The organism is Plantactinospora soyae (assembly GCF_014874095.1).
Taxonomy (GTDB): Bacteria; Actinomycetota; Actinomycetes; order Mycobacteriales; family Micromonosporaceae; genus Plantactinospora; species Plantactinospora soyae.
The window spans coordinates 7,005,883-7,063,122 of record NZ_JADBEB010000001.1; the positions used below are offsets into that span (position 1 = coordinate 7,005,883).

Annotated in this window: 52 protein-coding genes and 1 pseudogene (2 of these 53 cut by a window edge); 18 read left to right on the forward strand and 35 right to left on the reverse strand. The window is 69.5% G+C overall.

Translation table 11 applies throughout. The annotated features are described in order from the left end of the window. The 5 genes from katG to selA form a co-directional block, all read right to left on the reverse strand. A protein-coding gene (gene katG, locus H4W31_RS30640) for a catalase/peroxidase HPI (RefSeq protein WP_192769807.1) crosses the window boundary here: on the reverse strand, positions 1-842 show its beginning. The gene continues 1,372 nt to the left of window position 1, outside the view; the window shows 842 of its 2,214 coding nt (coding positions 1-842); its start codon is at positions 840-842; the stop codon falls past the left edge of the window. 101 nt (positions 843-943) lie between these two features. Next, the gene (locus H4W31_RS30645) at positions 944-1,360 is read right to left on the reverse strand and encodes a Fur family transcriptional regulator (protein WP_225947312.1); all 417 of its coding nucleotides are present in this window, start codon (positions 1,358-1,360) and stop codon (positions 944-946) included. A 471-nt stretch (positions 1,361-1,831) separates the two neighbouring features. After that, positions 1,832-2,413 carry a lytic polysaccharide monooxygenase auxiliary activity family 9 protein gene (locus tag H4W31_RS30650; protein WP_225945761.1) on the reverse strand — a complete coding sequence of 194 codons (582 nt, stop codon included), beginning with the start codon at positions 2,411-2,413 and terminating at the stop codon, positions 1,832-1,834. Positions 2,414-2,686: 273 nt separating this feature from the next. Further along, positions 2,687-4,459: a selenocysteine-specific translation elongation factor gene (gene selB, locus H4W31_RS30655; protein WP_192769810.1), complete on the reverse strand. Its 1,773-nt coding sequence runs from the start codon at positions 4,457-4,459 to the stop codon at positions 2,687-2,689. Positions 4,460-4,462: 3 nt separating this feature from the next. Then, entirely contained in the window at positions 4,463-5,806 is a 1,344-nt protein-coding gene (gene selA, locus H4W31_RS30660; protein WP_192772515.1) for an L-seryl-tRNA(Sec) selenium transferase, read from the reverse strand. A gap of 159 nt (positions 5,807-5,965) precedes the next feature. Here selA and selD point away from each other — a divergent pair, with 159 nt between their 5' ends. Beyond that, the gene (gene selD / locus H4W31_RS30665) at positions 5,966-6,985 is read left to right on the forward strand and encodes a selenide, water dikinase SelD (RefSeq protein WP_192769811.1); all 1,020 of its coding nucleotides are present in this window, start codon (positions 5,966-5,968) and stop codon (positions 6,983-6,985) included. Between the two features lie 71 nt (positions 6,986-7,056). Here the strand turns inward: selD and H4W31_RS30670 are convergent, their stop codons facing one another. The 7 genes from H4W31_RS30670 to fdh all read right to left on the reverse strand — a co-directional run bounded on the left by H4W31_RS30670 (position 7,057) and on the right by fdh (position 18,554). Next, positions 7,057-8,157 carry a substrate-binding domain-containing protein gene (locus tag H4W31_RS30670; protein ID WP_192769812.1) on the reverse strand — a complete coding sequence of 367 codons (1,101 nt, stop codon included), beginning with the start codon at positions 8,155-8,157 and terminating at the stop codon, positions 7,057-7,059. A gap of 66 nt (positions 8,158-8,223) precedes the next feature. Then, on the reverse strand, positions 8,224-9,522 hold the full coding sequence (gene mmsB, locus H4W31_RS30675) for a multiple monosaccharide ABC transporter permease (protein ID WP_192769813.1): 1,299 nt from the start codon (positions 9,520-9,522) through the stop codon (positions 8,224-8,226). Further along, positions 9,519-11,066 carry a multiple monosaccharide ABC transporter ATP-binding protein gene (gene mmsA / locus H4W31_RS30680; protein WP_192769814.1) on the reverse strand — a complete coding sequence of 516 codons (1,548 nt, stop codon included), beginning with the start codon at positions 11,064-11,066 and terminating at the stop codon, positions 9,519-9,521. Before mmsA ends, mmsB begins: the two co-directional genes overlap by 4 nt. Before the next feature lie 558 nt (positions 11,067-11,624). Next, on the reverse strand, positions 11,625-12,914 hold the full coding sequence (locus H4W31_RS30685; protein WP_192769815.1) for an L-lactate MFS transporter: 1,290 nt from the start codon (positions 12,912-12,914) through the stop codon (positions 11,625-11,627). A gap of 45 nt (positions 12,915-12,959) precedes the next feature. After that, positions 12,960-14,057, reverse strand: a complete 1,098-nt coding sequence (gene nrfD, locus H4W31_RS30690) for an NrfD/PsrC family molybdoenzyme membrane anchor subunit (RefSeq protein ID WP_192769816.1) — start codon at positions 14,055-14,057, stop codon at positions 12,960-12,962. A 139-nt stretch (positions 14,058-14,196) separates the two neighbouring features. Continuing rightward, positions 14,197-15,243, reverse strand: a complete 1,047-nt coding sequence (locus H4W31_RS30695; protein WP_192769817.1) for a 4Fe-4S dicluster domain-containing protein — start codon at positions 15,241-15,243, stop codon at positions 14,197-14,199. 2 nt (positions 15,244-15,245) lie between these two features. Further along, on the reverse strand, positions 15,246-18,554 hold the full coding sequence (gene fdh, locus H4W31_RS30700) for a formate dehydrogenase (RefSeq protein WP_264084095.1): 3,309 nt from the start codon (positions 18,552-18,554) through the stop codon (positions 15,246-15,248). Between the two features lie 180 nt (positions 18,555-18,734). Between fdh and H4W31_RS30710 the strand changes: the two genes are divergently transcribed. Then, entirely contained in the window at positions 18,735-18,956 is a 222-nt protein-coding gene (locus H4W31_RS30710; protein ID WP_192769819.1) for a hypothetical protein, read from the forward strand. After that, the gene (locus H4W31_RS30715) at positions 18,953-19,927 is read left to right on the forward strand and encodes a magnesium transporter CorA family protein (protein WP_192769820.1); all 975 of its coding nucleotides are present in this window, start codon (positions 18,953-18,955) and stop codon (positions 19,925-19,927) included. The genes H4W31_RS30710 and H4W31_RS30715 overlap by 4 nt, the downstream gene beginning before the upstream one ends. 78 nt (positions 19,928-20,005) lie before the next feature. On the opposite strand, the gene H4W31_RS30720 is transcribed toward H4W31_RS30715, so the two are convergent. Then, on the reverse strand, positions 20,006-20,806 hold the full coding sequence (locus H4W31_RS30720) for a hypothetical protein (protein WP_192769821.1): 801 nt from the start codon (positions 20,804-20,806) through the stop codon (positions 20,006-20,008). A gap of 338 nt (positions 20,807-21,144) precedes the next feature. Here H4W31_RS30720 and H4W31_RS30725 point away from each other — a divergent pair, with 338 nt between their 5' ends. Together H4W31_RS30725 and H4W31_RS30730 are read left to right on the forward strand one after the other, a co-directional pair. Next, positions 21,145-21,519 (forward strand): hypothetical protein, encoded by a 375-nt coding sequence (locus tag H4W31_RS30725; protein WP_192769822.1) that lies wholly within the window; start codon positions 21,145-21,147, stop codon positions 21,517-21,519. Continuing rightward, complete coding sequence (locus H4W31_RS30730; RefSeq protein ID WP_192769823.1) at positions 21,516-22,175, forward strand: nucleotidyl transferase AbiEii/AbiGii toxin family protein; 660 nt, start codon at positions 21,516-21,518, stop codon at positions 22,173-22,175. The genes H4W31_RS30725 and H4W31_RS30730 overlap by 4 nt, the downstream gene beginning before the upstream one ends. Positions 22,176-22,203: 28 nt before the next feature. Here H4W31_RS30730 and H4W31_RS30735 read toward each other — a convergent pair whose 3' ends face one another. From H4W31_RS30735 to H4W31_RS30755, 5 genes and pseudogenes are all read right to left on the reverse strand, one after another. Further along, the gene (locus H4W31_RS30735) at positions 22,204-22,434 is read right to left on the reverse strand and encodes a DivIVA domain-containing protein (protein ID WP_192769824.1); all 231 of its coding nucleotides are present in this window, start codon (positions 22,432-22,434) and stop codon (positions 22,204-22,206) included. 89 nt (positions 22,435-22,523) lie between these two features. Continuing rightward, positions 22,524-23,219, reverse strand: a complete 696-nt coding sequence (locus H4W31_RS30740) for a hypothetical protein (RefSeq protein WP_318783492.1) — start codon at positions 23,217-23,219, stop codon at positions 22,524-22,526. A gap of 409 nt (positions 23,220-23,628) precedes the next feature. After that, positions 23,629-23,994, reverse strand: a pseudogene (locus H4W31_RS30745) (hypothetical protein); the annotation flags it as partial. A 134-nt stretch (positions 23,995-24,128) separates the two neighbouring features. Next, positions 24,129-25,142, reverse strand: coding sequence for a helix-turn-helix transcriptional regulator (locus tag H4W31_RS30750; protein WP_192769826.1), 1,014 nt, complete (start codon positions 25,140-25,142; stop codon positions 24,129-24,131). A gap of 22 nt (positions 25,143-25,164) precedes the next feature. After that, entirely contained in the window at positions 25,165-25,848 is a 684-nt protein-coding gene (locus tag H4W31_RS30755; RefSeq protein WP_192769827.1) for an SDR family NAD(P)-dependent oxidoreductase, read from the reverse strand. A gap of 197 nt (positions 25,849-26,045) precedes the next feature. On the opposite strand from H4W31_RS30755, the gene H4W31_RS30760 reads away from it, so the two are divergent. Next, positions 26,046-26,864: an alpha/beta hydrolase gene (locus H4W31_RS30760; RefSeq protein WP_192769828.1), complete on the forward strand. Its 819-nt coding sequence runs from the start codon at positions 26,046-26,048 to the stop codon at positions 26,862-26,864. After that, on the forward strand, positions 26,861-27,652 hold the full coding sequence (locus H4W31_RS30765) for an MBL fold metallo-hydrolase (protein ID WP_192769829.1): 792 nt from the start codon (positions 26,861-26,863) through the stop codon (positions 27,650-27,652). Before H4W31_RS30760 ends, H4W31_RS30765 begins: the two co-directional genes overlap by 4 nt. Before the next feature lie 60 nt (positions 27,653-27,712). On the opposite strand, the gene H4W31_RS30770 is transcribed toward H4W31_RS30765, so the two are convergent. The 4 genes from H4W31_RS30770 to H4W31_RS30785 form a co-directional block, all read right to left on the reverse strand. Beyond that, entirely contained in the window at positions 27,713-28,261 is a 549-nt protein-coding gene (locus tag H4W31_RS30770) for an AAA family ATPase (protein WP_192769830.1), read from the reverse strand. Between the two features lie 366 nt (positions 28,262-28,627). Continuing rightward, positions 28,628-29,311, reverse strand: coding sequence for a hypothetical protein (locus H4W31_RS30775; protein WP_192772517.1), 684 nt, complete (start codon positions 29,309-29,311; stop codon positions 28,628-28,630). A 478-nt stretch (positions 29,312-29,789) separates the two neighbouring features. Further along, positions 29,790-30,464, reverse strand: coding sequence for a response regulator (locus H4W31_RS30780; RefSeq protein ID WP_192769831.1), 675 nt, complete (start codon positions 30,462-30,464; stop codon positions 29,790-29,792). Next, complete coding sequence (locus H4W31_RS30785) at positions 30,461-31,639, reverse strand: sensor histidine kinase (protein ID WP_192769832.1); 1,179 nt, start codon at positions 31,637-31,639, stop codon at positions 30,461-30,463. Before H4W31_RS30785 ends, H4W31_RS30780 begins: the two co-directional genes overlap by 4 nt. A 257-nt stretch (positions 31,640-31,896) precedes the next feature. Here H4W31_RS30785 and H4W31_RS30790 point away from each other — a divergent pair, with 257 nt between their 5' ends. Together H4W31_RS30790 and H4W31_RS30795 are read left to right on the forward strand one after the other, a co-directional pair. Then, positions 31,897-32,499: a DUF1772 domain-containing protein gene (locus H4W31_RS30790; protein WP_192769833.1), complete on the forward strand. Its 603-nt coding sequence runs from the start codon at positions 31,897-31,899 to the stop codon at positions 32,497-32,499. After that, complete coding sequence (locus tag H4W31_RS30795; RefSeq protein ID WP_192769834.1) at positions 32,499-34,592, forward strand: MMPL family transporter; 2,094 nt, start codon at positions 32,499-32,501, stop codon at positions 34,590-34,592. Before H4W31_RS30790 ends, H4W31_RS30795 begins: the two co-directional genes overlap by 1 nt. Positions 34,593-34,705: 113 nt before the next feature. Here the strand turns inward: H4W31_RS30795 and H4W31_RS30800 are convergent, their stop codons facing one another. After that, positions 34,706-35,401, reverse strand: coding sequence for a hypothetical protein (locus tag H4W31_RS30800; protein WP_318783492.1), 696 nt, complete (start codon positions 35,399-35,401; stop codon positions 34,706-34,708). Positions 35,402-35,767: 366 nt separating this feature from the next. Further along, positions 35,768-36,352 (reverse strand): TetR/AcrR family transcriptional regulator, encoded by a 585-nt coding sequence (locus tag H4W31_RS30805; RefSeq protein ID WP_318783494.1) that lies wholly within the window; start codon positions 36,350-36,352, stop codon positions 35,768-35,770. Between the two features lie 103 nt (positions 36,353-36,455). Here H4W31_RS30805 and H4W31_RS30810 point away from each other — a divergent pair, with 103 nt between their 5' ends. Continuing rightward, a complete protein-coding gene (locus tag H4W31_RS30810; protein WP_318783495.1) occupies positions 36,456-36,935 on the forward strand; it encodes a hypothetical protein in 480 nt (159 codons plus the stop codon). Positions 36,936-37,074: 139 nt separating this feature from the next. On the opposite strand, the gene H4W31_RS30815 is transcribed toward H4W31_RS30810, so the two are convergent. After that, a complete protein-coding gene (locus H4W31_RS30815; protein WP_192769837.1) occupies positions 37,075-38,301 on the reverse strand; it encodes a M20 metallopeptidase family protein in 1,227 nt (408 codons plus the stop codon). A gap of 396 nt (positions 38,302-38,697) precedes the next feature. Here H4W31_RS30815 and H4W31_RS30820 point away from each other — a divergent pair, with 396 nt between their 5' ends. Continuing rightward, a complete protein-coding gene (locus tag H4W31_RS30820; RefSeq protein WP_192769838.1) occupies positions 38,698-40,488 on the forward strand; it encodes a bifunctional metallophosphatase/5'-nucleotidase in 1,791 nt (596 codons plus the stop codon). 55 nt (positions 40,489-40,543) lie between these two features. Here H4W31_RS30820 and H4W31_RS30825 read toward each other — a convergent pair whose 3' ends face one another. From H4W31_RS30825 to H4W31_RS30855, 7 genes are all read right to left on the reverse strand, one after another. After that, positions 40,544-40,936, reverse strand: coding sequence for an AtzH-like domain-containing protein (locus tag H4W31_RS30825; RefSeq protein WP_192769839.1), 393 nt, complete (start codon positions 40,934-40,936; stop codon positions 40,544-40,546). Then, positions 40,926-42,662 (reverse strand): regulator, encoded by a 1,737-nt coding sequence (locus H4W31_RS30830; protein ID WP_192769840.1) that lies wholly within the window; start codon positions 42,660-42,662, stop codon positions 40,926-40,928. The genes H4W31_RS30825 and H4W31_RS30830 overlap by 11 nt, the downstream gene beginning before the upstream one ends. An 18-nt stretch (positions 42,663-42,680) precedes the next feature. After that, complete coding sequence (locus H4W31_RS30835; protein ID WP_192769841.1) at positions 42,681-43,499, reverse strand: cysteine hydrolase family protein; 819 nt, start codon at positions 43,497-43,499, stop codon at positions 42,681-42,683. A 42-nt stretch (positions 43,500-43,541) separates the two neighbouring features. After that, positions 43,542-44,234, reverse strand: a complete 693-nt coding sequence (gene biuH, locus H4W31_RS30840) for a biuret amidohydrolase (RefSeq protein ID WP_318783496.1) — start codon at positions 44,232-44,234, stop codon at positions 43,542-43,544. A gap of 14 nt (positions 44,235-44,248) precedes the next feature. After that, entirely contained in the window at positions 44,249-46,225 is a 1,977-nt protein-coding gene (gene atzF, locus H4W31_RS30845; RefSeq protein WP_225945762.1) for an allophanate hydrolase, read from the reverse strand. Between the two features lie 144 nt (positions 46,226-46,369). Further along, on the reverse strand, positions 46,370-47,119 hold the full coding sequence (locus H4W31_RS30850) for a GntR family transcriptional regulator (RefSeq protein WP_318783497.1): 750 nt from the start codon (positions 47,117-47,119) through the stop codon (positions 46,370-46,372). Between the two features lie 119 nt (positions 47,120-47,238). Continuing rightward, entirely contained in the window at positions 47,239-47,955 is a 717-nt protein-coding gene (locus H4W31_RS30855; protein WP_192772520.1) for a hypothetical protein, read from the reverse strand. Positions 47,956-48,443: 488 nt separating this feature from the next. Between H4W31_RS30855 and H4W31_RS30860 the strand changes: the two genes are divergently transcribed. After that, the gene (locus tag H4W31_RS30860; RefSeq protein WP_318783498.1) at positions 48,444-49,013 is read left to right on the forward strand and encodes a hypothetical protein; all 570 of its coding nucleotides are present in this window, start codon (positions 48,444-48,446) and stop codon (positions 49,011-49,013) included. A 175-nt stretch (positions 49,014-49,188) separates the two neighbouring features. Next, entirely contained in the window at positions 49,189-49,950 is a 762-nt protein-coding gene (locus H4W31_RS30865) for a TetR/AcrR family transcriptional regulator (protein WP_192769842.1), read from the forward strand. 87 nt (positions 49,951-50,037) lie between these two features. Here H4W31_RS30865 and H4W31_RS30870 read toward each other — a convergent pair whose 3' ends face one another. Then, positions 50,038-50,346 carry a metal-sensitive transcriptional regulator gene (locus H4W31_RS30870; protein ID WP_192769843.1) on the reverse strand — a complete coding sequence of 103 codons (309 nt, stop codon included), beginning with the start codon at positions 50,344-50,346 and terminating at the stop codon, positions 50,038-50,040. Between the two features lie 196 nt (positions 50,347-50,542). Between H4W31_RS30870 and H4W31_RS30875 the strand changes: the two genes are divergently transcribed. From H4W31_RS30875 to H4W31_RS30885, 3 genes are read left to right on the forward strand one after another with little or no spacing between them, the layout of a single operon-like run. Beyond that, positions 50,543-50,752 carry a heavy-metal-associated domain-containing protein gene (locus H4W31_RS30875; RefSeq protein ID WP_192769844.1) on the forward strand — a complete coding sequence of 70 codons (210 nt, stop codon included), beginning with the start codon at positions 50,543-50,545 and terminating at the stop codon, positions 50,750-50,752. Positions 50,753-50,786: 34 nt separating this feature from the next. Then, a complete protein-coding gene (locus tag H4W31_RS30880) occupies positions 50,787-51,782 on the forward strand; it encodes a hypothetical protein (RefSeq protein ID WP_192769845.1) in 996 nt (331 codons plus the stop codon). Between the two features lie 13 nt (positions 51,783-51,795). Beyond that, on the forward strand, positions 51,796-54,087 hold the full coding sequence (locus tag H4W31_RS30885) for a heavy metal translocating P-type ATPase (RefSeq protein WP_192769846.1): 2,292 nt from the start codon (positions 51,796-51,798) through the stop codon (positions 54,085-54,087). Between the two features lie 84 nt (positions 54,088-54,171). Here H4W31_RS30885 and H4W31_RS30890 read toward each other — a convergent pair whose 3' ends face one another. Further along, on the reverse strand, positions 54,172-54,855 hold the full coding sequence (locus tag H4W31_RS30890) for a hypothetical protein (protein ID WP_318783499.1): 684 nt from the start codon (positions 54,853-54,855) through the stop codon (positions 54,172-54,174). A 362-nt stretch (positions 54,856-55,217) separates the two neighbouring features. Continuing rightward, positions 55,218-56,330, reverse strand: coding sequence for a geranylgeranyl reductase family protein (locus H4W31_RS30895; RefSeq protein ID WP_318783500.1), 1,113 nt, complete (start codon positions 56,328-56,330; stop codon positions 55,218-55,220). Positions 56,331-56,480: 150 nt separating this feature from the next. Between H4W31_RS30895 and H4W31_RS30900 the strand changes: the two genes are divergently transcribed. After that, positions 56,481-56,717 (forward strand): hypothetical protein, encoded by a 237-nt coding sequence (locus H4W31_RS30900; RefSeq protein ID WP_192769847.1) that lies wholly within the window; start codon positions 56,481-56,483, stop codon positions 56,715-56,717. 429 nt (positions 56,718-57,146) lie between these two features. After that, positions 57,147-57,240, forward strand: partial view of an MFS transporter gene (locus H4W31_RS30905; RefSeq protein ID WP_192772524.1) — the beginning only. 1,304 nt of this gene lie beyond the right edge of the window; the window shows 94 of its 1,398 coding nt (coding positions 1-94); its start codon is at positions 57,147-57,149; its stop codon lies off the right edge, out of view.

The following is a 57,240-nucleotide window of genomic DNA, read 5'->3' on the forward strand; positions in this document are numbered from 1 at the left end:
AGGTGCTGGGGATCGACCGCGCCGTGTGCCTTGCCGACCGTGTGGCCACCGACGATCAGCGCCACCGTCTCCTCGTCGTTCATCGCCATCCGGCCGAAGGTGTCCCGGATGTCCCGGGCGGACGCCAACGCGTCCGGGTGGCCGGCCGGCCCCTCCGGATTCACGTAGATCAGACCCATCTGTACGGCGCCGAGCGCCCCCGCCAGCTCCCTGTCTCCGCTGTAGCGCTCGTCACCGAGCCAGGTGTCCTCCGGCCCCCAGAAGATCTCCTCGGGCTCCCAGATGTCCTCGCGCCCGAACGCGAACCCGAACGTCTTGAACCCCATCGACTCGTACGCGCAGTTGCCGGCGAAGACCAGAAGGTCGGCCCACGAGACCTTGCGGCCGTACTTCTGCTTGATCGGCCAGAGCAGCCGGCGCGCCTTGTCCAGGCTCGCGTTGTCCGGCCAACTGTTCAACGGCGCGAACCGCTGTGAACCGCTGCCGCCACCGCCCCGGCCGTCGGCGATCCGGTACGTGCCCGCCGCGTGCCAGCTCATCCGGATGAAGAGTGGCCCGTAGTGGCCGTAGTCGGCCGGCCACCACTCCTGCGACGTCGTCATGAGCTCGAAGATGTCCCGCCTGAGCGCGTCGACGTCGAGCTTCTTGAACTCCTCCGCATAGTCGAAGTCCTCGCCCATGGGATTGGACCGGGTCGAGTGCTGGTGGAGAACCGAGAGGTCCAGCTGATTCGGCCACCAGTCCCGGGTCGTCCTGGGCCGGGTCGCCTTGGCTGTGGGCGCGGGAATCGCGGGGTTTTCGCTCTCGCTGACACTCTGGGTCGCGTCCTTCTTGTCAGACACGTCTGTCCTTCCCTGTCTCACTCTGCTGACTCATTTGCTCTTACCGTTGGTTGCTTCGGTCCGAGGCCGTACGCCAGTCGCCCGGCGCCACGGGTCCGCGCTCAGCCGTCGGGCGCGGCGGAGGCCGCCGCAACACATCCGGGGCACCTGCCCCAGTAGACGACCTCAGCTTCGTCGATCTCGTAGCCCGACCTGTCGACCGGCGTCAGACAGGCGGTGTAGCCGACCGCGCCATCGACGTCGGCTATGGCGCCACAGGATCGACAGACGAAATGGTGGTGGTTGTCACCGGTCCGCGCCTCGTAGCGCGCCACGGAGCCCATCGGCTCGAAACACCGGACCAGACCCGCGGCTGTCAGTGCGTGCAGCACGTCGTAGACGGCCTGGCGGGAGACCTCAGCCAGATCCTCCCGCACCACACGGATGATCGAGTCCGTGTCGGCGTGCGGGTGGTCGTGGACCGCGGACAGCACCGCCACCCGGGGGCGCGTGACACGCAGGGCGGCCCCACGCAGCATGCTCTCCACGTCCGACGTCGTTGGCACGTCGTGAAGTCTTGTCCTTTTTCTGGAATCAATCAAGTATCGGGCCTCGGTCCTCGACCTCGTGTCGGGACCGCAGCGCTGCGTAGCGGGTCGAACACCTGCTTCGGGGAGCACGGAGCGGTACCGGCACGACCGCGCCAACGGCTTCACGACCACGGCCGTCAGTCGATGTCAGCTACAACCCGGATATCATCGCCCAAAAGCACCTGGTCAGTGTTCTTCTTGCCCGGTTCGGGGTCAACCCTGCCGGCGTTCTCCGCCACGCGCCGCCCGGTCCGACCACGGTGGGCGCGGTGAGAAACCCGATCCGCCCTCGCGTCCGCGAAACCAGGCGCGACCTGGCCCGGCCGGGGCGGACTCGCCGACAGCGGCTCATGAACACACTCCGGCCCAGGACACTGGTGTCCTGGGCCGGAGTGGTGCCGCAATCGTCGGTCGTACCGATCAGCTGAAGGTCACGTCACTGCACCACATGTAGGCCTGGTCGAGGTGCGAGGCCTGCCAGATGACGAAGACGATGTGGTGCCCGGTGTACCCAGAGGTCGAGACGTTGAACGTGATGTTCTGTGCCGGTGCGTAGCGCCCGGTCTGGGTGATGAAGTCGAGGTTTCCCCACCCGAGGCGCTGGGTGGCGGGGTTGAACCCCTGCTTCGAGACGTACACCCGGAAGTAGTCAGCACCGTGGCTGGCCTGATCGTGCAGCTGGACCGAGAAGTTGCGGCTGACGTTGGTCGTCTTCCACGCTCCGGTCTGGTTCAGGCTGTCGTTCCTGGACAGGCCGTTGCTGCACAGCTGGCCGTCGGGGGTACGGGCCTGGAAGTTCCCGCCGAGGCCGTCCCGCAGCGCGCTCATCCAGTTCCACATGGTGTCGGGGTTGGCCTGGAACGCTTGATAGCAGGTGGGGTCCTGTTGCTGCATGGCCGGGTTCGTGTGGCTGCTTCCCCATGCCTTCCAGCACTGGTAGGCGCGACTTCCCGGGTTGATGATGGTGCCGTGGGCCTGGGCTGCGCCGGCCCAGGGCACCATGGCGACCATCATCGTGAGCGCCAGGGCAAGCACTCCAAGGGGCTGACGGACGGCTGATCGGGATCGCCCGCCGGATTGATCTGGCTTGCGTGAACGCATGGGTCGTCCTCTCGTTCTCCGAGATTGGAGATCAGGTGGGAGCGCTTCCATGAGCATTCCATCGACAGAATTGGATGTCAACATTGCTCTTGTTTGGTGCGACTGTGTGTTGACTTGACCGGAGTCGTCGTCGGATGCGGCCTCCGCGCCTGGCGAGGTCGAACCGGCCGGCAGTCAGGAGTCCCCTGGTCCGGTCAGCACGATCCGGGCGTCGTCCGGCAGCCGTCGGGTGGCGCCGCGCCGGTCCAGCAACTCCAGCAGCGGCACCGCGACCCGGCGGGTGGTGCCGAGCGCCTGTCGGGCGGTGCTGAGGGTGAACGGCTGGGGAAGCCCGGCCAGCACCCGTACCGCCTGGTCGAGAGCGTCCGGCAGCAGTACGACGTTGTCGGCCAGCCGGAGCAGCGCGCCGGCCCGTACGGCGGCACCGATCTCCCGGTGGCCGAGCCCGAACTCGGCGAGCCGGGTCGCCTCCGGGGCGGCGAACGGGTGCTCGGCCAACTCGGCGCCGATCCGGCGGACGGCGCGGGCGACCTGCTCGGGCAGGGCGCTGGTCGTCCCGCCCCGGGCGATCCGGCCGTTCTCGGCGACCAGCGGTGCCGTGACCAGCGCCTCGACCAGCGTCCGGTCGGGCAGGTCCAGCAGCCGGCGCAGGATGTCGACCGGGATCCCCGGCTCCAGCGGATGCGCCTGCGTCCACCGGGTCACCTCGTCGACGAGGCGTCGCCGCAGTTCCCGCCAGTGGTCGGGGTCGGCGTGCCAGTCACCGGCCACCGGTGCCGTTCCGACGGTGACTCCCATCCGTTCCAGGTCACCCCGACGCATCAGCCCCCGCCGGGCCAGTTCGGCACCCTCGTCGGGCCTACCGTCCAGCCCGGCCAGCACACCGGCCCGAGCCGAAGCCGCACCCCGACGATCCAGTGCCGGCGGTACGACGTCGAGCACGGTCACCCCGCCGGCAATGTGCCGTCGGCCGGGGTCGCGGAGCAGTGCCCGGTCGCCGATGCGCAACGGCAGCGGCCGGTCCAGCCGTAGCCGGGCGGTGTCCGCGCCGAGTGGCCGTACCCGGGCCGTCACCGCGGCCGAACCCACATGCAGGGTGACCTCCGCCGGCAGGTCGTCCACCGGGTCGCCGGCGAGCCGGACGTCCACCAGGTCGGTCTGCTGGAACCGGCCGGGAGTGAGCAGGGCGTCGCCCCGCCCGACCTGTTCCCGGGACACGCCGCGCAGGTTGACCGCGACCCGGGCCACCCCGGCCACCCGGGCGGCCGGCTGACCCAGCGACTGCAGCCCCCGGACCCGGACCCGCTCGCCGGTGGCGGTCAGTTCCAGTTCGTCACCGGTCCGCAGTTCCCCGCCGCCGAGGGTGCCGGTGACGACCGTGCCGCTGCCCCGGATGCTGAACGCCCGGTCCACCCAGAGTCGTACCGGTAGATCCGGCTGCGGTACCGGCAGCCGGGCGGCGAGCCGGTCCAACGCGGCCCGCAGTTCGGGCAGGCCGGCGCCGGTGACCGCGCTGACCGCGACGGTCTCCACCGATCCGAGCGAGCTGGCCGCGATCTCCGCCTGGGCGAGTTCGGTCGCGGCGGCCGGGTCCGCCAGGTCGGCCCGGGTCACCACCAGCAGGCCGTGCCGGACGCCGAGGGCGTCGAGCGCGGCGAGGTGTTCGGTGGACTGCGGCATCCAGCCCTCGTCGGCGGCGACCACGAACAGCGCGGCGGGGGCGGGGCCGACCCCGGCCAGCATGTTGGGCACGAAGCGTTCGTGTCCGGGTACGTCGACGAACGCGACGACCGCCCCGGACGGCAGGGTGGTCCAGGCGAAGCCGAGGTCGATGGTCATGCCCCGGCGCCGCTCCTCGGCCCAGCGGTCCGGTTCCATCCCGGTCAGCGCCCGGACGAGGGTGGACTTGCCGTGGTCGACGTGTCCGGCGGTCGCGACGACCTGCACCCCTCAGTCCTCCCGCCAGGATCGGGGCACCCGCAGGATGGCGGCCCGCACCGCCTCGTCGTGCTCGGTGGGCACGCAGCGCAGGTCGAGCAGCAGCCGGCCCCGTTCGAGCCGACCGAGGATCGGCGGGTCACCGAGGCGCAGCGGCTCGGCGTACTCCTCGCCGAGGGCGAGTGCCCACGATTCCAGGGTGACCTCCGGTGCGCCGCCGCCACCGACGACGGCGTCGGCGGCCAGCACCTCGGTCTTCAGCCCGGCCGCCGCAAGGTGGTCGCGCAGCCGTTCGGTGCGGATCCGCAGCGCGCCGGGGGTGGCCCGCAGGGCCCGCCAGGTCGGGGTCTCCGGGCCGGACAGCGTCGCCTCCAGCGCGGCCAGGGTCAGCTTGTCCACCCGGAGCGCCCGGGCCAGCGGATGCCGGCGCAGTCGCTCGACGAGGTCCGCGTCGCCGAGCAGCAGCCCGGCCTGCGGCCCGCCGAGCAGCTTGTCGCCGCTCGCGGTGACCAGCGTCGCGCCGGCCCGCAGCGCCGACGCCGCGTCCGGCTCGTCGGGCAGCAGCGGGTCCGGGGCCAGCAGCCCGGAACCGATGTCCACCACCACCGGTACGCCGAGGGTGGCCAGCTCCTCGACCGGTACGGCGGCGGTGAACCCCCGGACGACGAAGTTCGACGGGTGCACCTTGAGTACGAAGGCGGTCTCCGGCCCGATCGCCGCCGCGTAGTCGGCGAGCGTGCTGCGGTTGGTGGTACCGACCTCGCGGAGCCGGGCACCGGTGCTGGCCAGCAGGTCCGGCAGCCGGAAGCCGTCGCCGATCTCGACCAGTTCGCCCCGGCTGACCACGATCTCCCGACCGGTACCGGCTCCGCCACCCGCACCGACCGAAGTGATCGCGGTCGCGGCGAGGGCGAGTGCGGCGGCGCCGTTGTTGACCACGTGCACCGCGCCGGCCGCCGGTACGGCCTCGGCGAGTGCCGCCATCGCGGTCCGGCCGCGCCGGGCGCGCCGACCGGTACGGAGGTCGAGTTCGACGTCGGTGTGCCCGGCCGCCGCCACCACCGCGCTGACCGCCGCGCCGGACAGCGGCGCGCGCCCGAGGTTGGTGTGCAGCACCACCCCGGTGGCGTTGAGCACCGGGCGCAGGCCGGCGGCGGTGTCCGACAACCCGGCCAGGGCGACGGCGAGGACGTCCTCGGGTGGGATCTCGCCCCGCCGGGCCCGGTCCTGGGCGTTGCCCACCACGGCCTTGAGCCGGGCCCGCCCGAGGGTGGCCTCGGCGGCGGCGAGCCGGGGGTCGGCGAGCAGCGTGTCGGTACGTGGCACCCGCCGCCGAGGGTCAACCGCCCCGTTCATTCCCACCCCGTTCTCGTTCCTGAACCCTTTCACCGGCACTTAACCACACCTGATCTCTGGCCGTACGGGGAAGTCCCCCCGCGCTTGTGATCATGTCCACAGAAAAGGGGCGACATTCGACGGGTGCGATCGACCGGCCGCAGATGCGACAGTGGTCCGGTGACGACCACGGAACGGTATCGACTCACCCAGTACGCGCACGGGGGCGGCTGCGCCTGCAAGATCCCGCCCGGGGAGCTGGAACAGGTGGTGGCCGGCCTGGTCGGCACCTCCGCGCCGGTCGGCCCCGGCGAGCTGCTCGTCGGGCTCGACGACGGCGACGACGCGGCGGTGGTCCGGCTGGAGTCGGGTACGGCGGTGGTGGCGACCGCCGACTTCTTCACCCCCGTGGTCGACGACCCGTACGACTGGGGTCGCATCGCCGCCGCCAACGCGCTCTCCGACGTCTACGCGATGGGCGGTACCCCGGTCGTCGCGGTGAATCTGCTGTCCTGGCCCCGCGAGGTGCTGCCGCTGACGCTGGCCGCCGAGGTGCTGCGCGGTGGCCTGGACGTGGCTCGGCTGGCGGCCTGCCACGTGGCGGGCGGGCACAGTGTGGACGATCCGGAGCCGAAGTACGGGATGGCGGTCACCGGGATCGCCGACCCGGAGCGGCTGATGCGTAACGACGCGGGCCGGGCCGGGCTGCCGCTGACCCTGACCAAGCCGCTGGGCATCGGGGTGCTGAACAGCCGGCACAAGCAGACCGGTGAGACGTTTCCGCAGGCGGTGGCTGCGATGACCGAGCTGAACCGGGAGGCGTCCGCCGCCGCGGTGACCGCCGGGGTCCGGTGCGCGACCGACGTGACCGGGTTCGGGCTGCTCGGCCATCTGCACAAGCTGGCCCGGGCCTCGGGGCTGACCGCCCGGGTCGACGCGGCGGCCGTACCGTATCTGGACGGCGCCCGGGAGGCGCTGGCCGCGGGGTTCGTCAGCGGCGGGACCCGGCGGAACCTGGACTGGGTCCGGCCGCACGCCGAGGTCTCCGGGGTGTCCGAGGACGATCTGCTGCTGCTCGCCGACGCGCAGACCTCCGGCGGCCTGCTGATCGCCGGTGAGCTGCCCGGCCATCCGGTGATCGGCGAGTTGCTGCCGGCCCGGGGCGCCGGGGTGACCCTCGTGGTGACCGGCGGCCGATAACGTGTCGGGCCCCCGGGATCGGTAGATCCCGGGGGCCCGTTCGGTACGGCGCGACGCCGACCTGGCCGGTGCTACTTGGTGAGCGGGGCCAGCTTCGGGTCGTTGGCGTACGCCTCGACGACGTTCGCCTTGGTCACGATCACCGGCTCGAGCAGGTACGACGGGACGACCTTCACCCCGTTGTTGTACGACTCGGTGTCGTTGACCTTCGGGGCGTTACCGGCCTGCAGGTCCTTGACCATTCCGATGGTCTCCTTGACCAGGTTCCGGGTGTCCTTGTTGATCGTCGAGTACTGCTCACCGGCGACGATCGACTTGACCGACTCCACCTCGGAGTCCTGCCCGGTCACGACCGGGACGGCCTTGCCGGCACCCTTGACCGAGGTGATGATGGCGCGGGCCAGCGTGTCGTTGGGCGAGAGCACCCCGTCCAGCGTCTTGCTGCTGTAGGTCGAGGTCAGCAGGGAGTCCATCCGCCGCTGGGCGTTCTCGGCCTTCCAGCCGTCGGTGGCGGTCTGCTTGATGTCCTTCTGACCCGAGCCGACCACCAGGGTGCCCTTGTCGATCTCCGGCTTCAGCACGTCCATCGCGCCGTCGAAGAAGACCGCCGAGTTGTTGTCGTCCGAGGAACCGGAGAACAGCTCGATGTTGTACGGGCCGGCCGGCTTCTTCGCCTTCATGCCCTCCAGCAGCGCCTGGCCCTGGAGCTGGCCGACCTTGAAGTTGTCGTACGCGACGTAGAAGTCGAGATCCTTGGTGTTCTTGATCAGCCGGTCGTACGCGATCACCGACGCGCCGGCCGCCTTGGCCTGCTCCACCTGGGTGGTGAGCTGCGCGGCGTCGGTCGCACCGATGACGATCACCTTGGCGCCCTTGGTGACCATGGCCGAGATCTGGGCCTGCTGGTCGGCGACGGTGCTGGTGGCTCCGGCGTACTGGACGTCGGACTGGAAACCGGCCTCCTTGAGCCCGTTGGTGAACAGGTCACCGGCGAGGACCCAGTTCTCGGAGGTCTTGGCCGGCAGCGCCACGCCGATCAGCGAGTTCGCGGCGAAGCCCTTCTCGGGCGCGGTCGAGCCGGCCCCGTCACCGTCGGACCGCTCGGAGCAGGCCGTCAGTGCCAACAGGGCGATGGCGCCAACCGCCACACCCCTGGCGAGATATTTGCGCATTTGTGCACGTGCCCTTCTTGGAGGTGAGGCGGGGCGGAGGTTTTCCGCCCCGTCAGACGGTGACCGTCAGCTGGCCACCGGAGTCTTGGCGGGCTCCTGGCCCGTCTCGACCGTGGACGCCGGTTCGGCGGGTGCCTCCCGGCGGAGTGGGCGGGTCACCGATCCGATGATCGAGAAACGCCCCCGGTTCTTGTTGTAGACGTCGAACGCGACGGCCAGCAGCAGGACCAGTCCCTTGATGATCTGTACGCGGTCCGAGCCGACACCCATCAGCTGGAGACCGTTGTTGAGCACCGCCATCACCAGGCCACCGACGATGGACCCGCTGACCGTGCCGAGACCGCCGGAGACCGCCGCGCCACCGATGAAGACCGCGGCGATGGCGTCCAGTTCCCAGCCGAGCCCGTCCTGCGGGCCGGAGGCGGCGGATCGGGCGACGAAGATCATGCCAGCCAGGGCCGCGAGGACCGACATGTTCATGATTACGAGGAAGTTGACCCGCTTGAGTTTGACGCCGGAGAGTTCCGCCGCCCGGGCGTTGCCCCCGACGGCGTAGATGTGCCGGCCGCCGGCGGTGTTGCGGGTGATGAAGGCGTAGATCACGACCAGTACGCCGAGGATGATGCCGGAGATCGGGAAGCTGGTACCGACCCGGCCACCGGCGAACCGCAGGCTCGCGTACGCCACCACCGCGATGGGTACGGCCACCCGGATCACCGAGATCCACATCGGCGCCAACTCGGCGTCCATCTCGCGCCGGGTCTTGCGCGCCTTCCACTCCCGGGCCACCACCGCCACGCAGACCAGCAGGCCGAGCAGCAGGGTGAGGTTGTTGTACCCGGTGTCCGGCCCGACCTCCGGCAGGAAGCCGGCGCCGATCACCTTGAAGCCCTCGGGTACCGGGATGGTGTCGGCGTTGCCGATGTACTGGTTGCCGCCCCGGAACAGCATCATCCCGGCCAGGGTCACGATGAACGCCGGCACGCCGACGTACGCCACCCAGAAGCCCTGCCAGGCGCCGATCAGGGCGCCGACGCCGAGGCCGATCAGAATCGCCACGAACCACGGCACGTTCCAGTCCTGCATGACCCGCGCGACCACGATGCCGACGAACGCGGCGATCGAGCCGACCGAGAGGTCGATGTGACCGGCGACGATCACCATCAGCATCCCGATCGCCAGGATCAGGATGTAGGAGTACTGGCTCACCAGCGAGATGAGGTTGCTCGAGTTGAGCGTCAGACCGTTGGTGAGAATCTGGAACAGCAGGACGATCGCCACCAGCGTGAAGATCATCCCGAACTGTCGGGCGTTGGATGTCGTCCCCGCGAACAGGGACTTCTGGAGGTCCTTGATCTTGCTCACGGCGTCTGCGCCTTCTTCGCTGAGGTCATCTGCTTCATGAGGAGTTCCGGGTCCGCGTCGCGCCGCTCGATGTCGCCGGTGATGGTTCCCTCGAACACCGTGTAGATGCGGTCGCACAGGCCGATCAGCTCGGGCAGTTCCGAGGAGATCACGATGACGCCCTTACCCTGGTCGGCGAGCTGCTGGATGATGCCGTAGATCTCGTACTTGGCGCCCACGTCGATGCCCCGGGTGGGCTCGTCGAGGATCAGCAGGTCCGGATCGGTGAACATCCACTTCGCCAGCACGACCTTCTGCTGGTTGCCACCCGAGAGCTTGGTGACGCCTTCGTCGACCGTGGGCGCCTTGACCCGCAGGCTGGTCCGGTACTGCTCGGCCGCCTGGTACTCGCGCACCTGGTCGACCACGCCGTGGTTCGCCACCTTGGACAGCTTGGCCGCCACCACCGAGGTCTTGATGTCGTCGAGCAGGTTCAGCCCGAGCGACTTGCGGTCCTCGCTGACGTACGCCAGCCCGTTGTCGATGGCGTCCGAGACGGACTTCAGCACGATCTCCCGGCCGTCCTTGAAGATCCGTCCGGACTGGTAGACGCCGTACGACCGGCCGAAGACGCTCATCGCCAACTCGGTACGGCCGGCCCCCATCAGCCCGGCGAACCCGACGATCTCCCCACGGCGCACCGTGAAGTTGGAGCCCTTGACCACCATCCGGTCGGCCGAGATCGGGTGTCGGACGGTCCAGTCGCGGACCTCGAAGAAGACCTCACCGATCTTCGGCGTGTGGTCGGGGAACCGGCTGTGCAGCTCCCGGCCCACCATGCCGCGGACGATCCGGTCCTCGTCGACCCCCTGCGCCTTGACGTCGAGGGTCTCGATGGTCTGGCCGTCCCGCAGGATGGTGATCGAGTCGGCGACCTGGGCGATCTCGTTGAGCTTGTGCGAGATCATGATCGAGGTGATGCCCCGCTCCTTGAACCCGCGGAGCAGGTCCAGCAGGTGCTGGGAGTCGGCCTCGTTCAGCGCGGCGGTGGGCTCGTCGAGGATCAGCAGTTTGACGTGCTTCGCGAAGGCCTTCGCGATCTCGACGAGCTGCTGCTTGCCCACGCCGATGTCCTTGATCAGCGTGTCCGGGTGCTCCCGCAGACCCACCCTGGCCATCAGCTCCAGCGCCTGCCGGTTGGCGGCCTTCCAGTCGATCGCCCCGTGCCGGCGTGGCTCGTTGCCCAGGAAGATGTTCTCGGTGATGGACATCCCGGGCACCAGGGCCAGTTCCTGGTGGATGATCACGATTCCGGCCTGCTCGCTGGCCCGGATGTCGGAGAACCGGGACTCGGCACCCTGGTAGACGATGTTCCCGGAGTAGGTGCCGTGCGGGTACACCCCGCTGAGCACCTTCATCAGGGTCGACTTTCCGGCCCCGTTCTCACCGCAGATCGCGTGGATCTCGCCACGGCGAACCACCAGGTTGACGTCGGAGAGCGCCTTGACCCCGGGAAACTCCTTGGTGATCGAGCGCATCTCCAGAAGGACCGGAGCGCCGCTCATCGCAGACGCTCCCCGGTCCGGGCGCGTGCGGCGTAGCCGGTCGGCGCGGCAGCAGCCGCGTCCCGCCCGTCGTCGGGGCGCCAGAGGGAACCACGCGCGTCCGGCCGTGGTCGGCCGCGCCGCGTCATCAACATCATTGTTGCCTCCGGGCTGTCGTCACCAGGTGACATCCGTTTGTTGCCTGGAGGAACTTATTGTAATACGAGGAAGTTTCGCAAGATTTCGTGACCGACTCTTGACATACGCATACAGCGCGGGATAGCCCACGCGCAGGGCGGACGCGTCGTCAACGTCACACCTCGGGTCCGGAGGAGGACGGGAGCATTCGGGTGGAACACCCCGGACCGACAGGTTTCTCGCCCGCTCCGGCGGCCAGCCCCTCGGCGGCGGCAGCCACTCCCCCCACCCCGTCACCGGCGGAGTGGCAGGCGACAGGCTATCCCGGTCCCCCGGCGGACCGTCGACCGGCCCGTCCGGCGGTGGCACCGCCCGGTTCGCGCGGCCCCGTTCCGGTATCGCAGCGGGGTGTCGACGCCCGCCCGGACGCGCCCCCGCCGGTCAGGGGCCGGTCACCTCGTCGTCCGGCCGGGGCGTACCGGGCCGCGACGGCATCCGGGTGAGCGGCGGCAGCACCAGCGCCACCAGGGCGATCACCGCGAGTACGGTAAACGGCAGGGTGTACGAATTGCCGCTGGCCTCGAACAACGTCGCGGTCAGCAGCGGCCCGACCACGCCGCCGATGCTCCACGCCACGATCATCGCGCCGTAGACCGCTCCGGCGTGCGGGGTGCCGAAGTAGTCGGCCGCGGTCGCCGGCATGGTGCCGAAGCCGCCGCCGTAGGCCAGGTAGATCAACGCGGCGAGGACGGCGAACAGGGCGAACCCGGCCGCGTGCGGCAGGATGAAGAAGCAGACCGCCTGCAACGCGAGCATCCCGCCGAACGCCACCATCCGGCCGGTCTGGTCGGAGAGCCAGGCCCAGCAGAGTCGCCCGGCGCCGTTGAACAACCCGAGCACCGCGACCATGCTGGCGGCCGTGGCCGAACTCACTCCGGCGATCGCCTGGGCGGCATCGGCGGCCTGTGAGATGAAGGCGATCCCGCAGGTGACGTTGAGCGCCAGGATCCCGGTGAGCAGGTACCACTGCGGGGTACGCAACGCCTCGGCGAGGGTGTACACCCGGGTCCCGGCCGGGGCCCGCCCGGTGGTCACCGGCACGAAACCGGCCACCTGGTACCCCGGCGGCGGATTACGGAAGAACGACGCCCCGAGCAGCACCGCGACCAGGTACGCCAGGCCCAGCGGCAGGAAGACGCTCGGCTTGTCGGTGGTGTTGTTCAACAGCGTCTTCGCCACCGGGGCGGTGATCACCGCGCCGAAGCCGAAGCCGGCCACCGCGATACCGGTGATCAGCCCACGGTGATCCGGAAACCACTTGGTGAGCATGGCGATCGGCGTGATGTACGCCGCCCCGAGCCCGATCCCGCCGAGGACGCCGTAGGTGAGCACCAGCAGCCAGAGCTGGTCGCCGTCGGAGACCAGCGAGGCGAGGATGTTGCCCACCGCGTACAGCACCCCGCCGCCGAGCGCCACCACCCGGGGACCGCGCCGGTCCTGGACCCGCCCGCCGATCAGGCTGCCGATGAAGATCGTGCCGATCGCCACCTCGAACGGCAGCACCGCCTCGGACTTGCTCCAGCCGAACGCCTCCTGGAGCGGCTTGTTGAAGACGCTCCACGCGTACACCGCGCCGAGGGCCAGCTGCACCAGCACGGCGGCCACCACCAGGCCCCACCGGCCGGCGGATGGTCTCCGCTCCCCCTGACTGACACTGCCCGTTCCTGCCATGAGCGTGACCCCCGTCTCGGCCCATGGAACGGCGCCCGCCCGGAACTACGGGCCGGCGCCAGCCCCCCGTTTCTCCCGCTGCTCCCGCTGCGGCAGCACCGTGTACTTCGGATCCCTGGCCGACGCCACCCCGGCGGAGAAGACCCCGAACCGGGTCAGCACCGAGGAGGCCAGCAGGGCCGCGCCGGAGAGCGCGGACAGCACCCGGCTGCGCCGGCCGAGCAGCGCGCCGGCCGTACCGGCGGCCAGCAGCAGCTGTCCGGCGTGGAGCAACCGGGCGGACCGGCCGACCCCGTACGGCTCGCCGGTCAGCCCCATCCGGGCGATCCGGCGCTCGGCGAGCGTCTCGATCACGGCGCCGGCCACGGCGAGCCGGACCGCCGGACCGCTCTGCGCGGTCGGCGCGGCGACCAGCCCGGCCCCCGCCCCGGCGACCAGCGCACTGCCCGCGAACACGAACGGCAGGTCTGGATACGCGTCGTGCCAGGCCGGCATCGCGGTGTCGGCGAGCAGCACCCCGGTGTACGTGGCCAGGGCCGGCGCCAGTCCCGCCGAGGCGAAGCCGGCGGCGCGGCCGACCGGTGGCAGCAGTCGACGGACCAGGCCTAGCCCGCCGTGCCGGGGCAGCATCGGAGCGATCTCGCTCACCGCGGCCAGTCCGGCCACCGGCCCGAACGCGGCCAGGATCCAGGTGCCCATCGACATCGGCGAGGTCGGCTTCACCACCCGCAGCATGTGGTGGAACCGGGCCGGACGACCGAGGTCGTTGACCAGGAAGTAGGTGCTGGCCCCGATCGCGGCGAGCGAACCGAGCCGGCCCACCCGGCGCAGCGCCGCCCGGCCGGTCAGGTCCGCGCCGGCGGCCAGCAGCGCCGTCCCGGCGGCGAGTCCTCCGGTGAACAGGTACGCCGGTATGTCGTGCCGCCACACCGGTGCCTTCACGATCGGCCGGCCGTAGTAGGAGGCGAACTCGGCCGGCGGCACGACCTGCGGCTCCCCGCCGACGACCCCCGGCCCGGATCCGGCACCCCGCCCGGACCGGCGCCGCCGCCCGGCACCGTTCGGCTGGTCGAGGCTGGCCCTGAACTCCCGGAAGCGCTCCCCCAGTGGTCCGCCCCAATCTCCCCGGCCCGGGCCGCTCATGCCGTCTCCCCGGTTCGCTCGTCGCCTCGGTGCCCCGACGGCCCGAGCTGGTCGGAACGCTTGCTCCACCCGCTCGTGACCGCTCCTCGCGCCCGTGCACCCGCCGACCTGAGCTGGCTGATGCCCGCGCTCCGCCCGGTCATGCCGACCGACCGACGAACGCGGTTACCGTGGCCGCCGCCATGGCGAGCGCGGCCAGTCCGGCCCGCCGCCACATCCGGGGCAGGTCCCGAGTAGTCACCACCGGGTCCGGCGGCAGCCCGTACACCTCCGGCTCGTCGAGCAGCAGGAAGAACGCGCCGTCGCCACCCACCCCGTCGGCCGGGTCGTGGCCGTAGAGGCGTGCCTCCGGGACGCCCTCGGCGTGCAGCCGCTCGACCCGGATCCGGGCCCGGGCCCGCAACTCGTCGACCTCGCCGTACTGGATCGACTCGGTGGGACACGCCTGGGCACAGGCCGGGGTCCGGCCCGCCCCGATCCGGTCGTAGCACAGCGTGCACTTCCAGGCGCGGCCGTCGTCCTCACGCTGGTCGATCACCCCGTACGGGCAGGCGGGTATGCAGTAGCCGCAGCCGTTGCAGATGTCCTGCTGCACCACCACCGTGCCGAACTCGGTCCGGAACAACGAACCGGTCGGGCAGACGTCCAGGCAGGCGGCGTGGGTGCAGTGCTTGCAGACGTCCGACATCATCAGCCAGCGCAGGTCGGTCCGCTCACCCCGGTCGCCCCGGCCCGGCAGGTCGGTTCCGGGCAGGCCGAGGAACTGCGTCCCGGACACCATCCGGCCGGCCGGGGCGGGATCCGGTGCGGTCGGCAGGCCGGGTCGCGTTCCGGGCTCGGCCACCGTTAGGGCGCCCGCCTCGGCGGTGGCCAAACTGATCGGCGGCCCGGTGGGCGTACCGACGGTCGGTGGCGACGTCTGCCAGCCGACCGGTCGAGGTTGTTCGATGAAGGCGACGTGCCGCCACGAGTTGGCGGTCAGCGCCCCGGTGTTGTCGTACGACATGCCGAGCAGGTCCAGCCCGCTCTCCGGCACCAGGTTCCACTCCTTGCAGGCCACCTCGCAGGCCTTGCAGCCGATGCAGACGCTGGTGTCGGTGAAGAAGCCCATCCGGGGTGGCGGGTCGACGTGGCCGGCCCGCTCGGCGGGGTTCGCCGGGGCGCTCGGGGAGTTCGTGTCGACCATGCTCAGGCCTCCCGGTCCGTGCCGTCGTCCGGGCCACTGCGGCGGGGGCCGTCGTCGGAGCCGACGTCGCCCTGTCCGGCGGTGACGACCGGTGGATAGTGGCCGTCCCGCCCGGACCGGCGACGGTATTCGGCGAGATAGTCGAGCAGGGCCGGACCGGTCGGACGCCGCCCGGCCCGGATGTCGCAGGTGCCGACCTTGCTCTCCTGGATCAGTACGTTGGGGTCGAGGGTGGCGCCGAAGAGATCGTTGGCCGACTCGCCCCGGACCAGTCCCTCAGCGCCGAAGTGGTACGGCAGCCACACCTGGTGGATCACCCGGCCGTCCACCCGCAGCGGGGTCAGCCGGTCGGTCACCATCACCCGCGCCTCGATCACGCCGCGGCTGGTCACCAGGTGCGCCCAGCCCAGGTGGGTCAGTTTCCGCTCGACCGCCAGCTCGGGCGAGACCTCCACGAACATCTCCGGTTGCAGCTCGGCCAGGTACTTCACCGTCCGGCTCATTCCGCCCGCGGTGTGGTGCTCGGTCAGGCGGCTGACCGTGAAGACGTACGGGAAGACGTCCGCGTGCTGCTCCGGCGGGCTCGGATTGGTCGGGTTGTCCGGCCGTTCGTACACCTTGCGGGTCGGGTTGGCCTGCTGGCCGTAGAGCGGGTTGCGGACCGGTGACTCGGCCGGCTCGTAGTGGGCGGGCAGCGGCCCGTCGAGCACCCCCACCGGGGCGAAGAGCCAGCCCTTACCGTCGCCCTGCATGATGAACGGGTCATCGCCGCTGATCCCGGCCACCCCGACGTCGTCCTCGCCGGGCCGGTAGGACGGCGGCTTCGTCTTCTCGAAGTCGGGTACGTCGTGCCCGGTCCACTGCCCCTGTTCCTCGTCCCACCAGACGTATCGCTTCCGTTCGCTCCACGGTCGGCCCTCCGGGTCGGCGGAGGCCCGGTTGTAGAGCAGCCGCCGGTTGGCCGGCCAGGCCCAGCCCCACTCCGGGGCCACCCAGCTCTGCTCCCGGCCGGGTTTGCGCCGGGCCGCCTGGTTGACTCCATCGGCGAAGACTCCGGTGTAGATCCAGCAGCCGCCGGTTGTACTGCCGTCGTCCTTCATCTCGGTGAACGTGGCGAGTGGGCGGCCGGTCGCCACCTCGTACCCGTTGATCTCCCGCAGCACCGCGGTGGCGCTCGGCTCGGCGTGCGGACCGTGCGTGGGGTAGTCCCAGGCCAGGTCGAGCAGGGCCCGGTCGCGCGGCAGGGTGGAGTTGGTCAGCCTCTCCCGGACGATCCGGCCGAGGTGGTAGAAGAACCACAGCTCGGAGCGGGCGTCGCCGGGGGCCTCGACGGCCTTCTCCCGCCACTGCAACAACCGCTGGGTCTGGGTGAAGGTGCCCTCCTTCTCCACGTGCGAGGCGGCCGGCAGGAAGAACACCTCGGTACGGCAGCGTTCCGGCGCGATCTCGCCGGTCTCCACCTCCCGGCTGTTCTTCCAGAAGGTGGCGCTCTCGATCATGAATAGGTCCCGGACCACCAGCCAGTCCAGGTTGGCCATGCCCAGCCGCTGGGCGCGGCCGTGCGCCGAGCCGACCGCCGGATTCTGGCCGAGCAGGAAGTACCCCTTGATCTTGCCGTCGATCATGTCGAACACCTGCCGGTAGGTGCCGTGGTCACCGGTCATCCGGGGCAGGTAGTCGTAGCAGAAGTCGTTGTCGGGGGTGGCCGCGGTGCCCCAGTACGCCTTGAGCAGGTTCACCGCGTACGCCCGGGCGTTGTTCCAGAAGCCCTTCTGCCCGGGGTGCTGGATGCTGGTGACCCACTTGTCGAAGGTCGGGTGCTGCGCGTGTTGCGGCATCGGCAGGTACCCGGGCAGCAGGTTGAACAGCGTCGGGATGTCGGTCGAGCCCTGGATGCTGGCGTGTCCACGCAGGGCCAGTACGCCGCCGCCGGGCCGACCCATGTTGCCGAGCAGTAGCTGGATGATCGCCCCGGCCCGGATGTACTGCACCCCGACCGTGTGCTGGGTCCAGCCGACCGAGTAGACCAGCATGCTGGTCCGGTCCCGCCCGGAGTTCGCGGCCCAGGTCCGGGCCACCTCCTCGAACTTCTCCCTCGGGGTGCCGCAGACCCGCTCGACCATCTCCGGGGTGTAGCGGTCGTAGTGCCGCTTGAGGATCTGGTAGACACAGCGCGGATGTTGCAGGGTCTCGTCCCGCTGCACCTGACCGGAGACCGGCGCGCCGTGCGACTCGTGCCGCATCCCCGCCGCGCTGTCCCGCTCGGTGGCGGTGTCGTTCGCCCCGTCGCCCTCGTTCCCGTCGTACTGCCAGCTGCTCTGGGCGTAGCTGGTCGTCTCGGGGTCGAAGCCGGAGAAGAGCCCGTCGAGGTCCTCGGTGTCCTGGAAGTCGTCGCTGACGATGGTCGCCGCGTTGGTGTAGGCGACCACGTACTCCCGGAAGTCCAGCTCGTTGTCAAGGATGTACCGGACGATGCCGCCGAGGAACGCGATGTCGGTGCCGGCCCGGATCGGCACGTAGCTGTCGGCGAGCGCGCTGGTCCGGGTGAACCTCGGGTCGACGTGGAAGACCCGGGCCCCCCGTCGCTTGGCCTCCATCACCCACTGGAAGCCGACCGGATGCGCCTCGGCCATGTTCGAGCCCTGGATGATGATGCAGTCACTGTTGATCAGATCCTGCTGGAAGGCCGTCGCACCGCCGCGACCGAAGCTGGTCCCCAGACCGGGGACGGTGGCGGAGTGTCAAATCCGGGCCTGGTTCTCGATCTGGAGCGCCCCCATCGCGGTGAACAACTTCTTGATGAGGTAGTTCTCCTCGTTGTCCAGGGTCGCCCCGCCGAGGCTGGCGATGCCCATGGTGCGGTGCAGCGGGCGCCCCTCGTCGTCGACGTCCTCCCAGGTCGCGTCGCGGGCGGCGAGAACCCGGTCGGCGATCATCTCCATCGCGGTGGAGAGGTCCAGCTCTTCCCAGTCGGTCCCGTACGGCCGGCGGTAGAGCACCCGCTGCTGGCGTAGCTCGCTGGTGACCAGGGTCTTGCTGGCCGCGCCCTTCGGACAGAGCCGGCCCCGGGAGATCGGGCTGTCCGGATCGCCCTCGATCTGGGTGACCTTGCCGCCGGAGACGTAGACCCGCTGTCCGCAACCGACGGCGCAGTACGGACAGATCGACCGGGCCACCGAGTCGGCGCTGTCGGTACGCGGGGTGAGCGCGTCGGACCCGGCCGACTTCGCCGCTGTCCCCCGACCGAGCGGATCGGTGCCGGTGAGCTGCCGATAGACGGGCCAGCCCGCAAGCCAGGTCCGGACTCCCATTTCGGGCACCTCCTGACAAATGAGGCGGGCGAGCCGACCAACCGAGCGTAAGGCAGCTGGCCGGTCCCCGCATGGGACCGCCGAAACAGCGGTGGACTTCGTGGGCGGCTGACCGGGGAGCGAGAGCGGCTGACCCGGGGCAGGGCGGTTTAAGGCTCGCGCCAATGGCAATGACGCCGCATGGCCGACCGCACCCCGGTGGACGTCGTTCTGTCCTGCCCCAACGAAGCCGACGTGTCGCTGCGGGTCCTACTCGGCGAGGACCGCGCGGGCTGGTGGTCGGCCGTGCCCGCAAACCTCCGACCAGGGGTGGCCAAGCCGTACGTGCCGGACGCCGACCCGGGCCGGCAGACGTACGGCCCGGATCCGGCCGCCGGCGCCACCGGATCCGGTACCCGATGACCAGCAGCCGGCTGTACCGCGACGGCGCCCTGGTCGAGCAGGACTTCCCGGCCAGCGAGGTCGGGGACCGGCTGGCGGCCGACGACCGCGTCGTCGCCTGGCTGGACATCTGTCAGCCGAGCGAGGACGACCTCAAGCTGCTCGCCGAGGAACTCGGCATGCACGAGCTGGCCCTGGAGGACGTCGTCCAGCAGGCCCAGCGGGCCAAACTCGACCGGTACGACACCCATCTGTTCCTGAACACCTACATGGTGCGGCTGGACGCGGCCGGTGGGTTGACCGACGTCGAGGTGTCGGCGTTCGTCAAGCCCCGAGCGCTGGTCACGGTGCGGTACGACGACCGGTTCGACATCCGCGAGGTGCTGGCCCGCTGGGACGAGAGTGCGGAACTCGCGCCGCACGGGGTGGCCTTCCTGCTCTACGGCCTGCTCGACACGCTGATCGACGGGCACTTCACGGCCGTACAGCAGCTCGACTCGACGCTGGAGCAGGTCCAGGGGGTGATGTTCAAGGGCGGTGCGACGAACCGCGACGAGGTCCAGCGGCGCATCTTCACCGCCCGGCGTGATCTGGTCCGGCTCCGCCAGGTCACCCTGCCGATGCGGGAGGTGGTCAACTCCCTGATGCGCCCGACGATGCACACCGTCGATCCCGAGATGCTGCCGTTCTACCAGGACCTCTACGACCATGTGCTGCGGGTCATCGAGTGGAGCGACTCGTTGCGGGATCTCAACACGACCATGCTCGAAACGAACCTGATGCTGCAGAACAACCAGCTCAACCTGATCGTCAAGAAGGTCACCGGCTGGGCCGCCATCATCGCCGTACCGGCCGCCGTGACCGGGTTCTTCGGACAGAACGTCGCGTTCCCGTGGCGGCACACCCCGGCGGAGTTCATCATCTCGCTGGTCGTGACCTTTGGATTTGCGATCGCGCTCTATCTGGTGTTCCGGAGGAAGACCTGGATCTGAGGTACCCCGGCCGAAGCACGGCACTGCCGGGGAGGCCGGCGGATGGCCAGCCACCCCCGGCAGTAGGGGTGAATCGGGTTATCGGGACCAGACGTCCTGGACGATGTCCGCGGCCTGGTCCTCCCACTGGGCGTACGCGAACGGGTACGCCGACACCTGCACGCGCTGCGCGGCGTCGGTCAACGGCAGGTCGCGCCAGCCGTCGATCCGCTTCAGCCCGTCGAAGAAGGCCCCAGCCGAGTAGTCACGGTCGGTGACCTGGTCCGGCGATCCCCAGCCCGACGACGGGCGCTGCTGGAACAGACCCAGCGAGTCGTGGTCGTTCCACGCGCCCAGGTGGCCGAGGTTGCGCAGCTTCGACTCCTGGAGCGAGGTCGCCACGCCGATCACGGCACCGCGCTGACCCATGTCCAGTTTGCGGGCCACCCGGACGATCTCCCTGGCGTTGTCCCGCTGGTCGTCGTCCAGGTCGATCCGTGACTGGTAGCCCTGGACGCCGTGCGGGATCAGCTTGTCCCGGGACGGCTTGTCGTCCGAGTTCCCGTCGTCCGACTGCTTACCGTCGGATTTCCCGTCGGCCGCCGACCGGTCCCCGGCCGAGCCGTCCTGCGGTTCGTCGGCCCGCACCGTCTGGCTGTATGCCGCCGGCTGGGCACCCTGGTCGCCGCCGGCAGCCACCGTGGCGGCGGGTCCGGCGACGGCCGAACACGCTGCCGCACAGGTGAGTCCCGCGACGGCCAGTGCGGTGCGACGAGCGACCGGCTTCTCCGCGACGGCGGGAAGCCGACGCACCGCCGGGTGTTCCGCGATGGCGGGAATCCACCGTGTTACAGCGGTCTCCGCGATGGCGGGGAGCCATCGTCCGAAGATCGGATTCATGGTTGCCCTTTCGATCTGGGATTCCGGGGAGGCACTGCGACGTCCTGGGTCTCGCAGACCCGGTACATAGCGGTACGCCCGCGGTCCAGGGGGCTGAGCTCGCGGGCGTACCAACAGACTCAACCGGCAGGGCAGGTCCGGCATTCCGGATTTGCCCTCCCGGCGATCCGGTCCGACCCGGGCCGGGTCCGCCCGACGATCCAGGCCCCCGGAGCCGGCCCGCCGACCGCCCACCGGCGGGCCGCTGGCCGGCCTCGGACCCCCGACAGGGTCCGGACAGACCATCGAAATCGGGTACGGATCATCCGCACCCGCCAGGTTCGGGCTACCCTGACCCCATGCAGTACGCCGCCGCGGCCGGAACCGGCGTGGCCTATCTGGCCCGCCCGGGCCGTCCTGCCGTGGTGACCCCGACCGTCGCCGAGCTGGCGGGGCCGACGCACGGTACCGTCACCCTGCCGCTGCGGCTGATGTGGGGGCCGGACCGCTCGTTCGACCTCGCCGATCCGGACCAACTGCTCTGGATGTACGAGAACGTGCTGCGCGAGACCACCCGCTCGGAAGATCTACGCCGGTTCGTCAACGCCGGGATCCTCCGCCAGGTCTGGCCGATGCTGAACCTGCCCCGGGGCGTACGGGCGGCGTGGGAGCGACGGCACCCCTCGCTGACGGCGGAGTACGGCGATCCGTCGGGCGACCGTCGGGCGGCATGACCACCACCCATCTCGACGACTTCTACCGCCAGGTCGCCCGGGTTGCGCTCTCCGTAGCCGACAAACACGGGTTCGTACTCGGTGGCGGGGTCGCCTGGGCGGCACACGGACTGGTGTCCCGGCCCACCGAGGACGTCGACCTGTTCGCCGATGTCGACGGCGCGGCCGCCAGCGCGGAGGCGGAAGTCCGGGTCACCCTGGAAGCCGCCGGCTTCACCGTGGCCGACGAGGATCCGTCGAACGATCTTGCCGGCCTGTTCAGCGGCTTCGAGCTGGACATGAAGGACTTCCTGGTGAGTCGGGGCGGCCGTCGGCTCCGACTCAGCCTGGGCCGGTTGGACCGGCACCGGAGCCCGGTCGTGATGGACCTCGGACCGGTGATGCACGTCCAGGACCTGGTGGCCAGCAAGACCGCCGCCCTGGTCACCCGCCGTGAGGTGCGGGACTACATCGACGTCGCCGCCGCGCTCGACCGGTACTCCGTCAACGACCTGCTCCGACTCGCCTCCGAGTACGACCCGGCGATCGAGCCCGACGACGTCACCGCCGCCGGCCGCTACCTCGACCGGCTCCCGGACCAGCGTTTCGCCCGCTACGGCCGCGACCCCGAACAGGTACGACAGATCCGTGCCAAGCTCGCCGACTGGCCCCGCTGACGAGGGCCGCTACTCGCTGCCGCCTGGGTCAGCGGGGTGCCAGCCGCTCGGCCAGGAGGCCGATGTAGGCCTCCACCTGCTGCCGGTCGTAGCCGCGAAGGCGCACGGTGAAGGTGGGTCGCCGGAGCGCCTCCGCAGCAGCGGCCCGCTCGGCGGGACTGTCCGAGGCGAGCGCCGCTTCGCCCTGACGCAGCAACGCGCGTACCTGTTTCATGTCGTAGCCGCGAAGGGCAACGATGAAGTTGGGATCATGTGCCATCCCGGTAGTGTCGCAACCTCTGTCCAGACACGACGCTGGCCGGATTCCCGGTGGGGAACCCGGCCAGCGGTAGCGCCATGCTTCGTTGTTTAGCTGTTGTTCCAGGCGTTGGCGACGAGGTCAGCGGCCTGGTTCTCCCACTTGGCGTACGCGTCCGGGTACGCCGAGACCTGCACCTTCTGCGCCGCCACGGTCAACGGCAGATCATGCCAACCATCAACCTGCTTCAGACCCTTGAGGAACGCGATCGTCGAGTACTCCGGATCGGTGATCTGATCCGGCGAACCCCAACCCGAGGACGGCCGCTGCTGGAACAGACCCAGCGAGTCATGGTCGTTACGGTCACCCAGGTGACCCAGGTTCTCCAACTTCGACTCCTGGAGGCTCGTGCCCACCGCGATCACGGCGGCACGCTCGTCCAGACCAGCCTTCTTCGTGGCCTTCACGATCGCCTTCACGTTCCCGGACTGCTCGCCCGAGAGCGGAATCGACTGCTGCTCACCCTGCACACCACGCGGAACCAGCCTGTCCCGCGACGGCTTAGCGTCCTTCTTACCCTTGTCCTTGTCGTTCTTGTCCTTGTCGCCCTTGTGGTCCTTGTCGGCCAGCACCGACTGCGACACCGACACCGGCCTGTTGTGCTCCGGGGCGGCCTGAGCCGCCACCGCGGGACCGGCGACCGCGCCACCGACAAACGCCAAACCAGCAAGACCCAACACACTCTTACGAACAATCGAAGTCTGCTCGACGGCCGGGAGCCATCGGCTGAACAGAGTCGTGTTCACGATGGTTACCTTCCACTCGGGGATGAACACCCCACGGGGGAAATCCGGGGTGCCAGTGGTACGTGATTCCGTCCCGAGGCGAACACGCGCCTCCAGGGACCAAGACTTGTCCGGGAAGTACCGGGGGGCTACTCAACCGAACACCATATGTAACGACCGGGGGCCCTGGATCATTCCCGGCCCGCCACCTGTCAGCCCAGCTCACAGACCGTGGTACTCGGTCGTACGGGCAATGTAACGACCGGCCCCCCACCAACATTCCGGGCCACAAACTTGATCATGAACCGAACCGGACACCCGGAACATTCGGCAAGAGAGTCCGCCCTTGTCGTGGCTCCTGGCGGCCGGCCGAACTCTCAGGGTGGCTTGCTGGAGTTCGAGGGGGTCAGATGTCCTCGCCGTCCGAGTTGTCGGCGTCAGCGTCGAACGGGTCCGTCCAGTAGCCGGTGTCATGGAACCGGTCAACCGCAGCCTGCCAGGTCGAATAGCGGGGATCGTCCATCGCCACGTCGTCACCCTCAGCGGTACGCGGTGGCGGCGGCTCGTTACCCGAAAGGAAGCCGCGAATGAAGTAGAGGGCCTGTTCCGAGCACAGCTCGATCTCCCCGAGCGACACCCGGGTGTAAACGCCCCTCTCCGCACAGTAAGCGCGCATACGACCCCGGTGAGTATGCGGGTTGCCGACCAGCAGGTAGTGCCGACCGCACGGGTCACTGTCGTACCACACCGCCGGATCGACATCCGCCGGTAACTTCTGATCAACCGAGGAGGTCACCGCACCACTATGGCGCCAGCAGCAGCGGATCCGGAGTGTTTGGGCCGGTGACGTGAGCCACGAGGCTCGACCAGCCGCTGGCGGTCGACGGGTGTCCGGCCTGAGCATTCGTACCGGGGCCGGCCCCGACGACTTCAGTGGCGCGTTTCCGAGCTGATCTCCGCGATCTCCGGCAACGTGATCCGGGTCTGTCGGATCATTCGATCGGTGTCCGTACGGAGACGCCACTCTGACGGGGTGCATCCGTACTGCTGTTTGAACGCGCGGGAGAACGAGGAGTGGTCGGGGTACCCGGACATCCGGGCGATCGCCGCGACCGACACCAACGCGTTGGCGGGATTGACCAACGCGCGCGCCGCCCGGCTGAGCCGTTCGGTTCGGATCCACTCCCCCAGGGTCACGTTCATCCGGGCGAGCACCGCGTACAGGTATCGCTTCGAGATGCCGAAGTGGGCGGCGAGCTTGTCGGCGCTCAGTTCGGGGTCTCCCGCGTGGGTCCGCAGGTACAGCATGATCCTCATGCCCATCGTCTGGCTGAGCGGTTGTCGGCTGAGGAACTCGTCGCCGCCGGCGGTTGTCAGCAGCGCGCGGAGCAGGTCGACCGTCGGATGCGCGAGCGCCGCCGCCTGCGCCTCGGAGAGCTCGGGCAGCCCCGCCAGCTCGGTCAGGTACTTGTCGACCAGCGGCCCGAGTGGGCTGCGACCGATGTTGCGGACCATCACGTCGCGGAGGAAGAGATAGGGCATACCCAGCTCCTCCATGGTCACGGTGATTGACCGCGCCTGGGTCGGCTCGTCCGCTCGGAGCCTGAGTGCGTCCCGGCTCCAGTACGGCACCATGGACCCTGACCGCTGGCGATCCATCCGGCCGTTCTGCTCGATGGCGTACGGCCCGGAGGAGACGGTCAGGATCAGACGCGGCATGGGGTCTCGCCGCGCGACGTTCGCAGACCGGAATCCGTGGAAGTTGTCGAGGGCGGTCTGGGTCACGTTGATGCCGCCGAAGTAGCGGTCCATGTGCTGGAAGGCGACCCCACGGCCAGGGTCGGCCGGTCGCGCGCGGAACGGCACCGAGCAGGTGCGGGCCGCCTCGTCGAGGATCTCGACCCGGGACGACCGCACCCCGTCGGTCAGGTTGAAGTAGCGCATCTCGTAACTCTCCGGTTGCCGCTCATGGCGAAACAAGCTCGGGGTACATGATCGGAATCGGCGCCGACAACCTTGCCTTGATCTCCTCGCTGTACGCGTCGACCGTGATCTCGTAGTCACGGGCGGCGATCCCGGCCAGTGTCCGGTCCACGATCGCGTCCAACCCGGGGTCGGCCTCGCACAGGCCGAGCACGAGCCCGGCGACGTGGACGCCAGCCGGGGCAAGCTCCACCCGCAGGGCATTGGTCGCCGACCAGAGGGCGGCCTGCGAGACGGCGTACGCACCGCTGAGATTGATCCACGCCTGCACCGAGTACACCATCAGGATCACGCTTCGCGGCGAACCGGCCAGCACCGGCGCGAAGGCACTGGCCAACCGGATCGCGCCGACCACATTGGTGTCGAGGTGGGCCGCGACGGCCGCCAGGTCACCCCCGCCGACGGTGACGGGGGGCCATTCCGGGAGTCCGTCGTTGTTCAGCAGGATCGTGGCATCGGAGGCCTCGGCCCTGGCCCGCTCGATGGTGTCGATGTCACGCACGTCGAGTTCGACCGCGACCACCCGATCGCTCGACCAGTCGCGGGGCTGGCGTCCGCCCGCGTAGACCCGTGCGGCACCCTGGGCGAGGAACCGGTCGACGAAGAGCTCGCCGAGATCCGACGACGCGTCGGTGACGAAGACGACCTCCGACTCGAAGCCAGGCATGGCCCTCCTCTCCGTTCTACGCGAAGGGTAGCGCCGTACCCGCTCGGGAGAGGCCCAGCACGATGTGCATCCTGCTGTGCCACGCGTGCACCGCAGGTCGGCCTGACCAGGCCACCCGGCCGTTAGTTCACTGTGTGCACAGCAAGATGCACGACGGGTGAAGGCGCCACGTCGGGCATGGCGCCTACGGTTCGGCCATGACTCCCGACACCATCGTGCTGGTGCACGGCTTCTGGGTGACGCCTCGTAGCTGGGAACACTGGATCACGCACTATGAGCAGAAGGGGTTCCGCGTTCTCGCGCCCGGATACCCCGGGTTCGAAGTCGAGGTCGAGGCCCTCAACGCCAACCCGGACATCATCACCGCGGTCACGGTCCCGGCCATCATCGACAAGGTCGAGAAGATCATTCAAGGTCTGGACCGGCAACCGATCATCATCGGGCACTCGGCCGGCGGCGCGTTCACGCAGATCCTGCTCGACCACGGGTACGGCGCCGCCGGCGTAGCGCTCAACTCCGCACCCACCGAGGGCGTACGGGTGGTGCCGCTGTCGCAGGTGAAGTCGACGTTCTCGGTACTGAAGTCACCGGCCAACCGGCACAAGGCCGTCGGCCTCACGCTGGAGGAGTGGACGTACGCGTTCACCAACACCTTCACGCCCGAGGAATCCAAGGCGTTGTACGAGCGGTACCACATCCCCGCCAACGGCGGCATCCTCTGGGGCAGTGTGCTGGCCAACTTCCAACCCGGCCACCAGGACACCTGGGTCGACTACCACAACGACAAGCGCGCTCCCCTGCTGTTCGTCTCCGGCAGCGAGGACCACATCATGCCGCCCGCCATCCAGCAGTCCAACCACAAGCACTACAAGTCCGACACCGTCACCGAGATTCGCGAGTACCCCGGGTACGCCCACCTGCTCCCGGCGCAGACGGGCTGGGAGGTCATCGCGGACGAGGTACTCGACTGGGCGCTGCGCCACGCCCGGACCGGTCCCGTGCCGACCAGCGGATGACGGAGGTCCGGGTCACCCACATCGGCGGGCCGACAACGCTGGTCGAGTTCGCCGGGTGGCGGGTGCTCACCGACCCGACCTTCGACCCGCCCGGCCGGACCTACCAGTTCGGATGGGGCACATCGTCGCGGAAGCTCACCGGCCCGTCCATCGCCCCGGCAGACCTGGGACCGATCGACGCGGTGCTGCTCACCCACGACCATCACGGCGACAATCTCGACGACGCCGGCCGGGTGCTGCTGTCTGGAGTCGGCACCGTGCTCACCACGGTCCCCGGCGCGAGACGACTGGGCGGCAACGCCACCGGTCTCGCGCCGTGGGCCACCACCCGTCTCGTCCTCGACGGCCGCCCCACGATCGAAGTCACCGCGACACCCTGCCGACACGGCCCACCGCTGAGCCGTCCGATCGTCGGTGACGTCATCGGCTTCGCGCTGAGCTGGAGCGGCCAGCGACACGGGCTGTTCTGGGTCTCCGGAGACACCGTGTTGTACGGCGGCGTCCGGCAGGTCGCCCAGCGGCTCGACATCGGCACCGCGCTCGTACACCTCGGTGGCGTCCGGTTTCCGCTGACCGGGCCGCTGCGCTACAGCATGACCGGTCGCGAGGCCGTCGAACTCTGCCAGGCGATCCAGGCGCACACGGTCATCCCCGTGCACTACGAGGGCTGGCAACACTTCCAGCAACCCCACGCGAAGCTGGCGCGGGAACTGGACGCCGCGCCGGACGACGTCCGCCGTAGCGTCCGCTGGCTGCCGGTCGGCGTGGCGAGCGACATCACCGTCTGACCTGGTCCCGCTGCGACGGCACGGCACCGTTGCGGTTGCACCGAGAGACGCGGTACGCGGTCAACCGGCCCAGGACCGGATGTACTCGTCGACGAGTTTCATCCGTACCTCGAGCGTGCCGGCGGGTACGTCAACCAGTTCAAAACCATGTTCCCGGTACGCCTGCTCGTGGAAGCGTTCGAACCTGACCGACTGTGCGAGGGTGATCCGGCGCGCCGCTGTCGGCGTGATGAATCCGAGCAGGTGGACGAAGAAGACGCGTGGTTGATAGATGCCCTCCCCGACGACGCGGTCGATCTCCCTGGCCAGGGTCGGCGTCACCGGCCGCCCGGCGTAGTGGGCGAGCGCCAACGTGCAGATCGGCGACCGGTCGAATACCTGGACCGTGGTCGCGGGCGGCGCCGGCTGCTCCTGGCGGTCACGCTGGAGCAGCGTGACCGCGTCGATGAAGCCCGCATCGCGCCACGGCTCGTCGCGACCCAGCGCCTGTTCGCGGGCGATGACGTCGGTCGCCGCCTCGTCGACCACGGCGTATCCGCGATCGCGAAGCGCTGCCACGATCGTCGTTTTTCCGGCGCCCGGCGCGCCGGTCAAGATGTATCGCCGCACAGCGTCGACTCCTCTCGGGCAGGGTGTCGGGCCGGCACATTCGATGGCCGGCGGACAGGGGAAACGGGATGGGGTGCAATGGCGGGGGTGGCCGCCGACCGATCGGCGGCCCGGTCGACTGGGCGCCGATGCGAGGCGGAGGTGACCCGGCGGAGGCTGGCGCCGGGAAGCCGCACTCCCCGGATGGACACCGGGTCGCGGTCGGACGGCGAGACCATCATCAGGCAACGGCATGCTGCCGACGCGGGTACTTACAGAATGACGACAACCAAGGGCCGACGGCTACGGATAACGAGTTACGAAGACGCCGCTGGCCGGGTCCCCGTGGGTGGGGACCCGGCCAGCGGTGATGCCATGTTTTGTTGTTTAGCTGTTGTTCCAGGCGTTGGCGACGAGGTCAGCGGCCTGGTTCTCCCACTTGGCGTACGCGTCCGGGTACGCCGAGACCTGCACCTTCTGCGCCGCCACGGTCAGCGGCAGATCATGCCAACCATCAACCTGCTTCAGACCCTTGAGGAACGCGATCGTCGAGTACTCCGGATCGGTGATCTGATCCGGCGAACCCCAACCCGAAGACGGCCGCTGCTGGAACAGACCCAGCGAGTCATGGTCGTTACGGTCACCCAGGTGACCCAGGTTCTCCAACTTCGACTCCTGCAACGACGTTCCGACCGCGATCACGGCGGCACGCTCGTCCAGACCAGCCTTCTTCGTAGCCTTCACGATCGCCTTCACGTTCCCGGACTGCTCGCCCGAGAGCGGAATCGACTGCTGCTCACCCTGCACACCACGCGGAACCAGCCTGTCCCGCGACGGCTTAGCGTCCTTCTTACCCTTGTCCTTGTCGTTCTTGTCCTTGTCGCCCTTGTGGTCCTTGTCGGCCAGCACCGACTGCGACACCGACACCGGCCTGTTGTGCTCCGGGGCGGCCTGAGCCGCCACCGCGGGACCGGCGACCGCGCCACCGACAAACGCCAAACCAGCAAGACCCAACACACTCTTACGAACAATCGAAGTCTGCTCGACGGCCGGGAGCCATCGGCTGAACAGAGTCGTGTTCACGATGGTTACCTTCCACTCGGGGATGAACACCCCACGGGGGAAATCCGGGGTGCCAGTGAAACCAAACTGTCCCGAGACGAACAAACGCCCGCCTCCAGGGACCAAGACTTGTCCGGGAAGTACCGGGGGGCTACTCAACCGAACACCATATGTAACGACCGGGGGCCCAGGATCATTCCCGGCCCGCCACCTGTCAGCCCAGCTCACAGACCGTGGTACTCGGTCGTACGGGTAATGTAACGACCGGCCCCCCACCAACATTCCCACCAGCCGAGTCGATCAAGTCTGCGTTCCGGACACCTGGGCGAATCTCGCCCAGTCACCCCGGAACCTCCTCCTCGGCGCCCACAGCGTAGGCCACCTCGCAGTCGCGACTCCGGCGTCGATGCGTGCCGCCAGGCACATTGCGTACGGCGTCCTAGGATACTGGGTACGTCGCTCAACCCGCGTGATGGACGAGGGATGCCTACAGTGCCGGGCGACGATTCGTCGGGCTGACGAGGCCGGACTCGTAGGCGAGTACGACGAGCTGGGCGCGATCCCGGGCGTGGAGCTTGGTCATTGCCCGGCTGACGTGTGTCTTCGCGGTCGCCTGGCTGATCACCATCTGCGCGGCGATCTCGTCGTTGGACAGGCCACGGGCGGCCAGCGCCACGACCTCGCGTTCCCGGTTGGTCAGGATCTCCAGGGCCTGCGAAAGATCGCCGTGCGGCGGACGGGAGACGTACTCGTCGATCAGCCGGCGGGTGATGGTGGGCGAGAGTAGGGCGTCGCCCCGGGCGGCCACCCGTACACCGTGTAGCAGGTCCTCCGGCTCGGTGTCCTTGACGAGGAAGCCACCGGCCCCAGCCCGCAGCGCGGTGTAGACGTACTCGTCGAGGCCGTAGTTGGTCAGCATCACCACGTGCACCGCGGTCAGGCGCGGATCGGCGGCGATCTGCCGGGTCGCCTGGATGCCGTCGAGAACCGGCATCTGGATGTCGATCAGCGCCACGTCGGGCAGGTGCGCCACGGCGAGCGCCACGGCCTGGCTACCGTCGGCCGCTTCGGCCACCACCTCGATGTCGTCCTCGGCGTTCAGCAGCGCGCGGAACCCGGCGCGGATCAGGGCCTGATCGTCGGCGAGCAGCACCCGAATCACGAGTCCGCACCCAGCGGCAGTTCGGCCCGGACCCCGAAACCGCCACCGTGGCGTGGACCGACGCGCAACGATCCGCCGAGGGCGGTGACCCTCTCCCGCATCCCTACCAGCCCCACCCCCGGTACGACGTCCGAGCCATCGTCGTCGAAGCGCCCGCCGTCGTCGCGGACGGTGCCGCGCCCGTCGTCGTCGACGCGGACCGTCAGTGCATCGTCGCGGTAGTCGAGCTCGACCACCACGGTCGCCGCCCCGGCGTGCCGGGTGACGTTGGTGAGCGCCTCCTGGATGATCCGGTACGCGGCACGGTCGACCGGAGCGGGCAGTGGGCGCCTGTTCCCACAGACCCCGACGGTGACCGGGAGGCCAGCCTTCCGTGCCCCCTCGACGAGGTTCTCCAGCCGCTCCAGCCCGCTACCGGGCTGGTCACCGTCGCTGCGCAGCACCTCAAGGGTCGCCCGCAGCTCCCGGGTCGCCTCGCCGCTGGCCTGCTGGATGGCGAGCAGCGCCTCGGGTACCGGCTCGTCGCGCTTGCGAGCCAGGTGTACGGCGACACCGGCCTGCACCTTGATGATCGAGATGCTGTGCGTGAGCGAGTCGTGCAGTTCCCGGGCGATCCGCAGCCGTTCCTCGTCGGCCCGGCGTCGGGCGGTCTCCTCCCGGGTCCGTTCGGCATCGGCAGCCCGCTGTTCCACCTGCTCCAGATAGGCCTGCCGCTGCCGGGTTACCTCGGCGGCCACGCTCGCCGCGACCATCCAGCCGATGAGCAGGAACCACCGCTCGAAGACGTCGGGAGCCGCTTGGCCGCTGCTGGAAAGGGCGAGTTCGGCGGCGAGGCCTCCGACCAGGATGCCTACGATGGCGGTGCCGGCGACCCGATGATGCCCGGCCCGCACCGTGGCGTACAGGGCGAACATCGTCGGCACCGCGGGGACGACTCCGGGATAGCCTCGCGCCTGGTAGACCAGCAGGCAGACCGTGGTGATCCCGAGGACGAGTCTGGGCGTCCGCCGACGTAGCGCCAGCACCGCCGCCGAGAGCACCAGCAGCAGGCAGCCGGCCACGTCGAGCGGTACCCGGCCGGTTCGCGCGGTCGCGCCGCCGAGCAGCACCAGTACGGCGACGCCAAGGGCCACCTGCCAGTCGCGCGACCTTCCGCGCCAACCATCGTCGCGCATGGTCGAAACGGTAGACGACCATCGGGGATCCCGCGTCCGGCGGAGGATGCAGTCCGCCGCTACCGCACGGGACGTACTTCCGGTTCGGGCTACGCCGCCGTCGGCAGCCGCGATTGTCGTCCCTGGACCGACGACCTCGACCACCAGGCGACGGCATCCTGACTACTCGCAACGCCGATACCCGGGGGACGGCGCCCGGATCGGCATCGGCCCCGTTTCCCGGACCGTTCCGTCAGCCCAGTGAAGGCGGGTAACCCATGAGCGAGCCTGTCGACCGTACGCGCGCCCCCGGCAGTGGCCCCGACGCCCGTGTCGAACCCGGTTCCGGAGTCGGAGCCGGTCCGGCGGACGGCCGCAGAGGTGCCTGGATACGTCCACTGCGGACGCTCGCGCTGCTCTCCAGCGGTCTGCTGGCCGGGGCGTTCTGCTACGGCGCACTCAACGTCGTGCAGGCGTTCAAGGCGGTGCCGCTCGACGTACGGCTGACGTTCCATACGGCGTTGATGAGGATGAACGGGCCCGTCATGCAGACGGTGATGGCGGTGGCGCTGCTCAGTACGCTCGCGCTCGCCATCCTGCTCCGTACCACGTCACGACGGCTCGCCGGCACGGCCAGCGCACTGGTGCTCACCACCTTCCTGGTCACCCGGTTCGGAAACGTCCCGATCAACGGCCAGATCAAGGTCTGGCTGGCCACCTCGGTCCCGGCTGATCATGCAGAGATCCTGCGGCGTTGGGAGCTGTTCAACTACGTCCGGACGCTCGCTGCCCTCACCGCGTTCCTCCTACTGCTGACCCTCGTCGACGGGGTCATTGCCCGCCGGGGCGGAGCAGGCGCCGGGGCCGGAGGGGCCGCCTGATGTCGCCGACCGCCCACGCTGGCCGAGGATCCTTCGTCGGGCTGGTCGCCGGTCGGCGTACCAGGTGGGTGGTGTTGGGGTTCTGGCTGATCGCCGCCATCGCGGCGGCCGGCCTGGCCGGCCGGCTGGGGTCGGTGCAGCGGGACGACGCCGCAGCCGCGCTGCCGGCGGACGCCGAGTCCACCCAGGTCGTACTGCTTGCGCCGTCGACGGCCGACACCGAGGCGCTGCCCGCGGTCGTGGTCTACGAGCGATCCGGTGGACTCGTCGACGCCGACCGGGCCAAGTTGACGGCCGACGCTCGGCTCTTCGCCCAGCGTGGCGACCTCGATGGTGCCGTCGTCGGGCCGACCCTGAGCGCCGACGGGACCGCAGCGCAGATCGTGCTCTCCCTCGACCTCGGTCCGGACCCGTTCGAGCGGGTCGGGGATGCCGTCGCCACGATCAGGCAGGTCGCGCGGGCGGACGCGGGCGGGATGACGGTGCACGTGGCGGGGCCGGCGGGATCGCTCGCCGACCAGAGTGCGGCGGTCAGTGGGATCGACACCCGGCTGCTGCTGGTCACCATCGCCGTCGTCATCGCGATTCTGCTGGTCACCTATCGCAGCCCGGTGCTGTGGCTGCTGCCCGTGCTCTCCGCCGGGTTGGCGCTGGTCGCCGCGCAGGCGGTCGTGTACCTGCTCGCCCGGTACGCCAACCTGGCCGTGACCGCCGACAGCAGTGCGATCCTGACCATCCTCGTCTTCGGCGCGGCCACCGACTACGCACTGCTCATCGTCGCCCGATACCGGGAGGAACTGCGGCGGCACGAAGATCGGAACGATGCGATGGCGGTGGCACTGCGGCGGTCCGCGCCGGCGATCATCGCCAGTGCGGGTACGGCGGTGGCTGCGATGCTGTGCCTGCTGCTGGCCGACCTGAACTCGACCCGGAACCTCGGGCCGGTGCTCGCCGTCGGCGTCCTGACCGGGCTGGTGGTGATGCTGACCGCGTTTCCCGCGCTGTTGGTGAGTACCGGTCGCTGGGTCTTCTGGCCGGCTCGTCCCCGGTACGGCTCCCCCGCCGCCGACGCCTCCGGCCGGTGGACCCGGATCGGCCGGAGCATCGCCCGACGTCCTCGCCTGACCTGGCTGGCGACCACGTTCGCGCTCGGCGCGATGGCGCTCGGCATCATCCAGCTCGATGCCAGCGGGCTGAGCAGCCAGGAGTCGTTCCGGGGCAGCCACGACTCGGTTCTCGGTGCGCAGGTGCTGAACCGGCACTTCGCCGCCGGTGTCGGCACTCCGATCATGGTCGTCAGCCGGGCCGACCGAGCCGACGAGGTACGCGCGGCGGTGCTCGGGACCCGGGGCGTCGACGCCGGTTCGGTCACACCGGGCGAGATCCACGGCGGCCGTGCGTACCTGAAGGCCACCCTCATCGAGCCGGCGGACAGCCAGGCCGCGTACGACACGGTGGACCGTGTACGTGGGGCGGTGCATGCCGTAGCGCGGGCGGATGCGCTCGTCGGTGGCGACACCGCCATCCAGCTCGACATCCAGCGCACCGCGCGAGCCGACCGGAACATCCTGCTACCGATCGTGTTCGCGGTGGTGTTCACGATTCTGGTACTGCTGCTGCGGTCCCTGGTGGCTCCGCTGCTGCTCATCGGAACGGTGGTGCTCTCGTTCGGGGCCGCGCTCGGCGCGAGCGTCCTGGTGTTCCGGCACGTCTTCGGCTTCAGCGGGGAGGACAGTTCACTTCCGCTCTACCTGTTCGTGTTCCTCGTCGCGCTCGGCGTCGACTACAACATCTTCCTGATGACCCGGGTCCGCGAGGAGGCCGCCCGGCACGGCACCCGACCCGCGACGGTGCTGGGGCTGGCGGCGACCGGGGGCGTGATCACGTCGGCGGGTCTGGTCCTCGCCGGCACCTTTGCGGTGCTGACGACCCTGCCGTTGACGATGATCGTGCAGCTCGGTTTCGCGGTCGCGATCGGCATTCTCCTGGACACCGTCGTCGTGCGGTCCGTACTGGTTCCCGCGCTCAGCTTGGATGTCGGACGACACCTCTGGTGGCCGAGCCGACTGTTCCGCGAATCGGCGGAACCGTAGTCGGGGCCGGGGGTTGCGGTACGAGTACCGGCCGGGGTGGGGCGAAGACGCCGCTGGCCGGGTCCCCGTGGGTGGGGACCCGGCCAGCGGTGCTATCCAAGCGTCTTCGTTGTTTAGCTGTTGTTCCAGGCGTTGGCGACGAGGTCAGCGGCCTGGTTCTCCCACTTGGCGTACGCGTCCGGGTACGCCGAGACCTGCACCTTCTGCGCCGCCACGGTCAACGGCAGATCATGCCAACCATCAACCTGCTTCAGACCCTTGAGGAACGCGATCGTCGAGTACTCCGGATCGGTGATCTGATCCGGCGAACCCCAACCCGAGGACGGCCGCTGCTGGAACAGACCCAGCGAGTCATGGTCGTTACGGTCACCCAGGTGACCCAGGTTCTCCAACTTCGACTCCTGGAGGCTCGTGCCCACCGCGATCACGGCGGCACGCTCGTCCAGACCAGCCTTCTTCGTGGCCTTCACGATCGCCTTCACGTTCCCGGACTGCTCGCCCGAGAGCGGAATCGACTGCTGCTCACCCTGCACACCACGCGGAACCAGCCTGTCCCGCGACGGCTTAGCGTCCTTCTTACCCTTGTCCTTGTCGTTCTTGTCCTTGTCGCCCTTGTGGTCCTTGTCGGCCAGCACCGACTGCGACACCGACACCGGCCTGTTGTGCTCCGGGGCGGCCTGAGCCGCCACCGCGGGACCGGCGACCGCGCCACCGACAAACGCCAAACCAGCAAGACCCAACACACTCTTACGAACAATCGAAGTCTGCTCGACGGCCGGGAGCCATCGGCTGAACAGAGTCGTGTTCACGATGGTTACCTTCCACTCGGGGATGAACACCCCACGGGGGAAATCCGGGGTGCCAGTGGTACGTGATTCCGTCCCGAGGCGAACACGCGCCTCCAGGGACCAAGACTTGTCCGGGAAGTACCGGGGGGCTACTCAACCGAACACCATATGTAACGACCGGGGGCCCTGGATCATTCCCGGCCCGCCACCTGTCAGCCCAGCTCACAGACCGTGGTACTCGGTCGTACGGGTAATGTAACGACCGGCCCCCCACCAACATTCCGGGCCACAAACTTGATCATGAATCGAACCGGACACCGGGGGCACCGGACGCATGCCGTCGGATCGGCCGCGAGGTCGTCGTGCAGCGGTCGACGACGGACGAGGTCAGTCGCCCCGGTTCCGTGGGGGCCGGTCGAGCAACAGGTCGGCGGCGCGGACGAGAACCTGGGCCCGGGTGCGATCGCCGTGGTCGGCGGCCAGGAAGTGCTCTCCGATCGCCACGCAGAAGGCGAGCAGGCTGCGGGCCTCGATCTCGTCGGCGTCGGAACAGAAGGTGCCGATCATCTCGCGCAGCAGTCCCATGCGCCGGTTGTCCACCCGTCGCAGGCGCTCGGCAACCCCCTCGTCCCGCCGCGCCCAGTCCCGGATCGCGAGGTCGATCGGCAGCAGGCGGTCACTGGAGAAGGTGAGCGCACCCGCGCGCTGAATTTTGCTCCTCGGGTCGCCGCCCTCGCGCTCGATTCGGTCGAGCACCTCGTCGGTGCTCTCCCGCTCCCAGACGTCCAGCATCGCCTCCAGCAGTGCGTCGCGGTCGGCGAAGGAGCCGTAGAACCCGCCCTTCGTGACGCCGAGACTCTTCGCCAGCGCCTCGACACGGACCGCGTCCGGGCCTCCGGCTGCCAGCGCCTGGAGCCCTTCCTCGATCCACCTGTCACGCGTCGTGCGGATCGCGCCCACGATGCGCCTCACCTCTCCGTATACGCCACCGTATATAGGGGCTAACCTGGTCTTGTACGGCATCGTATAGATGAACGGGGACCGTGAGATGCCCGTCCACTGTGTCGAGAGTGTCGTGGGCACGCCCAACGTTTCCGAATCCATCCGCGCACTGTGTTCGTTGCCGGGCATCGACTACGCCGACCAGTTCACCCTCTCCACGGATCCGGTCGCGGACGCGACACCGGAGCAGTGGGCCCGGGCGATCTTCGGCGACGTCCCCAGCGTCGCGCAGCTGCTGAGCTGGCGTGCTGTCCTCGGTCTCCGACTCAGCCGAGGGCGGTCGCCGGCCACGGTGGCCGGATGGCGGATCGGCGGACGTGGCGAGGACTGGATCCGACTCGAGACCGCTTCCTGGTTCATGACCGGCAACCTCGTTGTGCAGACAACCGACGGACGGGTGTCGCTGGGGACCTTTCTGCATTACGACCGGAGCCTGGGTCACGACCTGTGGCCGCCGTTGTCCGCCATTCATCGCCGGCTGATCCCCGGGGCGCTCCGCAACGCCGCAGCGAGGATCAGGCGCCGCGACGACCGCCGGAACCCGGGCGACTGACCGTGGGGCCATGGTCCCGGTCGGACCCGTCGCGCCGTCGTCCGGTTCGTCGAGCAGCATGACCAGGGCCCGGGTGCCGCTGGTGACCACTGCATGATCCTGCAGGAACCAGTTCCCGGGCACACAGGGCCGCCGAGGATCAGCGACCGGCGGTGGTGCCGGTAGCGAGTACCTCGGTCGCGGAAGTGAGCCGGCGAGCCGCCAGTTCGGCGAGCAGCGCAGCGCCGTCGGCGAGCACGCTGTCGTCGTACGTGGCCCGGGGCGAGTGGTTTCCCGGTGCCGTCTCCGGGTCGTCGGTGGTGCACGCGCCGAGGAAAAGGTACGCCCCGGGTACCCGGCCCAGTACCCGGGAGAAGTCCTCCGAGCCGGTCACCGGGTTGCGCAGGTCCGCGAACCGGTCCGCCCCGAACACCTCACGGACGGTCGTGGCGGCGAACTCGTGCTCGGCGGGATCGTTGACCGTGACCGGATACTCCGCCTCGTACCGCACCTCGGCCCGCAGGCCGTGGGCCGCGGCGAGCTGCTCGCAGAGCCGTACCGCGTGCTCCCCGATCTGTTCGGTGACCGATTCGTCGAAGGTCCGTACGGTCGCCTCGAAGTACGCCTCGTCCGGGATGACGTTTCGGCGGGTTCCGGCGTGGAAGGTGCCGACCGTCAGCACCACCGGTTCGAACGCGTCGAACCGACGGGCGACCATCGTCTGCAACGCGGTGACCATCTCGCAGGCGACCGGCACCGGGTCAAGGGTCGTGTGCGGCCGGGAGCCGTGCCCACCCGCCCCGACGACCTTGACGAACAGGCCGGCCGAGCCCGCCATCAACGGCCCGGGTCGGGACGAGAACACGCCCCGGTCGAGAATCGAGGCGAACACGTGCAGCCCGTACGCGGCCTCGACCGGTCGACCGGCGGCGGCGAGTACGCCCTCGGAGATCATGTGGGCGGCGCCGTCGAAGCCCTCCTCGCCGGGCTGGAACATGAACACCACGTCACCGGCGAGTTCGTTCCGCCGGGCGGCGAGCAGCCGGGCGGCGCCGACCAGCCCGGCGGTGTGCAGGTCGTGACCGCAGGCGTGCATGAGGCCCGGATGCCGCGAGGTGAAGTCGACGCCGGTGCCCTCGACGATCGGCAGCGCGTCCATGTCGCCCCGGAGCAGCACGGCCGGTCCCGGCCTGCCGCCGCGCAGTACGGCGGTCACCGAGGAGAGCGCCTTGCCGGTGCTGATCTCGAGCGGCAGGGGTTCGAGGGCGGCGAGCACCCGTTCCTGGGTACGCGGAAGGTCGAGGCCCATCTCCGGGATCTGGTGCAGTTCCCGGCGCAGTGCGACCAACTCGTCCTGGATCTCCGCCGCGTCATCCCGCAGACTCATCGGTCCCCCACCGTCGTCGTACCCGAACTGCCGTTTCCTCGGGTCGGTCGCCGCAGCACAGGCCCCGGCAGATATCCAAGATCCTACGGAGCGGGGTCGGGCGGGCAAGTGTCACGACCAGCCCCGCCACTGTGGGAGTGACGAACGGCACCCCGGCGGGCTCGGCTTCGGGGGCACCGGACGGCGGCCGGTCGGAGCCGGGAAGGGCTGCGGCCGATCGGAGCCGGGAAGGGCACCGGCGACCCGGCCCGGGATGACGGGCCGCCGTCCGGCCATCGGACATCAGATGGCCGGACGATGTCGATCACCGGCTCCGCTGGCGTGGCCCGCGACGGGTCGTTATGGTGCCGTCGGCGCGCCTACCAGGCGCGCGCCCCCGTCTAGGAAAGGCACGGCATGACCCCCCTCACCGGCCCTTCGCGGCGGCAGGTGCTCGCCGGCGCCGCCGCTGCCGCCGCAGCACCGCTCGTCGGCACCGCACCGGCGCAGGCGCACCGGCCGACCCGGCCGAAGACCTACGACCTCACCGTGCTGGGTACCTCGGACACCCACGGCAACGTCTACAACTGGGACTACTACCGCGACGCCGAGTACGACGACAGCGCCCACAACGACGTCGGGGTGGCGAAGCTGGCCAGCCTGGTGAAGCAGATCCGCACCGAGCGGCGGGGCAAAGCCACCCTGGTCCTCGACGCCGGTGACACGATCCAGGGAACCTCGCTCGCCACCTACTACGCCAAGCAGGAGCCGATCACCACCACCGGTGAGACGCACCCGATGGCGCGGGCGATGAACATCCTCGACTACGACGCGGTGACGCTCGGGAACCACGAGTTCAACTACGGGCTTCCGCTGCTGGACAAGTGGATCCGGCAGCTCGGCTTCCCGGCGCTGGCCGCCAACGCGGTCAACGAGCGCACCGGCAAGCCGGCGTTCACGCCGTACCTGATCAAGAAGGTCTCGCTCGGACACGGCGCGCCGACGCTGCGGGTCGGCATCCTGGGTCTGACCAACCCGGGCACGGCGATCTGGGACCGTGGCCACGTCGAGGGCAAGCTGCGCTTCGAGGACATGGTGGCGACCGCCGCGAAGTGGGTTCCGGTGATGCGGGAGCGCGGCGCCGACATCGTGCTGATCTCGGCGCACGGCGGCGACAGCGGTACGTCGAGCTACGGACCGGAGCTGCCGAACGAGAACCCGTGCGCGATGATCGCCGAACAGGTACCCGGGATCGACGCGATCCTCTTCGGTCACGCCCACAACGAGGTGGTGGAACGGTTCGTCGCGAACGTCAGGACCGGCGAGCGGGTACTGCTGTCCGAGCCGTCGAAGTGGGGCCAGCGGCTGACCCGGATGGACTTCACCCTCGAACGGGACCGTGGACGCTGGCGGATCACCACCAAGCGGGCCACGATGCTGAACAGCAACACCGTGCCGGAGGACCCGAAGGTGCTCGCAGCGGTACGCGGTCAGCACGCCAAGACGGTCGCGTACGTCAACCAGGTGGTGGCCACCTCCGCGGTGGAGTTGTCGGCGGCGGAGTCCCGGTACAAGGACACCCCGATCCTGGACTACATCAACAAGGTGCAGACCGACACCGTCACCGCCGCCCTGGCCGGCACCCAGTACGCCAGCCTGCCGGTGCTGTCGATCGCGGCGCCGTTCAGCCGGACCGCCGTCTTTCCGGCCGGCGACGTACGGATCAAGGATGTCGCGGGGCTCTACATCTACGACAACACCCTCGAAGCGGTGGTGGTCAGCGGCGCCGAGGTACGGGCCTACCTGGAGTACTCGGCGAAGTACTTCCGCACCTTCGGGCCGGGCGCACCCGTCGACCCGGCGCAGATCAGTGACCCGGCCGTACCGGACTACAACTACGACACCCTCTCCGGCGTCGACTACGACATCGACATCAGCCGGCCGGTGGGCCAGCGGATCACCAGCCTGACCCATCCGGGCAGCGGAACCCCGGTCGCCGACAACGACCAGTTCGTGATCGCGGTGAACAACTACCGGCGCAGCGGCGGCGGAAACTTCCCCGGGATCGTGAAGACCCAGATCTACAACGAGCAGCAGGAGATCCGTCAGCTGCTCATCGACTGGGCCCAGGCCAAGGGCAGCATCGACCCGGCCGACTTCTTCGAGCCGAACTGGCGACTGGTCCGCGAGGGCGTCCCCGTCTTCTGACCAGGTGCAAGGAGGGGCCCCTTCTTATCGTTTCTTGTAGAAGAAGGGGCCCTTCCTAACGCTCTGCCGGCACGCCGGCCGGTTCGGAGACATGGGCGCTGACGATGCGCCAGCCGATTGGCAGGCGTACCCAGGTCTGGGTCTGCCGGCCGGTGGCGTTGCCGTCGGGGTAGTCGAAGAAGGTGTTCACCACCGCCGTGTCGGCACCGAAGGTGCTGATCACGGTGCCGTGCAGCCGCCGGCCGGGCGGCAGCGGTGGCTGCTCCGACCGCCACCGCCGCTGCTCCTCGATCCCGACCTGATGGTCGGCGACGCCGAACCGGACCGTCCGGGCCGAAGCCCAGAAGTAGCCGATGATCGCGTCCACGTCGCCGGCCGTCAGCGCCGCCTCGTAGCCGGCGAACTCGGCCCCGATCTCGGCGACCACCTCCGGCCGGTCAACGTCCACCGGTCGTCGCCTCCGCCCCGGCCGGCGCCGACGACTCCGGGTCGGCCGTTCGTTGCACCGGCAGCGCCGGGTCCGCCGACGCGAGAGCTGGCGCCGACGCGGGAGCCGGCGACGACGCCGGATCCGGCGATGACGCGGGAGCCGCCGACGACCGGCCGCCGTGCTGGCGGTCGAGTTCCCGTTCCTCGGGCTCCGGCTCGCGGGGTGGGATCTTCGCCAGTGCGAACAGGCCGCAGATCACCGCCACGAACAGGTACCCCAGCGCCACCTGGCCGTTGGCGTTCCATTCGATCCGTTCGCCGTGGATGAGCCCGATGAAGGCAAGGGCCGAGCCGACCGCCGCGAAGATCGCCGCCCGGGTGAACCGCTTGTCGATGATGAACACCACCACCGCACCGAGCACCAGGCCCGCCAGGATCGCACCCTGACCGAGTACCAGCAGCCCGTCGTAGACGACACCGGCACCGGCCAGCGCCGAATTTCCCACCTCGGCGGCGCTGGTACCGGCCGCGGCGAGCACGTTGTCCATCTGCCCGGTCGCCCAGGCGGCGATGTTGGGAATCAGCGCCGCCACCACCGCTGCGGCGTGTACCCGGGGCGTCGCCTGGAACGCCTGCGCCCCGATCAGCAGGCCGATGTAGAGCAGGATCGGCACGATCGCGGCGGTCGGGAAGATCGTGGCGAGCAGGCCGAACATGCCGAGGAAACAGAGCACCGCGATGACCACCCCGGTCGCCATCGAGTAGCCACTGCGACCACCGGCGGCCTTCCAGCCCGGATGGCCGACGTAGACGGCCGGCGGAAACGGCGAGCCGAGTGCCGCACCGATGACCGCACCGGCCCCGTCCGCGAGCAGCACGCTGCGCAGGTTGTAGTTGTCCCCGGCCGTGGCCGCACTCTCCACGTTGGTCATGCCCTCGGTGAAGTTGTAGACGCCCAGCGGGATGGCGGTGGCGAGCAGCGGCGCCATTTCGGCGAGCCCGTCGAACAGCAGCCCGAGTTGCAACGACGGCAACCCGAGTGCGATGTCCCCGGCCGCCGCCGAGACGTCCGGCACCGACATCGCCCCACCGATCCAGCCGATCGCCGTACCGAGCAGCAGGGCGGCCAGCCCGATCGGAATGTTGCCGGGCAGTCGTACGTCGGTGAGCAGGCCGATCAGCAGCAACGCCAGTACGGGAAGGGCGATCCAGGCCATCCGCCACATCTGACCGGCCGGGTTCATCGAGATGAAGGTGATGGAGATTCCGGCCAGGGTGCCGAGCAGTGCCGCCCGAGGGGCGTACCGGCGGATGTACGGGCCGACGAACGCGCCGATCAGCACGATGACGCCGATGATGAACGCCCAGGCCACCCCGGCCTGCCAGGCCTGCCGCGCGTCCTGGGTACGCAGATAGATCGGCAGCATGATCACGAAGATCACGATGAACATGTGCGGCACACTGGGCCCGTACGGCAGCGCGGTGACGTCGGTACGGTTCTCCCGGCGGGCCAGCCGCCGGGCCAGCACCGTGTAGTAGATGTTGCCGGCGACCAGGGCGATGCCCAGCGCCGGCAGAATGGTGCCGAACACGTCGCCGGAGGAGAGCCTGACGACGCCTAGACAGAGGGCGGTCAGCGTCAGCACGTTGACCAGGACGTTGACCCCGAAACCGAAGAAGGCGTTGGTGTCGCCGCGCACCCAGAGCGGGAGATTCGCGGCGGTGCGCTCGGTCGTCTTCACCATGGCTGGCACCCTTTCCGGTCAGGAGGGTTGCAACACGGACGTGGCCGTTGCCGCGACTGCGGCCGGCTGGGACGAACTGGTCGCGGACGGATCGGAGCCGGGCGGAGTCGCGACGGTGGAAGACGGCGCGGAAGCGACGACGGAGGACGCCGCAGAGGCGGCCGGCGACCACGCCGTGGTCAACTCGGTGATCACCTCGGTCGAGTCGGCGACCCAGCCGAAGATCCCGCCCTGTGCGGAGATCATGTCGAGACCGACCCGCTGGAACTCGGGAAAGTACGATCCGACGCAGTCGGCGAGCACCAGACACTCGTACCCGCGATCGTTCGCCTCCCGGACCGTCGTGTGCACGCACACCTCGGTCGTCACGCCGGTGACCAGTAGGCTCGTTATCCCGCGTTCGGTGAGCATCGCGTCCAGGCCGGTGGCGTAGAAGGCGCCCTTGCCCGGCTTGTCGATGACCGGCTCGCCGTCGGTCGGCGCGAGTTCGTCGATGATGTCGTGGCCGTACTCGCCACGGATCAGGATCCGGCCGTTCGGTCCGGGGTCGCCGATCCGGGCACTCGGTGCGCCCCGGTCTCGCTTGGCCGGCGGGCAGTCGGAGAGGTCGGGTAGGTGCCCCTCCCGGGTGTGGATGACCGGCAGCCCGGTCTCCCGGGCCGCGGCGAGCAGCGCCGTGAGCGGCGCGATGGTCCGGCGCAACTGGGCGACGTCGTTGCCCAGGCTCTCCCCGAACCCGCCGGGTTCGAGGAAGTCGCGCTGCATGTCGATGACCAGCAGCGCGGTCGTGGACAGTTCGAAGGTGTACGGATCGGGACGCGCGTCGACGGTAGGCATGGAAGATCCTCAGGGGTAAGGGATCCGTCGCGACAACGGCGGTCAGTCGTCGGTGATCGCGGCGAGAACGTCGTCGGAGGTGCTGACGCAGCCGAAGACCCCACCCTGCATCGTCACCATGTGCAGGGCGGCGGCGTGGTTGTCCGGGTCGGTCGCGCCGGTACAGTCGGCGAGGATCAGGCACTCGTAGCCCCGATCGTTCGCCTCCCGCATCGTGGTGTGTACGCAGACATCGGTGGTGATGCCGGTGAGAATCAGATGGGTGATGCCCCGGGTACGCAGCACCAGGTCCAGGTTGGTGGCGTAGAAGGCGCCCTTGCCGGGCTTGTCGACGACTACCTCGCCGGCCGCCGGAGCCACCTCGGGCACGATCTCCCAGCCGGGCTCGCCCCGGACCAGAATCCGCCCGCACGGGCCGGCCGCGCCGATCTCGGCGCCGATCCGGGCCGACCGCCAGCGCTTGTTGGCCGGCAGATCGGAGAGTTCGGGATCGTGGCCCTCCCGGGTGTGCACGACCAGCATGCCGATCTCCCGGGCCCGACTGAGAAGTCGAGCGGTGGCGGGCAGGCCGGCTCGGGTGAGGCTGATGTCGTAACCCATGCTGTCGACGTAGCCACCTGGACCGCAGAAGTCGGTCTGCCAGTCGATACAGAGCAGTGCGGTACGTTCGGCGGGTGCCGAACCGTCGTACGGCCAGAGGTAGGGGTCGGCTTTGACGGGGCCGATGCGAGGCACGGGGGCGGCTCCCTTCAGACGGGACTGGGTCGACCGGTACGCGTGGCCTGCCGGTAGGCGCGCCACCCACCGGTGGCGGTGATGTCCTCCACCTCGTCATCGGCCGCGTACGCCTCACCGAGGAAGCCGAGCACCTCCCGGCCGTCGTGCAGGCGCAGCCAGCCGAGCGACAGAGGCGCCGGTACTCCGGCGAGCAGCCCACCGATCGCGCCGACCGGCAGGCGCCAGAGTTCGATCTCGATTGCTGCGCCGTCGGCGGGACCGACCCGGACCAGAGTCGGTAGGCCGACGCCATCCTCGGAGGGCAGCCGGTAGAGGCGGTACAGCGGTGCGGTTCGACCGACTCCGGCGAGGATCGCGTCGCGTTCGATCAGTTCCGCGTTGCGGGACTCACCGCTCAGGTGCCGGCCGACCACCGCGAGCAGCATCCAGTCGTCGCCGAACGCGTCGGAGGACCCGGCGACGGTGGCAGCGCTGCCACCGGCGGCGGTCCGCGCTGCCGGGGTCGGCCCGGGCACGCTCGGCCCGCGCAGGCCGGGCCCGGACAGGCTCGGCCCGGACAGGGTGGGCCCGGGCACGCTCGGCCCGGACGGGGTGGGACTGGACAGGGTCGGCTCTGCCACCGCCGGCCCGGACACGGTGGGTCCGACGGTCAGCGCGGCGGCGAGCTGGATCAGGGTGATGTCGCTGAACGCCGGACCGACCAGGGTCAGGCTGGCCGGCCGGCCCGCTTCGGTGAACCCGTTGGGTACGGTCACCGCAGCCAGGTCGAGCAGGTTGGCGAACTGGGTGTAACGGCCGAGCATCGTGTTGCGGCCGATCGGATCCTCGTCGATCTCCTCGATCGTGAAGGTGGTACCCACCGTCGGCACCACCAGTACGTCGATCCGCCGCCACAGCCGGTCCGCCCACGCGCGTAGCTCCTGGAGGCGGTGCCGGGCCCGGAAGACCTGCGCGGCGTCGTAACGGCGTCCAGCCTCCAGCACCTTCCGGGTCACCGGAAGTACGGCCTCCGGTCGGCGCCGCAGGAAGTCGTCGAGGTCGGCCAGGCGCTCTGCCACCCACGGGCCCTGGTACAGCAGGTCACCGGCCTCGAACAGCGGACGAAGGCCGACCGGTTCGGTCTCGCCCACCAGCGCGGCGACCCGGTCCTGTCCGACGGTGAACCGGTCGCGCTGGCCCAGGTCGCCGAAGAAGTCCAGGTCCTCGGCCCGGGGCAGGCCGAGCCGGAGTGTCCCGGGTGGGCGCGCGACACTCCGATCCGCAGGTAGCGGCCGTGCCCACGGATCGTCCGGGTCGACGCCGCACGCGACCCGGAACACCGTGTCGGCGTCGTCCGGAGTGTGGGTGAAGATGGATACGCAGTCGAGCGATCGGCAGGCCGGCACGACCCCGGCCACGCTCAGCAGTCCCCGGCTCGGCTTCATGCCGACGATTCCGTTGCAGGCCGCCGGCACCCGCCCGGACCCGGCCGTGTCCGTACCCAGCGTGAAGGACACCAGGCCGGTGGCCACCGCTACAGCCGAGCCCGAACTCGACCCACCGGCGATCAGGCCGCCGCCGAAGACACTCTCACAGGTTCCGTACGGCGAGCGGGTTCCGGTGAGCCCGGTGGCGAACTGGTCGAGGTTGGTCTTACCGACGAGCATCGCCCCGGCATCGAGCAGCCGGGTCAGTACGCCGGCGGTCCGGTCCGGTCGGTACGCGAACTCCGGGCAGCCGGCGGTGGTCGGCAGACCGGCCAGGTCGATGTTGTCCTTCACCGCGAACGGCACTCCGTAGAGCGGCAGGGCAGCCATCTCGTCCCGGCGGTCGTACAGCTCGGCCGCGCGGGCCCGCAGCTGTGCGGCCGGTACGGTGCTGATCCAGATCGGGTTCCCGGTCCGGTCCCCGAGCGCGGTGAGGACCCGATCGGCAACATCCAGCGTGGTCAGCTCTCCGGCCGAGTACGCGGACCGGAGGGCCGCTGCGGTGCCGATCGGTTCTGGCATACAAACGATTGTCGACCGTTCTGTTTCGACGGATCGTCAGTCAGGTAACGACGATGTGTCACACCTGGCGGGCGGCGGGAACGGTGGACGAAGTCACGCCGACGTGGGGCCGGCGCGGAGCGGGGCCGGACCAGGTTCATTCGATCAGCGGCTCAGATAGGACCGGCCGCCGTGTGCGGCCAACTCGGCGAGCACCGTCTGCGGGTCGCCGTCCGCCACCGCCGCGAAGAGTCGCTCGTGTCGGTGTACGCCGTCCGTTGCCGTCGCCGTCTCCGCCTCCCGATGCAGGTTGAGCGCCATGTAGAGCTGAAGCTTCAACAGAATCGAGCCGTAGACGGCGGAGAGCTGCCGGTTGCCCGCGAGGGCCACCAGTTCCAGGTGGAAACCTCGGTGGGCCTCCGCCACGGCCAGCCGATCGCCGGACCGGGTAGCCTCCCGCATCTGGTCGAGCGCCGCCCGGAGTCCGACCAGGTCGCTTTCCGAGCCCACCGGCAGGGCTGCCTCGACGGCGTACCGCTCCAGCACGTCGCGCACCGCGTACAGCTCGAGCATGTCCCGCTCGGAGAGGGTGGCGACCCGAACTCCGCGCCGTGGCACGTGTTCGACCAGGCCCTGCTGGGCGAGCAGCCGAAGCGCCTCCCGGAGCGGAGCCCGGCTGATGCCGAGTCGCCGGGTCAGTTGCTCCTCGACCAGCCGCTCCCCCGGATCCGTCTTGCCGCCGAGGATCTCGCGGCTGAGCCGGAGCACTGCCAACTCGACGAGGCTGGCACTCTCCAACTCACCGTCCGTCGACGGTTCCGCGCTGTTCCGGTACGACCCCCACCCGCGCTGCGCCGGCAGGCCACGAGCGGCAGTGTCGCTGATTCTGACAGTCCGCTCGGTTGGCTCGGTCACGCCGAAGAGTCTGCCATCCGCCCCGGCTGGCACGGTTGCGGGCGGCGCACAGGACGCCGCTGGCCGGGTCCCCGTGGGTGGGGACCCGGCCAGCGGTGCTATCCAAGCGTCTTCGTTGTTTAGCTGTTGTTCCAGGCGTTGGCGACGAGGTCGGCGGCCTGGTTCTCCCACTTGGCGTACGCGTCCGGGTACGCCGAGACCTGCACCTTCTGCGCCGCCACGGTCAACGGCAGATCATGCCAACCATCAACCTGCTTCAGACCCTTGAGGAACGCGATCGTCGAGTACTCCGGATCGGTGATCTGATCCGGCGAACCCCAACCCGAAGACGGCCGCTGCTGGAACAGGCCCAGCGAGTCGTGGTCGTTACGGTCACCCAGGTGACCCAGGTTCTCCAACTTCGACTCCTGTAACGACGTTCCGACCGCGATCACGGCGGCACGCTCGTCCAGACCAGCCTTCTTCGTAGCCTTCACGATCGCCTTCACGTTCCCGGACTGCTCACCCGAGAGCGGAATCGACGACTGCTCACCCTGCACACCACGCGGAACCAGCCTGTCCCGCGACGGCTTACCCTTGTTCTTATCCTTGTCGTTGTTCTTATCCTTGTCGTTGTTCTTATCCTTGTCGTTGTTCTTGTCCTTGTCGCCCTTGTGGTCCTTGTCGGCCAGCACCGACTGCGACACCGACACCGGCCTGTTGTGCTCCGGAGCGGCCTGAGCCGCCACCGCGGGACCGGCGACCGCGCCACCGACAAACGCCAAACCAGCAAGACCCAACACACTCTTACGAACAATCGAAGTCTGCTCGACGGCCGGGAGCCATCGGCTGAACAGAGTCGTGTTCACGATGGTTACCTTCCACTCGGGGATGAACACCCCACGGGGGAAATCCGGGGTGCCAGTGGTACGTGATTCCGTCCCGAGGCGAACACGCGCCTCCAGGGACCAAGACTTGTCCGGGAAGTACCGGGGGGCTACTCAACCGAACACCATATGTAACGACCGGGGGCCCAGGATCATTCCCGGCCCACCATCCAACAGCCCAGCCCACAGACCGTGGTACTCGGTCGTACGGGTAATGTAACGACCGGCCCCCCACCAACATTCCAAGCCACAAACTTGATCATGAATCGAACCGGACACCGGGGACAATCGGACCCGCGCGACCCGGTCGGCCCTACAGCGCGGCAGAACCCGTGCCCCGATACTCGTCGTCGCCGTCCCCGGCCCGATGACCCACGTGCGGATGGCGGGAACTCCCGCCAAGCCAGCCGGGCACGCTGGTCGTCCGAGCCGCGGAGTGGAGCGGTAACGTCAGTCGCGTGGACGATGCCGAGGAGGGTACGCGGATCGGCGCCGCGCTGGACGGCTGGTTGGATCGGCTGACCTTCACCGACCAGACGAGCGACGAGGTCACCGCGCTGCTGATCGACTCGGTGGCGGCCTGGGCGATGGCCCAGGGTTGGCGGGTGTACCGCCGAGCCGCCAGCGTCATGCCCCTCCCGCCGCCCTACACCCACAAGCACTCCATAGTGGACATCGGCTGCGCCCGGACTGCCGGCGCGCCCGTCGTGATCGAGGTCGACCATTCCGACCGGCAACGCTCCATCGACAAGCTCCTGTTGGAGGCGGCGGCCGGCCGGATCCCCGTCTGGCTCCGCTGGAGCGATCGGCGGTTCGAACCGCCGCCGGCACCGGTCACCATGGTGACCTTCAGGGTCACCTCCCGGTCCGGCCCGGATGGCACCGGAAGGCGGTACTCGAAAGCTTCCGCCACCGATCGGCCCGCACCGTCACACACCCTTGGACAGACCGCCGAGCCGGGTGAACAGGTCGACCTGTTCACCACCCCGACGCCGCCGGGCCGGCCCGACCGGGGTACCGAGCCCTGACCTCGCCTACGGGTACGCGGTCCCGGCCATCGGCCTCCCGCAAAGCCTTCCACCGCCGAGCGCCGGGACCCAGACCTCGCCCAGCCAACTTGCGAACGCTGTACGCATAGCGCATAGTCGTACGCAATGTCGAACGTCGTCCGCTAGGCTGGGGGACAAGAAATGAGGAGGCCGGATGCCCGCCGACCAGAAGCCGGTGCCATCGGTGTGGACCCGTCAGCGCCGACAGCGAGAGCAGCCGGCGCTGAGCCAGGAACGGATCGTCTCCGAGGCCGTCCACCTGCTCGACGTCGACGGCATCGATGCCCTGAGCATGCGCAGCCTCGGCAACCGGCTGGGCGCCGGGGCCACCTCGCTCTACCGGCACGTCGCCACGAAGGACGAGCTGATCGAGCTGGTCGTGGACGAGGTCTACGGCGAACTGGAAGTACCGGACGTGACCGATCCGGCGCACTGGCGCGAAGTCGCCGCCCGCAGCGCCCATGACGTGCGGTCGATGACCCTGCGGCACCCCTGGGTCGCCGCCGTACTCGGCCAGGTCGGGCTCGCCTCCCTCGGGCCGAACCTGAGCCGGGTGTCCGAAGGCATGCTCGCCCTGTTCGAGGTGGCCGGCTTCGACCTCGAGGAAGCCGACCAGGCCATGAACACCCTCATCGCGTACGTCATCGGAATGACGACGAGCGAAGCCGCGTACCTGTCCATGCTCGCGCGCAGCGGCCAGACCGAGCAGGAGTGGGCAGAGAGCCTACGACCCGCCGCCGAGCAGGCCGTCAAGGACCACCCACGGCTGAGCGAGGGCTACGCCGCGCATCGCGACAGAGACCCCCGGGTCATCCGCGACGCCAACTTCGACTACGGACTCCAGCGGGTTCTGGACGGCCTGGAGAGCCGGCTCGACCACCTCGGCGGTTCGCCGGGTAGCGCTCTGCCGACGTAGACCCCTGGTTCGGCGGCGACCAGGGCGAGGAAGATGTCGTGGTCGCCGGCCGGCCCGGCGAGGTCCCCGGGTTCCTTGAGAGCCGGGTTAGCCGCGCTTCATCAGACGTCCGACGGCGGCCATCATCTCGGAGGCCATCTCGTCGGCCCGTCCCTCGGCGGCACCCTCGTGCATGCAGTGCCGGGCGTGCCCGTCGAGCAGGCCGAGCGCGACCTTGTCCAGCGCCGCCTGGATCGCGGAGATCTGCGTCAGTACGTCGATGCAGTAGCGGTCGTCCTCGACCATCCGCTCGATACCCCGGACCTGCCCCTCGACGCGTCGTAGCCGCGCGAGCAACTGATCCTTGCTGGCGGTGTAGCCACGCGTCGGCGTCGGAGTGTCCGCTGGGGTTGTCATGTCCCCAAGCATAGCTAACCCCCCAGGGGTATGCTACGGTCCTTCGCATGGATACCCCCACCGGGTACCCGTATATGGCGACCGTCGTACCGGCAGTCGGCGCACCCCTCCGGCGCGCGCCGCAGTCCGGCACACTCACGCCCGGCGGATACCCCCCTAGGGTATATGCTCGGGTGTGATGGAAGGGAGAGAGCAGATGATCACGGAGAAGTACCAGGTCAAGGGCATGACGTGCAGCCACTGTGTCGACGCCGTCAGCACCGAGGTCCGCGCGATTCCCGGCGTCAGCGAGGTGACCGTCGACCTGGCCTCCGGTCAGGTCACCGTCAGCAGCGCTGAGCCGCTCGACGTGCAGGTCCTGCGCAACGCGGTGGACGAGGCCGGCTACGAGGTTGTCACTTCCTGACCACGCTCGATCTCACGGAAATGCAGGTACCACGATGAACACCTCGGCGAAGCTGGGCGTCTTCGCGCTCGCCCTCGCGACAGTGTTCGGTGCGGCGTACGGGACCGGCCAGTTGACCGGTCCCGTACGTACCGCCACCGATTCCGACCCCTCCCACTCCGCCGGCCACGACGAGATCTCCGATCCGGCTGGCCAACCCCGACTGCCGGGCGGACTGCTCGTCTCCGACCGGGGCTACACCCTCACCCTCGTACCGACCGATGCCACAGAGTTCGCGTTCCAGGTGATCGGGCCCGACAAACGACCGGTGACGGGGTACGACGTCGAGCACGACAAGCGGATGCATCTGATCGTCGCCCGGCGGGACCTGTCGGGGTTCCGGCACGTACATCCCGTGATGGATCCGGACGGCACCTGGCGGGTCGCCGCCCCGCTCACCGACCCCGGCAGTTGGCGCGCGTTCGCGGACTTCAAGCCCATCGGCGGGGACGCGCTGACGCTCGGGATCGACGTCTCCGTTCCCGGGGACTACCAGCCCCGACCGCTGCCCGCACCCGCACCGACCACGAAGGTCGACGGGTACGACGTCCGCCTCGACGGCAGCCTCCGCCCCGGGCAGAGCAACCGGTTGACCCTGACCGTGAGCCGAGACGGTAGCGCCGTCACCGACCTTCAGCCCTACCTCGGGGCGTACGGCCACCTCGTCGCGCTCCGCGACGGCGACCTGGCGTACCTGCACGTGCACCCCGACGGTGCACCCGGCGACGGAAAGACACCGGCGGGTCCGGGGATAACCTTCTTCGCCGAGGTTCCCTCGGCCGGCGCCTACCGGCTGTACCTCGACTTCCAGCACGCCGGCACGGTCCGCACCGCCGAGTTCACCCTGACCGCCACCGACGAGTCCGCCGGTTCGCCGAGCGCTACCCCCGGCTCGCCGAGCGGTGCGCCCGACCGGCCGAGCGGCACACCCGACCATCCCGATCCGACGGCCGGGAACGGGACTGACGAGTCCGGCCACGGACACAACTGAGCAGGAGGCAGTGATGGCACCGGTCGCCAAGCGACTACCCATGGCGCCGAACCGGATCGAGCTGGCGATCGGAGGAATGACCTGCGCCTCCTGCGCCTCGCGGATCGAGAAGAAACTCAACCGACTCGACGGCGTGACCGCCACGGTCAACTACGCCACCGAGAAGGCCACCGTCGCCTTCGACGACACCCGTACGCCGGACGAACTCATCGCGACGGTGGAGAAGACCGGCTACACCGCGACACTGCCACCGCCTCCTCGGCCGGCCGACGACACCGGACAGGGCTCGGCCGCGCCGGTCGACGAGCTGCGCGGCCTGCGTACCCGGGTATGGGTGTCGTTGGTGCTGACCGTGCCGGTGATCGTCCTGGCGATGGTGCCGGCGTGGCAGTTCACCAACTGGCAGTGGCTCTCGCTCACCCTCGCCGCCCCGGTCGTCGTCTACGGCGGGCTGCCCTTCCACCGGGCCGCCTGGGTCAACCTGCGGCACGGCGCGGCGACCATGGACACCCTGGTGTCGCTCGGTACGATCGCCGCGTTCGGCTGGTCGCTGTGGGCGTTGTTCTTCGGTACCGCCGGCACCCCCGGCATGACCCACCCGTTCAGCTTCGACATCGGACCCAGTGACGGCGCCGGCAACATCTATCTCGAAGCCGCCGCCGGGGTGACCCTGTTCATCCTCCTCGGCCGGTACTTCGAGGCCCGGGCCAAGCGCCGCGCCGGCGCCGCGCTGCGGGCCCTGCTGGAACTCGGCGCCAGGGAGGTGACCGTCCTCCGCGACGGTGTCGAGGGGCGGATCCCCGTCGACCAGCTCACCGTCGGCGACCGGTTCGTCGTACGACCGGGCGAGAAGATCGCCACCGACGGCGTGGTCGAGGACGGTTCGTCGGCCGTCGACGCCAGCATGCTCACCGGAGAATCGGTGCCGGTCGAGGTCGGCCCCGGCGACGCGGTGGTGGGCGCGACGGTCAACGCCGGTGGCCGTCTCGTGGTACGGGCAACCCGGGTCGGCGCGGAAACCCAACTGGCTCAGATGGCGACCCTGGTCGAGCAGGCACAGACCGGCAAGGCACAGGTTCAGCGCCTCGCGGACCGGATCTCCGGAGTGTTCGTACCGATCGTGATCGCTCTGGCCGTCGCGACGCTGGGGTTCTGGCTCGGTTCCGGGGACGGGGTCACGGCGGCGTTCACCGCCGCGGTGGCGGTACTCATCATCGCCTGCCCGTGTGCGCTCGGGCTCGCGACGCCCACGGCTCTGCTGGTGGGCACCGGCCGAGGCGCCCAGCTCGGCATCCTGATCAAGGGCCCCGAGATGCTGGAATCGACCCGCCGGGTCGACACGGTGGTACTTGACAAGACCGGCACGGTCACGACCGGACGGATGTCCCTCACCGATGTCATCCCGGCCGAGGGTGCCGACGTCGACGAGCTGCTGCGGCTGGCCGGCGCCCTGGAGAACGCCTCGGAGCATCCGATCGGCCGGGCCATCGCGACCGCCGCGCTGGAGCGGACCGGCGCACATCCCGAGGTCACCGAGTTCGCCAACGTCGAAGGGCTCGGGGTGACCGGCAAGGTTGACGGCCGCACGGTCAGCGTCGGACGGACCCGGCTGCTCACCGAGCAGGGCCTCGACCTACCCGCCGCACTGGGCAGCGCCGCCGCGACCGCCGAGGCGGCCGGCCGTACGGTCGTGCTGGCCGGTTGGGATGGCCAGGTCCGGGGAGCCCTGGTGGTGGCCGACACGATCAAGCCGACGAGTCGTGACGCCATCGTCGGGCTGCGGCGACTCGGCCTCACCCCGATCCTGCTCACCGGCGACAACGGCACCGTCGCCCGATCCGTCGCCGCCGAGGTCGGCATCGACGAGGTGATCGCCGAGGTGCTGCCGGTGGAGAAGGTCGATGTCGTCAAGCGGCTACAGGCCGAGGGCAAGGTCGTGGCAATGGTCGGCGACGGGGTCAACGACGCGGCCGCGCTCGCCCAGGCCGACCTCGGCCTGGCGATGGGGACCGGCACCGATGTCGCCATCGAAGCCTCGGACCTGACCCTGGTACGCGGTGACCTGACCGCCGCCGTCGACGCGATCCGGCTGTCCCGGAGCACGCTTCGCGTGATCAAGGGCAACCTGTTCTGGGCCTTCGCCTACAACATCGCCGCGCTGCCGCTGGCCGCCACCGGAATGCTCAACCCGATGATCGCCGGCGCCGCGATGGCGTTCTCGTCGGTGTTCGTCGTCGGCAACTCGCTGCGGTTGCGAGGGTTCAAGCCGCAGATGGTCGGGCGCGAACTCCGCGCGGAGCCGTAGCAGCGGCACGGCGTGCAAGACGCCGCTGGCCGGGTCCCCGTGGGTGGGGACCCGGCCAGCGGTGGTGTGACATGTCTTCGTTGTTTAGCTGTTGTTCCAGGCGTTGGCGACGAGGTCAGCGGCCTGGTTCTCCCACTTGGCGTACGCGTCCGGGTACGCCGAGACCTGCACCTTCTGCGCCGCCACGGTCAACGGCAGATCATGCCAACCATCAACCTGCTTCAGACCCTTGAGGAACGCGATCGTCGAGTACTCCGGATCGGTGATCTGATCCGGCGAACCCCAACCCGAAGACGGCCGCTGCTGGAACAGGCCCAGCGAGTCGTGGTCGTTACGGTCACCGAGGTGACCCAGGTTCTCCAACTTCGACTCCTGCAACGAGGTTCCGACCGCGATCACGGCGGCACGCTCGTCCAGACCAGCCTTCTTCGTAGCCTTCACGATCGCCTTCACGTTCCCGGACTGCTCGCCCGAGAGCGGGATCGACGACTGCTCACCCTGCACACCACGCGGAACCAGCCTGTCCCGCGACGGCTTACCCTTGTTCTTGTCCTTGTCGGACTTGTGGTCCTTGTGGTCCTTGTCGGCCAGCACCGACTGCGACACCGACACCGGCTTGTTGTGCTCCGGGGCGGCCTGAGCCGCCACCGCGGGACCGGCGACCGCGCCACCGACAAACGCCAAACCAGCAAGACCCAACACACTCTTACGAACAATCGAAGTCTGCTCGACGGCCGGGAGCCATCGGCTGAACAAAGTCGTGTTCACGATGGTTACCTTCCACTCGGGGATGAACACCCCACGGGGGAAAACCGGGGTGCCAGTGAAACGTGATCCTGTCCCGAAGCGAACACGCGCCCGCCTCCAGGGACCAAGACTTTGCCCGGCGAATAACTGGGGGGCTACTCAACCGAACACCATATGTAACGACCGGGGGCCCAGGATCATTCCCGGCCCGCCACCCAACAGCCCAGCTCACAGGCTGCGGTACTCGGTCGTACGGGTAATGTAACGACCGACCCCCGGCCAACATTCCGGGCCACAGACTTGATCATGAAACGAATCGGACGCCGGGGACGATCGGCCGACTCAGGCACCAGATCGGCTCGGGTGGTCCGTCCAAGGGTGTGTCAGCTCAACAGGGCCAGTGCCGCCCGTACCCGACGTCGGTCCAGCGTCCGGTCGAACGTCGTCTCGCCCCGGCAGAAGGACGCGAACATCCGCCAGCCGGGCGGAGTGGCCAGCATCGTGTGGAAGACGCCCGGATGCCGGGAGAACGCGGTGAGGATCTGGTGGCCGGCGCGCATCGACGGCACGAGTTGCTGGTGCACCGAATCGACGTACCCGTCGAGGTCGCCGCTTGCCGCGGCGGTGCCGGCGAGCGTGCCGGAGCGGAGCGCGAAACTGATGCCCTCCCTGGTCCAGGGTTCCAGCAGGCCGGCGGCGTCCCCTGCGACCAGGATCCGACCCCGGCGCAGCGGAGAGTCGGTGCTGCGGCATCGGGTCAGGTGGCCCGAATCGTGGACCGGCTCCAGTCCACCGAGCCCCAGCCGGTCGACGAAGTTCCGCAGATAGCGCCGGGTCCGCTCCCCCTCGCCCCGCGCCGCGATCACGCCGACGGTGAGCCGGTCGCCCTTCGGAAAGACCCAGGCGTACGACCCGGGCAGCGGGCCCCAGTCCAGCAGCAACCTGCCCCGCCACCGTTGTGCGACCTCGGCCGGGGCCGGGATCTCCAACTCCAGACCGAGGTCGACCTGGCAGTACTCGACCCCTACCTGGCGAGCGGTCACTCCGGCGGAGCCGTCGGCCCCGATAGCCACCCCCGCGAGCAGTTCGGAGCCGTCGGCCAGCCTGACCCGTACCTGCTCGGGGCTCTGCTCGACACCGCGGACCGCGACCCGTTGCCGGATCTCGGCGCCGGCCTCGACCGCGGCCGCCCGGAGCCGGTCGTCGAACTCCTCGCGCCGCACCATCGTCAGCAGATGCCCCGGCCCGTGCCGACGGGTGAAAGGTCGCCGGCCGTCCGCGGTGAACGTCACCCGGTCCACCTGGTCGTCGGCGGGTACGTCGATCCGGGCCGCCGCGGCTGCCAGGGAGGTACCGATCAGGCCGCCGCCGCAGGTCTTGTAGCGCGGATGCTCGGCCTTCTCCAGTACGACAGTCCGTGCGCCCGCCCGCGCGGCGGCGTACGCGGCGGAAAGCCCGGCCGGCCCGGCGCCGATCACGGCCACGTCCCAAGTCACGCGTAGCAGCCTAGGGGACGGTCCGGTCGCCTCCGGGGACGGGACACCGCGAACGACCGGTTGGGTTCCGGCAGGCATCATCGCCGGTTCGTTGGGTAATCGCGGCCTCGCGAACTGCCCGACGCGCTGTGCTCGGGCGAGGAGGTCACGATGCAACAGCTACATCTGAGCGACATCGAGCAGCGGGTGTACCAGGCGGTCACCACGCTGGAGGCCCGGGGACAGGTGCCGTTCCCGGAGGCCATCGCGGAGGAGGTGGGACTACCCCCCGAGCAGTTGACGACGCCGCTGCACGTACTCGGGGAGAAGAACCTGCTGCACCGCGAGGACTCTCCGCTGGAGGGTCTGGACTTCGGCCCGAGGTGGTGCTCGCAGCACCTCGGCTGAGCCCGGAGGAGGCGCCGGCGCAGCCGTCCGCGTAGGCGGGTGGAAATGCCGACCACGCCCAGCACGCCGAGCGGGTATCGGTGTGATTTGGGGTATTGTGTCCGCTGTAAACGCTGTTTGCGGCGTCCATCCGCGACGACGCCGACGGGCGAGCACCGGCGGCCGGAGCGTGCCGACGGCACCGCGACCATCGAACGGACCGTAGAACGGTCGCGTCCGGTGGGTCGGTGGCCGGCCGGGGCATCCCCGGTCGCGGTGTCCGGCAGCGCACGACCCAGACACGGCACAGTCAGCGAGGCCCGATTGAGCGTGCCAGACGGCAGTCGACCGGAGCGTGGTGAACGATCCCGCCCGGCCGACCCGACGGCCAACCCGGCCAGGTCCGCGGATCCGAGCAGCCGGGTCAGCGATCGACGCCGAAAGCAGGCGATGGCGGTCGGCCTGGTCGCCGCGTTCATGACCCTGCTCGACGTGAGCATCGTGAACGTCGCGATCCCGTCGATCGACGAGGCCATCCACGCCA

Excerpts from the sequence above, each read along its gene's own strand:
- H4W31_RS30645 (WP_225947312.1), bottom strand. The coding sequence starts at position 1,360 with ATGCTGCGTGGGGCCGCCCTGCGTGTCACGCGCCCCCGGGTGGCGGTG.
- H4W31_RS30650 (WP_225945761.1), bottom strand. The coding sequence starts at position 2,413 with ATGGTGCCCTGGGCCGGCGCAGCCCAGGCCCACGGCACCATCATCAAC.
- selA (WP_192772515.1), bottom strand. The coding sequence starts at position 5,806 with ATGAACGGGGCGGTTGACCCTCGGCGGCGGGTGCCACGTACCGACACG.
- H4W31_RS30670 (WP_192769812.1), bottom strand. The coding sequence starts at position 8,157 with ATGCGCAAATATCTCGCCAGGGGTGTGGCGGTTGGCGCCATCGCCCTG.
- mmsA (WP_192769814.1), bottom strand. The coding sequence starts at position 11,066 with ATGAGCGGCGCTCCGGTCCTTCTGGAGATGCGCTCGATCACCAAGGAG.
- H4W31_RS30685 (WP_192769815.1), bottom strand. The coding sequence starts at position 12,914 with ATGGCAGGAACGGGCAGTGTCAGTCAGGGGGAGCGGAGACCATCCGCC.
- nrfD (WP_192769816.1), bottom strand. The coding sequence starts at position 14,057 with ATGAGCGGCCCGGGCCGGGGAGATTGGGGCGGACCACTGGGGGAGCGC.
- H4W31_RS30695 (WP_192769817.1), bottom strand. The coding sequence starts at position 15,243 with ATGGTCGACACGAACTCCCCGAGCGCCCCGGCGAACCCCGCCGAGCGG.
- H4W31_RS30710 (WP_192769819.1), top strand. The coding sequence starts at position 18,735 with ATGGCCGACCGCACCCCGGTGGACGTCGTTCTGTCCTGCCCCAACGAA.
- H4W31_RS30715 (WP_192769820.1), top strand. The coding sequence starts at position 18,953 with ATGACCAGCAGCCGGCTGTACCGCGACGGCGCCCTGGTCGAGCAGGAC.
- H4W31_RS30720 (WP_192769821.1), bottom strand. The coding sequence starts at position 20,806 with ATGAATCCGATCTTCGGACGATGGCTCCCCGCCATCGCGGAGACCGCT.
- H4W31_RS30725 (WP_192769822.1), top strand. The coding sequence starts at position 21,145 with ATGCAGTACGCCGCCGCGGCCGGAACCGGCGTGGCCTATCTGGCCCGC.
- H4W31_RS30730 (WP_192769823.1), top strand. The coding sequence starts at position 21,516 with ATGACCACCACCCATCTCGACGACTTCTACCGCCAGGTCGCCCGGGTT.
- H4W31_RS30735 (WP_192769824.1), bottom strand. The coding sequence starts at position 22,434 with ATGGCACATGATCCCAACTTCATCGTTGCCCTTCGCGGCTACGACATG.
- H4W31_RS30750 (WP_192769826.1), bottom strand. The coding sequence starts at position 25,142 with ATGCGCTACTTCAACCTGACCGACGGGGTGCGGTCGTCCCGGGTCGAG.
- H4W31_RS30755 (WP_192769827.1), bottom strand. The coding sequence starts at position 25,848 with ATGCCTGGCTTCGAGTCGGAGGTCGTCTTCGTCACCGACGCGTCGTCG.
- H4W31_RS30760 (WP_192769828.1), top strand. The coding sequence starts at position 26,046 with ATGACTCCCGACACCATCGTGCTGGTGCACGGCTTCTGGGTGACGCCT.
- H4W31_RS30765 (WP_192769829.1), top strand. The coding sequence starts at position 26,861 with ATGACGGAGGTCCGGGTCACCCACATCGGCGGGCCGACAACGCTGGTC.
- H4W31_RS30785 (WP_192769832.1), bottom strand. The coding sequence starts at position 31,639 with ATGCGCGACGATGGTTGGCGCGGAAGGTCGCGCGACTGGCAGGTGGCC.
- H4W31_RS30790 (WP_192769833.1), top strand. The coding sequence starts at position 31,897 with ATGAGCGAGCCTGTCGACCGTACGCGCGCCCCCGGCAGTGGCCCCGAC.
- H4W31_RS30795 (WP_192769834.1), top strand. The coding sequence starts at position 32,499 with ATGTCGCCGACCGCCCACGCTGGCCGAGGATCCTTCGTCGGGCTGGTC.
- H4W31_RS30815 (WP_192769837.1), bottom strand. The coding sequence starts at position 38,301 with ATGAGTCTGCGGGATGACGCGGCGGAGATCCAGGACGAGTTGGTCGCA.
- H4W31_RS30820 (WP_192769838.1), top strand. The coding sequence starts at position 38,698 with ATGACCCCCCTCACCGGCCCTTCGCGGCGGCAGGTGCTCGCCGGCGCC.
- H4W31_RS30830 (WP_192769840.1), bottom strand. The coding sequence starts at position 42,662 with ATGGTGAAGACGACCGAGCGCACCGCCGCGAATCTCCCGCTCTGGGTG.
- H4W31_RS30835 (WP_192769841.1), bottom strand. The coding sequence starts at position 43,499 with ATGCCTACCGTCGACGCGCGTCCCGATCCGTACACCTTCGAACTGTCC.
- atzF (WP_225945762.1), bottom strand. The coding sequence starts at position 46,225 with ATGCCAGAACCGATCGGCACCGCAGCGGCCCTCCGGTCCGCGTACTCG.
- H4W31_RS30865 (WP_192769842.1), top strand. The coding sequence starts at position 49,189 with ATGCCCGCCGACCAGAAGCCGGTGCCATCGGTGTGGACCCGTCAGCGC.
- H4W31_RS30870 (WP_192769843.1), bottom strand. The coding sequence starts at position 50,346 with ATGACAACCCCAGCGGACACTCCGACGCCGACGCGTGGCTACACCGCC.
- H4W31_RS30875 (WP_192769844.1), top strand. The coding sequence starts at position 50,543 with ATGATCACGGAGAAGTACCAGGTCAAGGGCATGACGTGCAGCCACTGT.
- H4W31_RS30880 (WP_192769845.1), top strand. The coding sequence starts at position 50,787 with ATGAACACCTCGGCGAAGCTGGGCGTCTTCGCGCTCGCCCTCGCGACA.
- H4W31_RS30885 (WP_192769846.1), top strand. The coding sequence starts at position 51,796 with ATGGCACCGGTCGCCAAGCGACTACCCATGGCGCCGAACCGGATCGAG.
- H4W31_RS30900 (WP_192769847.1), top strand. The coding sequence starts at position 56,481 with ATGCAACAGCTACATCTGAGCGACATCGAGCAGCGGGTGTACCAGGCG.